At 72.6% G+C, this 56,373-nt stretch carries 52 protein-coding genes (1 of these 52 cut by a window edge); 20 read left to right on the forward strand and 32 right to left on the reverse strand.

Translation table 11 applies throughout. The features are described 5' to 3' along the window. Positions 1-240: 240 nt before the first annotated feature. The 5 genes from ppdK to ACFVSN_RS24120 form a co-directional block, all read right to left on the reverse strand. Positions 241-2,949, reverse strand: a complete 2,709-nt coding sequence (gene ppdK / locus ACFVSN_RS24100) for a pyruvate, phosphate dikinase (RefSeq protein ID WP_387589078.1) — start codon at positions 2,947-2,949, stop codon at positions 241-243. A gap of 563 nt (positions 2,950-3,512) precedes the next feature. Further along, complete coding sequence (gene dusB, locus ACFVSN_RS24105) at positions 3,513-4,682, reverse strand: tRNA dihydrouridine synthase DusB (RefSeq protein ID WP_380445325.1); 1,170 nt, start codon at positions 4,680-4,682, stop codon at positions 3,513-3,515. A 54-nt stretch (positions 4,683-4,736) separates the two neighbouring features. Further along, the gene (locus ACFVSN_RS24110; RefSeq protein ID WP_380445324.1) at positions 4,737-5,570 is read right to left on the reverse strand and encodes a DUF4097 family beta strand repeat-containing protein; all 834 of its coding nucleotides are present in this window, start codon (positions 5,568-5,570) and stop codon (positions 4,737-4,739) included. 2 nt (positions 5,571-5,572) lie between these two features. Continuing rightward, positions 5,573-6,217, reverse strand: coding sequence for a response regulator (locus tag ACFVSN_RS24115; protein WP_380445323.1), 645 nt, complete (start codon positions 6,215-6,217; stop codon positions 5,573-5,575). Then, on the reverse strand, positions 6,205-7,431 hold the full coding sequence (locus tag ACFVSN_RS24120) for a histidine kinase (RefSeq protein WP_380445322.1): 1,227 nt from the start codon (positions 7,429-7,431) through the stop codon (positions 6,205-6,207). The genes ACFVSN_RS24115 and ACFVSN_RS24120 overlap by 13 nt, the downstream gene beginning before the upstream one ends. Before the next feature lie 135 nt (positions 7,432-7,566). Here ACFVSN_RS24120 and ACFVSN_RS24125 point away from each other — a divergent pair, with 135 nt between their 5' ends. Both ACFVSN_RS24125 and ACFVSN_RS24130 read left to right on the forward strand, forming a co-directional pair. Continuing rightward, positions 7,567-8,115, forward strand: a complete 549-nt coding sequence (locus ACFVSN_RS24125) for a hypothetical protein (protein ID WP_387589070.1) — start codon at positions 7,567-7,569, stop codon at positions 8,113-8,115. Further along, positions 8,112-8,543, forward strand: a complete 432-nt coding sequence (locus tag ACFVSN_RS24130) for a hypothetical protein (RefSeq protein ID WP_387589067.1) — start codon at positions 8,112-8,114, stop codon at positions 8,541-8,543. Before ACFVSN_RS24125 ends, ACFVSN_RS24130 begins: the two co-directional genes overlap by 4 nt. Here the strand turns inward: ACFVSN_RS24130 and ACFVSN_RS24135 are convergent. Further along, on the reverse strand, positions 8,540-9,460 hold the full coding sequence (locus tag ACFVSN_RS24135) for a helix-turn-helix transcriptional regulator (RefSeq protein WP_380445319.1): 921 nt from the start codon (positions 9,458-9,460) through the stop codon (positions 8,540-8,542). The genes ACFVSN_RS24130 and ACFVSN_RS24135 overlap by 4 nt on opposite strands. Before the next feature lie 102 nt (positions 9,461-9,562). Here ACFVSN_RS24135 and ACFVSN_RS24140 point away from each other — a divergent pair, with 102 nt between their 5' ends. Further along, the gene (locus ACFVSN_RS24140; RefSeq protein ID WP_387589064.1) at positions 9,563-11,023 is read left to right on the forward strand and encodes an MFS transporter; all 1,461 of its coding nucleotides are present in this window, start codon (positions 9,563-9,565) and stop codon (positions 11,021-11,023) included. A 137-nt stretch (positions 11,024-11,160) separates the two neighbouring features. Here the strand turns inward: ACFVSN_RS24140 and ACFVSN_RS24145 are convergent, their stop codons facing one another. Then, entirely contained in the window at positions 11,161-11,670 is a 510-nt protein-coding gene (locus ACFVSN_RS24145; RefSeq protein WP_380444824.1) for a hypothetical protein, read from the reverse strand. A 142-nt stretch (positions 11,671-11,812) separates the two neighbouring features. Here ACFVSN_RS24145 and ACFVSN_RS24150 point away from each other — a divergent pair, with 142 nt between their 5' ends. Then, positions 11,813-12,391 (forward strand): NADAR family protein, encoded by a 579-nt coding sequence (locus ACFVSN_RS24150; protein ID WP_380498157.1) that lies wholly within the window; start codon positions 11,813-11,815, stop codon positions 12,389-12,391. 220 nt (positions 12,392-12,611) lie between these two features. Continuing rightward, positions 12,612-13,667: a hypothetical protein gene (locus tag ACFVSN_RS24155; protein ID WP_380500195.1), complete on the forward strand. Its 1,056-nt coding sequence runs from the start codon at positions 12,612-12,614 to the stop codon at positions 13,665-13,667. Positions 13,668-13,743: 76 nt separating this feature from the next. Here ACFVSN_RS24155 and ACFVSN_RS24160 read toward each other — a convergent pair whose 3' ends face one another. Beyond that, positions 13,744-15,126: a glycine--tRNA ligase gene (locus tag ACFVSN_RS24160; protein ID WP_359969788.1), complete on the reverse strand. Its 1,383-nt coding sequence runs from the start codon at positions 15,124-15,126 to the stop codon at positions 13,744-13,746. Between the two features lie 212 nt (positions 15,127-15,338). Between ACFVSN_RS24160 and ACFVSN_RS24165 the strand changes: the two genes are divergently transcribed. Genes ACFVSN_RS24165 through ACFVSN_RS24180 form a run of 4 tightly spaced genes read left to right on the forward strand, consistent with a single transcriptional unit; the run spans position 15,339 to position 18,515 of the window. Then, positions 15,339-16,367: a metal ABC transporter substrate-binding protein gene (locus ACFVSN_RS24165; RefSeq protein WP_387956561.1), complete on the forward strand. Its 1,029-nt coding sequence runs from the start codon at positions 15,339-15,341 to the stop codon at positions 16,365-16,367. A gap of 11 nt (positions 16,368-16,378) precedes the next feature. Next, positions 16,379-17,143: a metal ABC transporter ATP-binding protein gene (locus ACFVSN_RS24170; protein ID WP_380444819.1), complete on the forward strand. Its 765-nt coding sequence runs from the start codon at positions 16,379-16,381 to the stop codon at positions 17,141-17,143. After that, the gene (locus tag ACFVSN_RS24175; protein WP_380444818.1) at positions 17,140-18,069 is read left to right on the forward strand and encodes a metal ABC transporter permease; all 930 of its coding nucleotides are present in this window, start codon (positions 17,140-17,142) and stop codon (positions 18,067-18,069) included. The genes ACFVSN_RS24170 and ACFVSN_RS24175 overlap by 4 nt, the downstream gene beginning before the upstream one ends. A 35-nt stretch (positions 18,070-18,104) precedes the next feature. Continuing rightward, the gene (locus ACFVSN_RS24180; protein ID WP_329931091.1) at positions 18,105-18,515 is read left to right on the forward strand and encodes a Fur family transcriptional regulator; all 411 of its coding nucleotides are present in this window, start codon (positions 18,105-18,107) and stop codon (positions 18,513-18,515) included. A 73-nt stretch (positions 18,516-18,588) separates the two neighbouring features. Here ACFVSN_RS24180 and ACFVSN_RS24185 read toward each other — a convergent pair whose 3' ends face one another. The 4 genes from ACFVSN_RS24185 to leuA all read right to left on the reverse strand — a co-directional run bounded on the left by ACFVSN_RS24185 (position 18,589) and on the right by leuA (position 23,137). Beyond that, positions 18,589-19,425 (reverse strand): isoprenyl transferase, encoded by an 837-nt coding sequence (locus ACFVSN_RS24185; RefSeq protein ID WP_380444817.1) that lies wholly within the window; start codon positions 19,423-19,425, stop codon positions 18,589-18,591. A 4-nt stretch (positions 19,426-19,429) separates the two neighbouring features. After that, positions 19,430-20,176: a DNA repair protein RecO gene (gene recO, locus ACFVSN_RS24190; RefSeq protein WP_359969802.1), complete on the reverse strand. Its 747-nt coding sequence runs from the start codon at positions 20,174-20,176 to the stop codon at positions 19,430-19,432. 231 nt (positions 20,177-20,407) lie between these two features. Continuing rightward, positions 20,408-21,100: a TerB family tellurite resistance protein gene (locus ACFVSN_RS24195; RefSeq protein ID WP_380444816.1), complete on the reverse strand. Its 693-nt coding sequence runs from the start codon at positions 21,098-21,100 to the stop codon at positions 20,408-20,410. A 240-nt stretch (positions 21,101-21,340) separates the two neighbouring features. Then, the gene (leuA, locus tag ACFVSN_RS24200) at positions 21,341-23,137 is read right to left on the reverse strand and encodes a 2-isopropylmalate synthase (protein ID WP_387956562.1); all 1,797 of its coding nucleotides are present in this window, start codon (positions 23,135-23,137) and stop codon (positions 21,341-21,343) included. A 349-nt stretch (positions 23,138-23,486) separates the two neighbouring features. Here leuA and ACFVSN_RS24205 point away from each other — a divergent pair, with 349 nt between their 5' ends. Next, positions 23,487-24,527: a M4 family metallopeptidase gene (locus ACFVSN_RS24205; RefSeq protein WP_387956563.1), complete on the forward strand. Its 1,041-nt coding sequence runs from the start codon at positions 23,487-23,489 to the stop codon at positions 24,525-24,527. A gap of 143 nt (positions 24,528-24,670) precedes the next feature. Continuing rightward, positions 24,671-24,937 (forward strand): protealysin inhibitor emfourin, encoded by a 267-nt coding sequence (locus ACFVSN_RS24210; RefSeq protein WP_329931097.1) that lies wholly within the window; start codon positions 24,671-24,673, stop codon positions 24,935-24,937. A 49-nt stretch (positions 24,938-24,986) separates the two neighbouring features. On the opposite strand, the gene era is transcribed toward ACFVSN_RS24210, so the two are convergent. The 15 genes from era to hrcA form a co-directional block, all read right to left on the reverse strand. After that, positions 24,987-25,916: a GTPase Era gene (era, locus tag ACFVSN_RS24215; protein ID WP_359969813.1), complete on the reverse strand. Its 930-nt coding sequence runs from the start codon at positions 25,914-25,916 to the stop codon at positions 24,987-24,989. A 49-nt stretch (positions 25,917-25,965) separates the two neighbouring features. Next, positions 25,966-26,127, reverse strand: coding sequence for a hypothetical protein (locus ACFVSN_RS24220; protein WP_380444812.1), 162 nt, complete (start codon positions 26,125-26,127; stop codon positions 25,966-25,968). 102 nt (positions 26,128-26,229) lie between these two features. Next, positions 26,230-26,583 (reverse strand): cytidine deaminase, encoded by a 354-nt coding sequence (locus ACFVSN_RS24225; RefSeq protein ID WP_380444811.1) that lies wholly within the window; start codon positions 26,581-26,583, stop codon positions 26,230-26,232. A 46-nt stretch (positions 26,584-26,629) separates the two neighbouring features. Next, entirely contained in the window at positions 26,630-27,175 is a 546-nt protein-coding gene (locus ACFVSN_RS24230; RefSeq protein ID WP_380498162.1) for a DUF4383 domain-containing protein, read from the reverse strand. 38 nt (positions 27,176-27,213) lie between these two features. Then, entirely contained in the window at positions 27,214-27,450 is a 237-nt protein-coding gene (locus ACFVSN_RS24235) for a hypothetical protein (RefSeq protein WP_380444808.1), read from the reverse strand. Between the two features lie 43 nt (positions 27,451-27,493). Then, positions 27,494-28,819: a hemolysin family protein gene (locus ACFVSN_RS24240; RefSeq protein ID WP_380444806.1), complete on the reverse strand. Its 1,326-nt coding sequence runs from the start codon at positions 28,817-28,819 to the stop codon at positions 27,494-27,496. A gap of 19 nt (positions 28,820-28,838) precedes the next feature. Next, complete coding sequence (ybeY, locus tag ACFVSN_RS24245; protein WP_063347517.1) at positions 28,839-29,333, reverse strand: rRNA maturation RNase YbeY; 495 nt, start codon at positions 29,331-29,333, stop codon at positions 28,839-28,841. A gap of 14 nt (positions 29,334-29,347) precedes the next feature. Continuing rightward, complete coding sequence (locus ACFVSN_RS24250) at positions 29,348-30,484, reverse strand: PhoH family protein (RefSeq protein ID WP_380444804.1); 1,137 nt, start codon at positions 30,482-30,484, stop codon at positions 29,348-29,350. 206 nt (positions 30,485-30,690) lie between these two features. After that, positions 30,691-31,614 (reverse strand): ribonuclease Z, encoded by a 924-nt coding sequence (locus ACFVSN_RS24255; protein WP_380444803.1) that lies wholly within the window; start codon positions 31,612-31,614, stop codon positions 30,691-30,693. A gap of 5 nt (positions 31,615-31,619) precedes the next feature. After that, entirely contained in the window at positions 31,620-31,973 is a 354-nt protein-coding gene (locus tag ACFVSN_RS24260) for a histidine triad nucleotide-binding protein (RefSeq protein ID WP_387589040.1), read from the reverse strand. A 65-nt stretch (positions 31,974-32,038) separates the two neighbouring features. Further along, on the reverse strand, positions 32,039-32,794 hold the full coding sequence (locus tag ACFVSN_RS24265) for an RDD family protein (protein ID WP_387589038.1): 756 nt from the start codon (positions 32,792-32,794) through the stop codon (positions 32,039-32,041). 100 nt (positions 32,795-32,894) lie between these two features. Then, complete coding sequence (locus ACFVSN_RS24270) at positions 32,895-36,143, reverse strand: S41 family peptidase (protein ID WP_387589035.1); 3,249 nt, start codon at positions 36,141-36,143, stop codon at positions 32,895-32,897. 147 nt (positions 36,144-36,290) lie between these two features. After that, complete coding sequence (locus ACFVSN_RS24275) at positions 36,291-37,040, reverse strand: 16S rRNA (uracil(1498)-N(3))-methyltransferase (RefSeq protein ID WP_380498166.1); 750 nt, start codon at positions 37,038-37,040, stop codon at positions 36,291-36,293. 126 nt (positions 37,041-37,166) lie between these two features. After that, positions 37,167-38,309: a molecular chaperone DnaJ gene (gene dnaJ, locus ACFVSN_RS24280; protein WP_380498167.1), complete on the reverse strand. Its 1,143-nt coding sequence runs from the start codon at positions 38,307-38,309 to the stop codon at positions 37,167-37,169. A 77-nt stretch (positions 38,310-38,386) separates the two neighbouring features. Beyond that, on the reverse strand, positions 38,387-39,421 hold the full coding sequence (hrcA, locus tag ACFVSN_RS24285; protein WP_380444794.1) for a heat-inducible transcriptional repressor HrcA: 1,035 nt from the start codon (positions 39,419-39,421) through the stop codon (positions 38,387-38,389). A gap of 249 nt (positions 39,422-39,670) precedes the next feature. Between hrcA and htpX the strand changes: the two genes are divergently transcribed. From htpX to ACFVSN_RS24300, 3 genes are read left to right on the forward strand one after another with little or no spacing between them, the layout of a single operon-like run. Beyond that, positions 39,671-40,591 carry a zinc metalloprotease HtpX gene (gene htpX / locus ACFVSN_RS24290; RefSeq protein ID WP_380444793.1) on the forward strand — a complete coding sequence of 307 codons (921 nt, stop codon included), beginning with the start codon at positions 39,671-39,673 and terminating at the stop codon, positions 40,589-40,591. Positions 40,592-40,644: 53 nt separating this feature from the next. Continuing rightward, entirely contained in the window at positions 40,645-41,229 is a 585-nt protein-coding gene (locus ACFVSN_RS24295) for a hypothetical protein (protein WP_380444792.1), read from the forward strand. Positions 41,230-41,253: 24 nt separating this feature from the next. Then, positions 41,254-42,087: a DUF3097 domain-containing protein gene (locus ACFVSN_RS24300; protein WP_380498169.1), complete on the forward strand. Its 834-nt coding sequence runs from the start codon at positions 41,254-41,256 to the stop codon at positions 42,085-42,087. On the opposite strand, the gene ACFVSN_RS24305 is transcribed toward ACFVSN_RS24300, so the two are convergent. Genes ACFVSN_RS24305 through ACFVSN_RS24315 form a run of 3 tightly spaced genes read right to left on the reverse strand, consistent with a single transcriptional unit; the run spans position 42,078 to position 45,843 of the window. After that, a complete protein-coding gene (locus tag ACFVSN_RS24305) occupies positions 42,078-42,611 on the reverse strand; it encodes a Uma2 family endonuclease (RefSeq protein WP_387589029.1) in 534 nt (177 codons plus the stop codon). The two genes, ACFVSN_RS24300 and ACFVSN_RS24305, sit on opposite strands and share 10 nt — an antisense overlap. Before the next feature lie 21 nt (positions 42,612-42,632). After that, the gene (hemW, locus tag ACFVSN_RS24310) at positions 42,633-43,862 is read right to left on the reverse strand and encodes a radical SAM family heme chaperone HemW (protein WP_387589026.1); all 1,230 of its coding nucleotides are present in this window, start codon (positions 43,860-43,862) and stop codon (positions 42,633-42,635) included. 58 nt (positions 43,863-43,920) lie between these two features. Continuing rightward, the gene (locus ACFVSN_RS24315) at positions 43,921-45,843 is read right to left on the reverse strand and encodes an AMP-dependent synthetase/ligase (protein WP_380500189.1); all 1,923 of its coding nucleotides are present in this window, start codon (positions 45,841-45,843) and stop codon (positions 43,921-43,923) included. 346 nt (positions 45,844-46,189) lie between these two features. Here ACFVSN_RS24315 and ACFVSN_RS24320 point away from each other — a divergent pair, with 346 nt between their 5' ends. From ACFVSN_RS24320 to ACFVSN_RS24335, 4 genes are all read left to right on the forward strand, one after another. After that, positions 46,190-47,923, forward strand: coding sequence for an ABC transporter ATP-binding protein (locus ACFVSN_RS24320; protein WP_380444785.1), 1,734 nt, complete (start codon positions 46,190-46,192; stop codon positions 47,921-47,923). A 134-nt stretch (positions 47,924-48,057) separates the two neighbouring features. Continuing rightward, a complete protein-coding gene (locus ACFVSN_RS24325) occupies positions 48,058-49,956 on the forward strand; it encodes an ABC transporter ATP-binding protein (protein ID WP_380444826.1) in 1,899 nt (632 codons plus the stop codon). 180 nt (positions 49,957-50,136) lie between these two features. Then, entirely contained in the window at positions 50,137-51,048 is a 912-nt protein-coding gene (gene sigJ, locus ACFVSN_RS24330) for an RNA polymerase sigma factor SigJ (protein WP_380500188.1), read from the forward strand. Between the two features lie 89 nt (positions 51,049-51,137). Further along, a complete protein-coding gene (locus ACFVSN_RS24335; protein WP_380500187.1) occupies positions 51,138-52,217 on the forward strand; it encodes an NAD(P)/FAD-dependent oxidoreductase in 1,080 nt (359 codons plus the stop codon). Positions 52,218-52,337: 120 nt separating this feature from the next. Here the strand turns inward: ACFVSN_RS24335 and lepA are convergent, their stop codons facing one another. Continuing rightward, positions 52,338-54,206 carry a translation elongation factor 4 gene (gene lepA / locus ACFVSN_RS24340; protein ID WP_380444782.1) on the reverse strand — a complete coding sequence of 623 codons (1,869 nt, stop codon included), beginning with the start codon at positions 54,204-54,206 and terminating at the stop codon, positions 52,338-52,340. Positions 54,207-54,420: 214 nt separating this feature from the next. Here lepA and ACFVSN_RS24345 point away from each other — a divergent pair, with 214 nt between their 5' ends. Both ACFVSN_RS24345 and rpsT read left to right on the forward strand, forming a co-directional pair. Continuing rightward, positions 54,421-54,726 carry an antibiotic biosynthesis monooxygenase family protein gene (locus ACFVSN_RS24345; protein ID WP_380444781.1) on the forward strand — a complete coding sequence of 102 codons (306 nt, stop codon included), beginning with the start codon at positions 54,421-54,423 and terminating at the stop codon, positions 54,724-54,726. Positions 54,727-54,925: 199 nt separating this feature from the next. Next, positions 54,926-55,195 (forward strand): 30S ribosomal protein S20, encoded by a 270-nt coding sequence (rpsT, locus tag ACFVSN_RS24350; RefSeq protein WP_218205877.1) that lies wholly within the window; start codon positions 54,926-54,928, stop codon positions 55,193-55,195. A gap of 346 nt (positions 55,196-55,541) precedes the next feature. On the opposite strand, the gene holA is transcribed toward rpsT, so the two are convergent. Continuing rightward, positions 55,542-56,373 carry the 3' portion of a DNA polymerase III subunit delta gene (holA, locus tag ACFVSN_RS24355; RefSeq protein ID WP_380444780.1) on the reverse strand. 167 nt of this gene lie beyond the right edge of the window, so the window shows 832 of its 999 coding nt (coding positions 168-999); its start codon lies off the right edge, out of view — the gene reads right to left on this strand; the stop codon is at positions 55,542-55,544.

Raw genomic sequence — 56,373 nt, forward strand, 5'->3', positions numbered from 1 at the left:
CCTGGCGGGTTTTTGGGGGTGGCGCCCGCCCCCCCCCCGCCCCCCCCGGGGGGGGGGCGGGGGGGGGGGGCCCCCCCCCCCCCCCCCCCCGGGGGGGGGGGGGCCCCCCCCCTGGGCCCCCCCCCCCCCGGCCGTGTTACGTACGCCGGTTCTCCTGCGCCGAGCTCCGGTGCACGCCCTCCCGGCGGGAGGGAGAGCGGTCAGTCGACCACGCGCTTGAGGAGGGGATGCCTCCCTGCCTCAGCGCGAGTCGCTGCCCGCCGTCTCGATGGCGGCGCGGCCTGCCTCCAGGCGCGCCACCGGGATCCGGAAGGGGGAGCAGGACACGTAGTCCAGCCCCACCTCGTGGAAGAAGTGGACCGACTCCGGGTCGCCGCCGTGCTCGCCGCAGACGCCGAGCTTGAGGTCGGGGCGGGTGGCCCGGCCGGCCTCGACGGCGTGCTTGACGAGCGAGCCGACGCCGTCGCGGTCGATGGTCTCGAACGGGGAGACCCCGAAGATGCCCTTCTCCAGGTAGGCGGTGAAGAACGAGGCCTCGACGTCGTCGCGGGAGAAGCCCCACACCGTCTGGGTCAGGTCGTTGGTGCCGAAGGAGAAGAACTCGGCGGCCTCGGCGATCTGACCGGCGGTCACCGCGGCGCGCGGCAGCTCGATCATGGTGCCGAGCTTGATGTCCAGGCTCACGCCGGTGGACTGGGCGACCTCGGCGAGCACGCGCTCGCACTCGTCGCGGACCAGCTCCAGCTCCTGGACGGTGCCGACCAGCGGGATCATCACCTCGGGACGCGGGTCCCCGCCGGCCAGCTTGCGCTCGGCGGCCGCCTCGGCGATGGCGCGCACCTGCATGCCGAACAGGCCGGGGATGACCAGGCCGAGGCGCACGCCGCGCAGGCCGAGCATCGGGTTCTGCTCGTGCAGCTTGTGCACCGCCTGCAGCAGGCGCAGGTCGTTCTCGTTCGGGTCCTTGCGGGCCTCGGCGAGGGCGACGCGCACCGACAGCTCGGTGATGTTCGGCAGGAACTCGTGCAGCGGCGGGTCGAGCAGGCGGACGGTGACGGGCAGTCCGTCCATCGCCTGGAACAGCTCCAGGAAGTCGCTCTTCTGCAGCGGCAGCAGGGTGGAGAGGGCCTGCTCGCGGTCCTTGTCGTTGTCCGCGAGGATCAGGTGCTCGACCTCCTTGCGGCGCTCCTCGCCGAGGAACATGTGCTCGGTGCGGCACAGGCCGATGCCCTGGGCGCCGTAGCGGCGGGCGCGCCCGCCGTCCTCGGCGTTGTCGGCGTTGGCGCGCACGGCCAGGCGGCGGCGGCCGTCGGCGTGCGACATCAGCCGGTGGACGGCCTGGACCAGCCCGCCCTGGACGTCGGCGCCGGCGTGCAGGGTGCCCTCGAAGTACTCGACCACGGGGGACGGCAGGACCGGTACCTCGCCGAGGTAGACCTTGCCGCTGGCGCCGTCGATGGAGACGACGTCGCCCTCGTGGACCACCAGGCCGTCGGCGGTGGTGAACTTGCGGGCCTTGGTGTCGACCTCCAGCTCCTCGGCGCCGCAGACACAGGTCTTGCCCATGCCGCGGGCGACGACGGCGGCGTGCGAGGTCTTGCCGCCGCGCGAGGTGAGGATGCCCTCGGCGGCGATCATGCCGTCCAGGTCGTCCGGGTTGGTCTCCCGGCGGACCAGGATGACCTTCTCGCCCGAGCGGGACCACTTGACGGCGGTGTAGGAGTCGAAGACGACCTTGCCGATCGCGGCGCCCGGCGAGGCGGCGAGGCCCCAGCCGATCTGCTTGGACTCGGGGGTCGGGGCGAAGCGCGGGAACATCAGCTGGGCCAGCTGGCCGCCGGTGACGCGCATCAGCGCCTCGTCCAGGTCGATCAGGCCCTGGTCGACGAGCTGGACGGCGATCCGGAAGGCCGCGGCGGCGGTGCGCTTGCCGACGCGGGTCTGCAGCATCCAGAGCTTGCCGCGCTCGATGGTGAACTCGATGTCGCAGAGGTCGCGGTAGTGGTTCTCGAGCTTCTGCATGATCGCCATGAGCTCGTCGTACGACTTCTTGTCGAGCTTCTCCAGCTCGGACAGCTGCAGGGTGTTGCGGATGCCGGCGACGACGTCCTCGCCCTGGGCGTTGGAGAGGTAGTCGCCGTAGACGCCCTGCGCACCCGTGGAGGGGTCGCGGGTGAAGGCGACGCCGGTGCCGGAGTCCTCGCCGAGGTTGCCGAAGACCATGGTGCAGACGTTGACCGCCGTGCCGAGGTCGTTCGGGATGCGCTCCTGGCGGCGGTACAGCCGGGCGCGGTCGCCGTTCCAGGAGTGGAAGACGGCGTGGACGGCGAGGTCCATCTGCTCGCGCGGGTCCTGCGGGAAGGCCCGGCCGGTCTCGCGCTCGACGATGCCCTTGAACACCTCGACGAGTTCCCGGAGGTCGGAAGCGTCCAGGTCCAGGTCGTTGACGGTGCCCTTGGCGTGCTTGGCCTCGTCCAGGGCCTCCTCGAACAGCTCGCCGTCGACGCCCAGCACGGTCTTGCCGAACATCTGGACCAGGCGGCGGTAGGAGTCCCAGGCGAAGCGCTCGTTGCCGGACTGGGCGACGAGGCCGACCACCGAGGTGTCGGACAGGCCGATGTTCAGGACGGTGTCCATCATGCCGGGCATGGAGAACTTGGCACCCGAACGGACGGAGACCAGCAGCGGGTTGTCGGCCTGGCCGAGCTTCTTGCCCATCTCCTCCTCGAGGGCGGCCAGGTGGGCGCTGATCTCCTCATGCAGGGAGGAGGGCTCACTGCCGGTCTCCAGGAAGACCTTGCAGGCCTCGGTGGTGATGGTGAACCCCGGAGGGACGGGGAGACCCAGGTTGGTCATCTCGGCCAGGTTCGCGCCCTTGCCGCCAAGAAGATCCTTGAGGTCCTTGTTTCCTTCGGTGAAGGAGTAAACAAACTTCTGCTGGGACGGCACGGGTCGGTCTCCTCGTACGCGGTTGCCCTGACGCCGGAGAACATACCCATTTCGAAGGTCTTTCTCTGCCCCCAATAGGCCGTACGAGGCCGGTACCCAGGGGTAACCCGCTAGATCGAATGCGCGTAACGGCGTTCACCTCTGGAGCCGAAATCGTCCGGCTGACGCGAGCCAGCATTCAAGTCTTGAAGGCATGGAAACGTGAAGATCACACGATCCGGACACACGGTAGCGGGTGGTGGTCGACCGCGTTGCCCCGGCTTGATTTCCTGCACCCGGATCGGCCGTCCGTGGCCGGGCGGCTTCGGGAAGCGATCCACGGCCGATCTGGCCATTTCGTCCACTGACCCCGTGTCAGTCCCGGCCGCGTGTGGCAAGTGTCACCAGCGCGTCGCGCCGGCCGAACGTAGTCCGGCTCCGACGATCGTCGCACTCCGTCCAGAATCGTGCTCGCTGAGTCATGATCCACTGCCAAAAGGGAGCCCTCCTGTCCAGATTGGACAAGAGGGCTGGGCCAGGGCGTCCGACCCCTCATGAGGGGCCATTTCGACGCTCCGTACAGATCATCCGCCAGAGGTGTCCGATTCGGCGTCCGCGCCCGGCCGGGCGCAGTCGTACGGATCGTCCAACCAGCCCTCGGGCAGGACCACGCGGTTGTTGCCGGCGGTCCGTCCGCGCGGGCCGTCGGCACCGGCCGGCCACGGCTGGGACTGCTCCACCAGGGCCAGGGTTTCGGCCAGTTCGGCCAGCGACGACGAGTTGGCCAGCCGCACCCGCAGCTCGGAACCGACCGAGAAGCCCTTGGTGTACCAGGCGACGTGCTTACGGAAGTCGATCACTCCGCGCGCCTCGTCGCCCAGCCACTCGCCGAGCAGCTGCGCGTGCCGGACCATCGCCGCGGCGACGTAGCCGAAGTCCGGGCGGGCGTAGTCGACGTCGCCCTCGAAGATCGAGACGAGGTCGCGGAACAGCCACGGACGGCCGAGGCAGCCGCGGCCCACCACGACGCCGTCGCAGCCGGTCTCGCGCATCATCCGCAGCGCGTCGTCCGCCGACCAGATGTCGCCGTTGCCCAGCACCGGGACGTGCGCCGGCACGGACTCGCGCAGCCGGGCGATCGCCGACCAGTCGGCCGTCCCGCCGTAGTGCTGGGCGGCGGTGCGCCCGTGCAGGGCGATCGCCGCCACGCCCTCCTCGGCGCCGATCCGGCCGGCGTCCAGGTACGTGAGGTGGTCGTCGTCGATGCCCTTGCGCATCTTCATGGTCACCGGCAGGGCGCCCGCGTTGGCGACGGCCTCGCGCAGGATCTCGCGCAGCAGGTTGCGCTTGTACGGCAGCGCCGAGCCGCCGCCCTTGCGGGTCACCTTGGGGACGGGGCAGCCGAAGTTGAGGTCGATGTGGTCGGCCAGGCCCTCGTCCGAGATCATCCGGGCGGCCTTGCCGACCGTCACCGGGTCCACGCCGTACAGCTGGATCGAGCGCGGCTTCTCGCTCGGGTCGAACTTGATCAGCTGCATGGTCTTGGCGTTGCGCTCGACCAGCGCCCGGGTGGTGATCATCTCCGAGACGTACAGGCCCTTGCCGCCGCTCTGCTCCCGGCACAGGGTGCGGAACGGCGCGTTGGTGATGCCGGCCATCGGCGCCAGCACGACGGGCGGCCACACCTGGATCGGGCCGATGTCCAGCGGCGCGAAGTCGGTGCTGGTCGCGGTGGGTGCGGGCGTGGCTGTCATGCGCGGCTGACCTCGGGAGCAGGGGACGGGACTCTCCATTGTCCCCCACCCGGCTCACCCGCTTCGGCCGTCCTCCCGGTAGCCGATCCGCAGCGAGCCCGACGCGACCGAGGCCCGGAGGCTGTCCGGGCTGGAGGCGTCGGACAGGTTCGGGTCGACGCTGCGGCTGCCCGAGCCGACCTGCCCGCTGAAGGCGTACCGGCTGCCCTTCGGGAGCGTCATCGTCGCCGAGCCGGAGGTGGTGCTCACGTCCACCGCGTGCGGGGCCCTGACGAAGTCCAGTTCCACGGAGCCCGAGGTGCTGCTCGCCTCCACCCGGCCCGAGCCGAGCTCCGTGCCCTGCACCATGCCCGAGGTGGTCCGGGTGTGGACCTCGCCGGAGAGGCGGCGCAGGTACAGCGCCCCGGAGGTCGCGTCCAGCCTGACCTCGCCGCTCAGGTCGGCCACGTCGACGCTGCCCGAGTCCACCGAGCCGGTCACCCCGGTGCCCTGCGGCACTTCCAGCTCGATCTCGGCGCCGCAGCTGAGGAACGGCAGCGGCTGCCGGCAGGACACGCCGACGACCAGGACGTCGCCCTCGATCACGGTCGAGACCTGCGGCGCGCGGAACGTGTAGTTCAGGTTCCTGCGGACCACGACCCGGTCGTCCTTGCCCGCCCTGACCTGCACGGACGCACTGCCCGTGGCCAGCTGGAGCTTGCGGACGACGACGTGGTCGTACGTCTTCTGCTCGGTCTTCTGCTGGCGCGCCACCAGGCCGAGGGTCTGCGACACGGCCGTGACCAGCAGGAACGCGAGGCTGAGCGAGCCGATGATCCGCCACGTCGCCGCCCGCCCCGGCACCCCGCGCGGCCCGGCGGGCCGGGCCTCCCCCGTAGCGTCCGCCATGGCTACCCGACCTCCAGGAAGCGCAGCACGGCCATCACCCGGCGGTGGCTGTCGTCGGCCGGCGGGAGGTCGAGCTTGGTGAAGATCGAGTTGATGTGCTTGGCCACCGCGCTGTCGCTGACCACCAGGGACGCGGCGATCGCGGCGTTGGAGCGGCCCTCCGCCATCAGGGCGAGGACGTCCCGCTCGCGCGGGGTCAGCTTCTCCAGCGGGTCCCGGTGGCGGCGCACCAGCAGCTGGGCGACGACCTCCGGGTCCAGCGCGGTGCCGCCCGCGGCGACCCGCTGGAGCGCGTCGAGGAAGTCGTCCACGTTGGCCACCCGCTGCTTGAGCAGGTAGCCGACGCCGCTGGTGTTGGTGGACAGCAGGTCGGCGGCGTAGCGCTCCTCGACGAACTGGGAGAGCAGCAGGACGGCCACCTCCGGCCACTGCCGGCGGATGACCATCGCGGCCTTCACGCCCTCGTCGTGGAAGCCCGGCGGCATCCGGACGTCCGCGACCACCACGTCGGGACGGTGCTCCTCGACGGCGATCAGCAGGGCTTCGGCGTCGCCGACCTCGGCCACGACCTCGAAGCTCACCGCCTCCAGCAGCTTGACCAGCCCGACCCTCAGCAGGACCGAGTCCTCGGCGATCACAGCGCGCACGGCAACTCCACGGTGAGTGTGGTGGGGCCCCCGAGGGGGCTCAGAACGGACAGCGTGCCGTCGACGGAGGCAGCGCGCTGGCGCAGACCGGTGAGCCCGCTGCCGCGCGTCGGATCGGCGCCGCCGACGCCGTCGTCGCTGACGACCAGGCGCAGCCTGCCCCCGGCCGTCCGCACCGACACGTCGACGCTCGTGGCGCGGGCGTGCTTGGCCACGTTGGTGAGCGCCTCGGAGACGGTGAAGTAGGCGACCGCCTCGACCGTCGGGGCGATCCGCTCGGCCAGTTCGACGTCCAGGCGCACCGGCAGCGGGGCCCGGGCGGCGATCCCGGACAGCGCCGCGTCCAGGCCGCGGTCCTCCAGGACTGCCGGGTGCAGGCCGCGGACCAGGTCGCGCAGCTCGTCGATGGCCGCCTGCGCCTCCTCGTGCGCGGCGACGATGACCGCCATGGCGTCCGGCGGGACGTCCTTGAGGGTGCGGCGGGCCAGGCCGAGGTTCATCGCGAGGGAGGTGAGGCGCTGCTGGGCGCCGTCGTGCAGGTCGCGCTCGATCCGGCGGCGCTCGGCGTCGACCGCGTCGACCAGGCCGGCCCGGCTCTCGGCGATCTCCTCGACCCGGCGCTCCAGCGCCTCGGCCCGGTTCGGGCCGAGCAGCTTCTGCGCGGCGCCGGTCTCCAGCCAGGCGGCCAGCGCGGCCAGCCAGGGTGACGCGGCCAGCAGCAGCACGCCGGCGGCGGTGAGCGCCACGTCCGTGCCGGCCAGTTCCCAGCGCAGCGGGGTGTCGACCGGCATCATCCACACCCAGCCGTACAGGGTGGCCAGCACCAGGCCGGCGCCCCAGCACCAGACGACGCACAGCGAGGCGAGCGCCAGGAGCGGGCCGACGAGCAGGTGGTAGCCGATCTGACGCCAGTTCACCCCGGTGCTCAGGTAGGTCAGCGGGCGGCCCCGGCGGGTCGCGCCGGGCGGGGGCGGCACGTCCACCCCGGCGAGGGCGCGCAGCCGGCCGCGCTGGGCGGCGGTGAGCGGGCGGGCGAGGACCACGACCAGGGCCGTGACCGGGAACAGCAGCGTCGGCTCGGTGACGGCCAGCCAGACCGGTGCGGCCAGCGGGATCCCGGCGGCTATGAGGCGGGTGTCCCGCCAGGCCGCCGCCGACCACGGAGGCCGCCGCAGGCTCCTGACGAGCGCTCGGCGCAGCGTGGTGGAGGGCATGGCCGACAGCGTAGAGGCCCATGATCGCCGGGCGCCATGAAGGGGTGTGCAGAACCGGGGTGTAGCTAGGTACACCCCCGGTTCGGGGTGGGGCACTACCGACAGCGGGGTGGCCTCGGCGGAAGGCTTGGGGACATGACGAGCACCGCATCGGACGAAGCCACTCCGCCGCACGGGCGGCCCGTCCCCGGGAATCACGGGGGTGTTCCCGGGGACGCGCTCCGCCGCGCGCCGGAGCCGGACGGGACGCTGCCGGCCGGGCCCGGGCCGTGGTCGGTGCGCAGCGTGCGCGCCGGCCGCGGCCGGGCCGCGCTGGAGGTGTACGAGCACGGCGAGCTGGCCGACGTCCTGGTCGCCGCCCGGCTCACGCCGCAGCTGCTGCGCGGGGCGCGGCGGACGGCGGACGGCGGCCGGGTGTCCCGCGTGCTCGCGTGGGGGCGGCTGGCGGCTGGCGGCGCAGCTCCGGCGGTGGTGTTCACCGGCGGCGGGTGGCTGCGCGGGCCGCGGGCCGCCGTGGCGGGTGAAGTCGTCGCGGTGGGCGGACAGTTCTGGCTCGCCTGGGCCGAGGGGCCGTTCACCGGGGTCGCGGTCACGGCTCCGGCCGCGGGCGCGTCGGCGGGCCGGGTCGAGCGGCTGGGGCTGGAGCGGGTGCGGGTCCGGGCGGCCGCCGGGGGTGCGAAGTGAGCACCGCGGTGCTGACCGGGCGTCCGGCCGCCGGTCCGTTCGTCCCGTCCATCCGTCCCGGCGCGCTGGACCGGCTCGACCGCCTGGTGCGGCCGGGCCGCTTCGAGCGGCTGCCCGCGCTGGCCGCCGTCGCGCTGCTGCCGTGGCTCGCGGTGCTCGCGGTCTGCCACGAGACGCCGTGGGTCGTCCTGGACCTGCTGGAGTTCGCCGCCCTGCTCACGCTCGATGCGGCCGTGCGGCGGCGCAGCGCCGGCGCCCGCTGGGCGGGCGGGGCGGTCGCGCTGCTGCTCGCCGGGGACGCGCTGGTGGACGTCGCCTTCGCCGGGCCCGGCCACGCGGTGCTCGCGGCGCTGGTCATGGCGGGCTGCGTCGAACTGCCGCTCGCCGCCGTGTGCCTGCTGCTCGGGCGGCGCGCCGCGGCCCGCTAGAGCTTGTTCGGCAGGAGGTTCATCAGCTCGCGGGTCCGCTCGTCGCGCGGGGTGTAGGTGATCATGCGCGATCCCATCCGGGGGCCCAGCCAGAAGTTGGTGTACTCGCAGTAGAGCATCCCGACGCCGGGCACCAGGAACCGCTTGACGCCGTTGCCCGGCCTGGCCACGTCGTGCCGCCGCCAGGCGGCCTCGAAGTCGGGCGAGGCCTTCTGCAGCCGGGTGACCAGCGACTTCCAGCTCGGATCCGAACCGTGGTCGGCCATCGCCGCGCGGAAGCGGGCCACGATCACGTCGCGTTCGGTCTCGTAGTCGACGAGCACCTCGCGGAAGCGCGAGGGCGTGAACGCCAGCCACATGAGGTTGCGGTCCTCGGGCGGCAGCGCGTCGAGGTCGCCGACGATGGCGGTGTACTGGGCGTTGTACGCGAGGATGTCGTAGCGGGTGTTGAACACCGCCGCCGGGTGGGGCGACATCTGCTCCAGCACCAGGCGCACGCCCGGGGTGACCGTCGGGCACTCCAGCACCGGCGCCGGGTCCTCCGCGCCGGCCAGCGTGAACAGGTGCGCGCGCTCGCTCGGGTCCAGGAGCAGCGCGCGGGAGACGGCGTCCAGCACCTGGGTGGAGACCTGGATGTCCCGGCCCTGCTCCAGCCACGTGTACCAGGTGACGCCGACGGCGGCGAGCTGCGCGACCTCCTCGCGGCGCAGCCCCGGCGTGCGGCGGCGGCCGGTGGGCGGAAGGCCGACCTGCTCGGGCGAGAGGCGTTCGCGGCGGCTGCGGAGGAAGGCGGCGAGGTCGTGGCGGCGGGCGTCTGCGGGCGTCGCGGCGGGAGCTGCAGCGGGCGCCACCGTCCGGGTGTGCGCGGAGGAGCCCCCCGCGGTGGGCGCGTGCGCGGCGGCGGTCGTCAGGCTCATGTGTTCTAGGATGCGACACCGCGGATCCTGTTGCCAGGTACTTCTTATACCTGGATAAGCACACTCTGGTACCAGGCTACGGCCGGGCGGATCGTATGACCCGTGACCCAACAACTCGCCGTCGCTCCCGCCCCCGTCCGCACCGCCACCACCCCCGGCACCGCGGCGACCGCTCCCCGCACCCCGTCCCTCGGCACCGCCGGCCTGATCACCGTCCTGCTCGGCGCCTTCCTGCCGATGCTGGACTTCTTCATCGTCAACGTGGCCCTGCCCACCATCGACCACGACCTCGCCGCCGGGCCCGCCGTCCTGGAGCTCGTCGCCGCCGGCTACGGCATCGCCTTCGCCGTCCTGCTGGTGCTCGGCGGACGGCTCGGCGACATCTTCGGCCGCCGCCGGCTGTTCGTCGTGGGCGCCGCCGCCTTCGCCCTCACCTCGCTCGCCTGCGGCCTCGCCCCGGGCGCGTGGTCCCTGGTCGCCGCCCGCGCCGCCCAGGGCGCCTCGGCCGCGCTGCTGATCCCGCAGGTCCTCGGCACCATCACCGCCGCGACCGACGGCGCCCGGCGCGGGCGGGCGCTCAGCGTCTACGGCGCCGTCGGCGGCATCTCGGTCGTCATCGGGCAGGTGCTCGGCGGCATGCTGATCGCGGCGGACGTCTTCGGCACCGGCTGGCGCTCCGTCTTCCTGCTGAACGTGCCGTTCGCGCTGCTCGCGCTGGTCCTCGCCGTCCGCTACGTCCCGGAGAGCCGCGCCACCCGGGCCGCCCGGGTCGACGTGCCCGGCACTGTCCTGCTCACCGCGACCCTGCTGTCCCTGCTCGTCCCGCTGATGGAGGGCCGGGCGGCCGGCTGGCCGGTGTGGTCCTGGGTCCTGCTGGGCCTGTTCCCGGTCTTCGCCGTCGCGTTCGCCCTGGTCGAGATCCGCGCCGAGCGCCGCGGGGACACCCCGCTCGTGCCGCCGACCCTGCTGCGCATCCCCGAGATGCGCCGCGGCCTCGGCATCGCGCTGCCCTACTTCGCGGGCTTCGGCGGCTTCATGTTCGTCATCGCCGTCGCCCTGCAGCAGGGGCTGGCGCTCGGCCCGGTCGCGTCCGGCTGGGCGCTCGTCCCGATGGCCGTCGGCTACTTCACCGCCTCGCTCTCCGGTCCGCGCCTGATCGGCCGGTTCGGCAGCCGGGTGCTCACCGCCGGGGCCGTCATCCAGGCCGTCGGCCTCACCACCCTGGCCGTCACCGTCCTCGCCGACTGGGCCGGCTTCTCGCCGCTGCGGATGGCCCCCGGGGTCGCGCTCGCCGGAATCGGCCAGGGCCTGATCGGCACCCCGCTCTTCCGGGTCGTCCTCTCCAAGGTGCCCGCCGCCCGGGCCGGCGTCGGCAGCGGCGTCCTCGCCACCGGCCAGCAGTCCAGCCTCGCCCTCGGCGTCGCGACCCTCGGCACGCTCTACCTGTCCCTCGCGCCCTCCCTGGGCATGGACCGGGCGCTCGCCCTGTGCCTCGGGATCCAGCTCCTGGGCTCGTTCACCATCCTGTACCTGACCACCCGGCTCCCCCGCTCCATCGGCTGAGCCCCCGGGTCACGCCCGTCGGCGCGGGCCCCGCAACCGGTACGCACCGGTGGCGGGGCCCGCGCCGTTTCCTCGCCGGAGAACGGCCGAGGGCCCGGATCGCGGGGATCCGGGCCCTCGGGGAGTCGAGTGCGGGCTCAGGCGGTGGCGGCCGGCTCGGCGTCCAGTTCGGCGAAGAACTCGTCGGCGATCGCGCGCGTGCGCGGCAGGTCGCCCAGCGGCTCGCCCACCACGCGGCCCGCCAGGTCGACGGCGACGGCGATGACGTCCTCCTTGAGCGCGGCCTCCGCGAGCACGCGGTCGGCCTCCAGCTGCACCTTGGCCGCCGCGACGATGCCGTCGCGCTGCGCCTGGCCCTCGGCGCGCACCGCCGCGATCAGGGCCGCGCCCTCCTCGGCGGCGTTCTGGCGGATCTCCGCGGCCTCGTGCCGGGCCGCGCTGAGCTCGGCCTGGAGCTGGTCGTGGACGGCCCGCGCCTCCGCCTGCGCGGCCTCCGCCCGCTCGGCCCCGCCCTCGATGGCGTCCGCACGGGCGGCGAGGTTCTTCTCGATGCGCGGCAGCAGCACCGCACCGAGAACGCCGAATATCAGGAAGAAGCAGAAGAGGCCGACGACGAGTTCAGCTGGATCTGGCTGCAGTGGTCCCATGCGGCGCATGCTAGTGGGAGCTCTCAACAGGCCGGGCGGCGCCCCCTTGGTGACGTCCGGTCAGCCTTGTCCCGCCAGGCTGCTCCGGGTCCGATCGAAATACGGTTGCGCCGCCTCCGGGACTTCGTGTCAGAATGACGATATGAGCAACGAGCACATGGGGGACCCGGTCGACACCCGCGACCGGACGGAGCTGGCGGCGCTCGTGGACGCCGGCGCCCGGCCGAAGTGGCTGATGTTCTGGGGGCACCGGGCCCGGCAGGACGGCGCGATCGGGCAGGGCGCGCTGAGCCAGTGGTGGCCGTGCCGGTTCACCGTGGACGGCGTGGAGTACGCGAGCGCCGAGCACTGGATGATGGCCGGCAAGGCCCGCATGTTCGGGGACGCCGCGATCGAGCGGCGCGTCCTGGCGGCCCGCACGCCCGCCGAGGCCAAGAAGCTCGGCCGACTGGTCGCGGACTTCGACGAGGCCACCTGGACGGCCGGGCGCTTCGAGCTCGTCGTGGCGGGCAACGTCGCGAAGTTCGGCCAGGACGAGGCCCTGCGCAGCTACCTGCTCGGCACCGCGAACCGCGTCCTCGTCGAGGCCAGCCCGGTCGACCGCGTCTGGGGCATCGGCCTCGCCGCCGACGACGAACGCGCGGAACGCCCGGCCGAGTGGCGCGGGGAGAACCTCCTCGGCTTCGCCCTCATGGAGGCCCGCGCCCGCCTCACCGCCTGAGGCCCGCGCCCGCCTCACCGCCTGAGGCCGGTCGCCCCTCGCCGCCTGAGGCCGGTCGCCTCCCCCGGAGCGCGACCGGCGCACTTCTCGCAACGACCGCCGTCCGCGCGCTCCTTGACACCAGCCGGAGACGGCTGGACGTGCCCCCGTAACCGCCCCGCCACATTCCGACACCAGGATGTCTCGCAGTCAGGGACCAGATGGACAGGGTGGGGCGATCATGCGCATGCGGTCGAGCGCGCAAGAAAGCGAACTGCAGGCTCACGAACTGCGCGCGGAGCTGGACGAGTTACTCCGCGCCAGCCGGTACGCCGGGCAGCGCGAGCGACGGCTCACCGAGGCGATACAGGCCTCCCCGGACCGGCAGTGGCCGGACGGGGAGCTCATGCGGCAGCTCGCCCAGGCGCGCACGCTGCGCGAGGGCCTGGGCGCCCGGTGCATCCAACTGAGCGACCAGCTGCAGCAGTTGGAGTTCGACCTGCGCCAGCACCCGGCGCAGGCGCCGCAATTCGCCACCCCGGAGCCGCCACCGCCGCGCCCGGACATCGGGGCGCTGGCGGGGCGGGTGACCACGCTCCACCGAAGCGGTGCCCTCACCGAGGTGGCCGACCTGCTGACCCAGGCCGCCGTCCGGCTCACCCCGGACGAGACCGCCCAGCTCGCCGGCCTCCTGGCCCGAAGAGGCCCGGGCGAGGCCTCCCGGCAACTCGCCCGCAGCGCCGCGCACACGGCCCCCGAGCACGCCGTCGCGGTGCTCGCCGAACTGCGCGAGGCGGGGCTCGCCGACGAGGCGGCCGAATTGTTCCACGCCTTCTGGGGCTACCCGGCCACCGCCCTGCCCGCCCTCCTCGCGGCCCTGGAGCACGCCGGCCAACTCGCCGACGGGGCCACGCTCCTGTGGGAGTGGGGCTCCGCCCCGACGCCCGAGCTGACCGTCCTCGCCGCCGGCCTCCGGCAGGCGGGCCGCCACAACGACGTCCGGACGCTGCTGCGCCAGGCCGCAGGCCGCCCGACGGCCGACCTCGCGGCCCTCGCGACGGACCTCCCGGCGCCCCTGCCCGCCGTGCTGCTGCACGAGCTCGCCGCGCTCCGCCCGCCCGTCGAACTCGTCCGGCTGGCGGCCTCGCTGGACCACCACCGCGGCCTCTACGACCTGCTCCTGTCCGCCCTGCACGCCGACCCGGCCAGGCACCGCGCGACCCTGGCCGCCCTCCGCGCGGCCGGCCTGCCGACCGAACCCGCCGTGCCCGCCCGCTCCCGCTGGGGCCGGCGGTAGGGCGCCGAGCCCGAACGCGAGGAAGCCCCCGCCCGTCCCGCAGGACGAATGGGGGCTCCCCGGAGAGCGAGCGGCCTCAGCAGCCGATCAGGCGCGCGGCCAGGTACGACTTGACCTGGTCGAGCGAGACGCGCTCCTGCGCCATGGTGTCGCGCTCGCGCACGGTCACCGCGTTGTCCTCAAGGGTGTCGAAGTCGACGGTGACGCAGAACGGCGTGCCGATCTCGTCCTGGCGGCGGTAGCGCTTGCCGATGGCGCCGGCGTCGTCGAACTCGACGTTCCACGCGGTGCGCAGGTCGGCGGCGAGGCCGCGGGCCTTCGGGGACAGCTCGGCGTTGCGCGACAGCGGCAGGACGGCGACCTTGACCGGGGCCAGGCGCGGGTCGAGCCGCATGCCGACGCGCTTCTCCAGGACGCCCTTGGCGTTGGGCGCCTCGTCCTCGAAGTAGGCGTCGATCAGGAAGGCCAGCATGGCGCGGTTGAGGCCGGCCGCCGGCTCGATGACGTACGGGAAGTACCGCTCGCCGCTCTCCTGGTCGAAGTACTTGAGGTCCTGGCCGGAAGCCTCGCTGTGCACCCGCAGGTCGTAGTCGGTGCGGTTGGCGACGCCCTCGAGCTCGGAGAACTCGCTACCGCCGAAGTTGAAGCGGTACTCGATGTCCACCGTGCGCTTGGCGTAGTGGGAGAGCTTCTCCTTCGGGTGCTCGAAGAAGCGCATGTTCTCGGTGCGCAGGCCGAGGCCGACGTACCAGTCCCAGCGCTGCTGGAGCCAGTACTCGTGCCACTGCTCGTCCTCGCCCGGCTTGACGAAGAACTCCATCTCCATCTGCTCGAACTCGCGGGTGCGGAAGATGAAGTTGCCGGGGGTGATCTCGTTGCGGAAGCTCTTGCCGGTCTGGGCGATGCCGAACGGCGGCTTCTTGCGCGAAGTGGTCTGGACGGCCTTGAAGTTGGTGAAGATGCCCTGGGCGGTCTCGGGGCGCAGGAAGGCCAGGCCGCTGGCCTCCTCGGTGACGCCGAGGTGGGTCTTCAGCATGCCCGAGAAGTCCTTGGGCTCGGTGAACTGGCCCTTGGTGCCGCAGTCGGGGCAGTTGACGTCCTTGAGGCCGTTCGGCGGCGGGAAGCCGTGCTTGGCCTCGTACTTCTCCTCAAGGTGGTCGGCGCGGTGGCGCTTGTGGCAGGAAAGGCACTCGGTCAGCGGGTCGTTGAAGGTGGCGACGTGGCCGGAGGCCTCCCACACCTCGCGGGCGAGGATCACCGACGAGTCCAGTCCGACGACGTCCTCACGGGCCTGCACCATCGTGCGCCACCACTGGCGCTTGATGTTCTCCTTGAGCTCGACGCCCAGCGGCCCGTAGTCCCAGGCGGCACGCGTACCGCCGTAGATCTCGCTGCAGGGGTAGACGAAGCCACGGCGCTTGCTCAGGCTGACGATCGTGTCGATCTTGTCGGCGGCCACAGTGCTCTCTTCAGTACGTAAGGCACGGTCAGGGCACGGCTGGTTGCTCGTACCCGAATACCTCAGATTACCGGCCCCATGGGTACGGGGTTCAAATCGGTATCGTCGGACCGGCCCCACTGATTCCCATCGCACCACCCGAGCCGGTCACCCGCCGTTCACCCACCCGAGTGATTTGACAATCGTTTCCAATCAAGATGAGAATGATTGTCATGATGATCCGACGACACGCTCGCACCTCCATAGCCTTGGCCGCCACCACGATCGCCGCCGCGCTCACGCTCACCGCGTGCGGCGGCAGCAGCAGCGCCAAGGACGCGGACGGCAAGCTGAACGTCGTCGCCTCCTTCTACCCGATGGAGTTCCTCGCCCAGCAGATCGGCAAGGACCACGTCGCGGTCACCGACCTCACCGCCCCTGGCGTCGAGCCGCACGACCTGGAGCTCACCGCCAAGCAGGTCGCGAGCGTCCAGAAGGCCGACGCGATCCTCTACCTCAAGGGCCTGCAGCCGACCGTCGACCAGGCCGTCGGCCAGTCCTCCGCGAAGGCGAAGATCGACGCCACCGCCGCCAGCCCGCTGGTCGACCACCACCTCGACGAGGACACCGCCGCGGGCGACGGCCACAAGCACGACGGCCCGGCCGGCGACCCGCACATCTGGCTCGACCCGGCCCGCTACGCGGCGATCGCCAAGAGCGTCGGCGACTCCTTCGCCAAGGCCGACCCGGCCCACGCGGACGACTACCGGAAGAACACCGACGACCTCGTCAACCGGCTCGGCGCCCTGGACAAGGAGTTCCAGACCGGGCTGAAGGACGCCAGGACCAGGACCTTCGTCACCAGCCACGCCGCCTTCGGCTACCTCGCCGACCACTACGGCCTCACCCAGGTCGCCATCAACGGCGTCGACCCGGAGTCCGAGCCCACCCCGGCCCGCCTCGCCGCGGTGCAGAAGGCCGCCAAGGACAACGGCGTCACCACGATCTTCTTCGAGGCCCTCGTCGACCCCAAGCTCGCCAACACCGTCGCCAAGGACCTCGGTCTCAAGACCGCGGTCCTGGACCCGCTGGAGGGCGTCAAGGACCCGGCCAAGGACGACTACCTGAGCGTGATGCGGCAGAACCTGGCCAACCTCCAGGCCGCCCTGGGCGCAGCTCCTGCCGCCGCCCCGACCGGCACCGCCCCGACGACGGACGCCCCGGCCACCTCCGCCCCGACCCCCGCGCCCACCGCCAGCTGACGGGACCCCCGATGAACCACCCGATACCCCCGGCCGTCCGCCTCCACAGCGCCGTCGCCTCGCGCGGCGGCCGGCCGGTGCTGCGCGGGATCGACCTCACGGTCGAGCCCGGCGAGGTCGTCGCCCTGCTCGGCGCGAACGGCTCCGGCAAGTCGACCACCGTCAAGACCGTGATCGGCTCCGTCCCGCTGGAGCAGGGCGCGCTGGAGCTGTTCGGCATCCCCTTCGCCAAGTTCCGCGCCTGGCACCGGATCGGGTACGTCCCGCAGCGCACCACCGCCGCCTCCGGCGTCCCGGCGACGGTGCGCGAGGTCGTCTCCACCGGACGGCTCCCGCAGCACCGCCTGCTGCCGTTCCGCCGCAGGGACCGGGACGCCGTGGACCGCGCGCTCGCCGCCGTCGGCATGCTCGACCGGGCCGGGGACGGCGTCGGCGACCTCTCCGGCGGCCAGCAGCAGCGCGTGCTCATCGCCCGCGCCCTGGTCGGCTCCCCCGACCTGCTGATCATGGACGAGCCGATGGCCGGCGTCGACGCCGCCAGCCAGCAGGTGCTCGCCGACACCCTGCGCGCCGAGGTCGCCCGCGGCGCCTCCGTGCTCCTCGTCCTGCACGAACTCGGGCCGCTGGAGCCGCTGATCGACCGCGCCGTGGTGCTCCGGGATGGCTGCGTCGCGCACGACGGCCCGCCCGTGCCAAACACCGGCCTGCACGCCCTGCCCGGCCACGACCACGTCCACCCGCACGCCGACCACACCCCGCCGAGGCTGCTCGCATGACCGAGATGCTCTCCTACGACTTCATGCAGCGCGCCCTGCTCGCCGCCGTACTGGTCGGGATCACCGCCCCCGCCGTCGGCATCTACCTGGTGCAGCGCCGCCAGGCCCTGATGGGCGACGGCATGGGCCACGTCGCGATGACCGGCGTCGGACTCGGCTTCATCTTCCAGACCAGCCCGGTCTGGATGGCCGTCCTGGTCTGCGTGCTCGGCGCCGTCACCATGGAGCTCGTCCGCTCGCGCGGCAACCAGCGCGGCGACATCGCCCTCGCGATGCTCTTCTACGGCGGCATGGCCTGCGGCAAGCTCCTCGTCTCGCTCTCCGCCCAGGCCGGGGCCGGCTCGCTGGAGAGCTACCTGTGGGGCTCCATCCTCACCGTCGCCCCCGCGGACCTCGCCGCGATCGCCGCACTCGGCGCGGTGGTCATCGCCGTCACCGTCGGCCTGCGCCGCCAGCTCTTCGCGATCTGCCAGGACGAGGACTTCGCCCGGGTCACCGGCCTGCCGGTGCGCACGCTCAACCTGCTGCTCGCGGTCATGGCCGCGGTCACCGTCACCGTCGCCATGCGGGTCGTCGGCCTGCTGCTGGTCAGCGCCCTGATGGTGGTCCCGGTGGTGGCCGCCCAGCAGCTCACCCGCTCCTTCGCCGCCACCCAGGCGGCCTCGATCGCGCTCGGCGTGGTCGTCTCGCTGGCCGGCGTCACCGGCTCCTACCAGCTCGACGTGCCCTCCGGCCCGGCCATCGTGCTGCTCGCCATCGCGGTCTTCGCGGTGTTCAGCGCGATCGCCGCGCCGCTGGCCCGACGCCGCCACCGGGCGGGCGCCGACCCGGGGCCGCGCGAGTGCGACGTCCAACTGCCCGGACGGGCTTCTTCGAACACCTCTGACGCGGGCACGCCGGAGGGGCGGGCGGGGCTGGCACAATGAGGTGCGAGACGCCCACCACCCCAGGAGGACCCACGGTGACCACCGCCGGCCCGTCGCCGCGTGCCCGATCGACCCGGCAGCGTGCCGCCGTCTCGGCGGCCCTGGACGAGATCGAGGACTTCCGCAGCGCGCAGGAGCTCCACGACATGCTCAAGCACCGCGGAGACTCCGTCGGGCTGACCACGGTCTACCGCACGCTCCAGTCCCTCGCCGACGCCGGCGAGGTCGACGTGCTGCGCACCGCCGACGGCGAGGCGGTGTACCGGCGCTGCAGCAGCGGTCACCACCACCACCTGGTCTGCCGGCACTGCGGCGCGACCGTCGAGGTCGAGGGCCCGGCGGTGGAGCGGTGGGCCAACTCCGTCGCCTCGGAGCACGGGTTCAGCGACATCGCGCACACGCTGGAGATCTTCGGCACCTGCGCGGAGTGCGCCAAGAAGGCCTGACGGGCCGCACACGCCTGACGGAACGACGGAAAGGCCCGTGGGAACGGATCCCACGGGCCCTTCCGTCGTGTCCTCAGCGCTGCGCGGGGACTCCCTGCGCGGGCACCTCGTTCGGGATGGCCCCGCCGAAGCGCCGGTCGCGCATCGCGTACTGCTCGCAGGCACGCCACAGGTCGCGGCGGTCGAAGTCCGGCCAGAGCACGTCCTGGAACACGAACTCGGCGTAAGCGGACTGCCAGAGCAGGAAGTTGGAGGTGCGCTGCTCGCCGCTGGGGCGCAGGAACAGGTCCACGTCCGGCATGTCCGGGTGGTACAGGTACTTGGCGATGGTCTTCTCGCCGACCTTCTTCGGGTCGAGCTTGCCGGACGCGACGTCGGCCGCGATGGCCTGCGCCGCGTCCGCCAGTTCGGCCCGGCCGCCGTAGTTGACGCACATGTAGAGCGTGACGGCGTCGTTGTCCTTGGTCTGCTCCTCGGCGACCTTGAGCTCCTGGACGACGCTCTTCCACAGCTTGGGCATCCGGCCGGCCCAGCGCACCCGCACGCCCATCGCGTCCATCTCGTCGCGGCGGCGGTGGATGACGTCCCGGTTGAAGTTCATCAGGAACTTCACCTCGTCGGGCGAGCGCTTCCAGTTCTCGGTGGAGAACGCGTACAGCGAGATGTTCTTCACGCCGAGCTCGATCGCGCCCTTGAGCACGTCCAGCACGACCGCCTCGCCGACCTTGTGGCCCTCGGTGCGCGGCAGCCCGCGCTCCTTGGCCCAGCGGCCGTTGCCGTCCATCACGATGGCGACGTGGTTCGGCACCAGCTCGCCGGGGATCTTCGGGGGCCGGGCGCCGCTGGGGTGCGGGGTCGGGGGGAGGTACTCCCGCTGCTTGCCGCCGCCGAAGAGCCGTCGCGCTGCCATGTGCTCACTTCTCCACGTATCTCATCGAGCGGATTCCCCGCTCCAGGTGCCACTGCAGATAGGCCGCGACGAGGCCGCTGCCCTCCCGCCAGTACCGCGGCTCGCAGGAATCCGCCGTCTGCCAGTCGCCCGACAGCAGCGCCCCGAGCAGTACCAGTGTCTCAGGGGAGGGTACGGCACATCCGGGCACTCGGCAGTCCGCGCACAGCACCCCGCCCGCCGGGAGCGAGAAGAAACGGTTCGGCCCGTCCAGCCCGCACTTGGCGCAGTCGGTGAAGCTCGCGCCGTACCCGTTCACCGCGAGCGAGCGCAGCAGGAAGGCGTCCAGCACCAGGTGCGACTCGTGCAGCCCGGCCGCGAGCGTGCGCAGACCCCCCACGAGCAGCAGGTACTGCTGGACGGCCGGCTCGCCCTCGTTCTCGGCGAAGCGCTCGGCCGTCTCCAGCATCGCCGTCCCGGCGGTGTACCGGCCGTAGTCGGTGACGATCGAACCGCCGTACGGCGCGATCGTCTCGACCTGGGTGCACAGCGGCAACCCGCGGCCGATCAGCTCACTCCCCCGGCTGAAGAACTGCACGTCCACGTGCGAGAACGGCTCCAGCCGGGCGCCGAACTTGGACTTGGTCTTGCGCACCCCGCGCGCCACCGCGCGCACCTTGCCGTGCTGGCGGGTCAGCAGGGTGATGATCCGGTCGGCCTCGCCGAGCTTCTGCGCCCGCAGCACCACTCCGTCGTCCCGGAACAAGCTCATGCGCCCGCCTCGCTACGCTCGGCAGGGGCATTCGCCCACTCGCACCTGTTCAATGACTCGCTCGCTCCGCCATGCCCACCATTGTCGCCCACCCGGGCGCAGCCGTGTGCCCGCACCCAGGCCGTGGGGGAGGACCTGTGCGGTGCGGGTCACGGCGGGCCCGGAGGGGGGAGACGGGCCCGTTTGTGGGGGTTGGTGATGGCTCTGCGGCAGTGTGTGGAGAGAGCAGGTCTAGTACGGCGCCCGGGTGGCCGCCTCCAGCAGCGCCGAGACCCGGGTCTGGGGCAGGTCCAGGCAGCGCCCGACCGCGGCCAGCGCCTCCCGCTCCTGCGGCAGGTAGCGCCCGTCGGCGAGCGCGATCGCCGCGCCCTGGAGCAGCAGCCGCTCGCGGCCCTGGTGCGCCAGGTGCGGGGCGAGCGGTTCGAGCACCGCGTGCAGTTCCACGGCGAGGCCGCCGGCCTCCCCCAGCCTCCGGCCGGGAGGTGCCCCCAGGTCCTGGGCGTCGTAGAGTTCGCCGCCGAGCCCGGACAGGGCGGCGAGCGCGGCCAGCACCTGGGCCTCGCCGCAGTCCTCGAACCCGGCCTCGCGCACCGCCGCGCAGGCGGCCTCGCGGGCCGCGCGGTGGGCGGTGCCGCCGGCCGCGAGCAGGGCCAGCGCGATCGTGTACTGGGCGTCCCGCAGCATGCCGCCGAGCCGGACGCAGGTGGGCTGTTCGAGGCTCTCGACCCCGTACCGGCCGTCGCAGCCGGTGCACTGCACGCTGCCGATCACCGGTCCGAGCGGGAGCACCGGGGTGCCCAGCAGCCGCAGCCACCGCCGGCCGTGCTGCCGGCGGTAGTTGCGGTCCCCGCCGCAGCCCGGGCAGAAGAAGTCACCGAGAACGTCGGTCCGCCACCTCGGGCGAACACCCCACAAGCTGGTCACGGCGCCACTCCCCAGACATGGCAGGCGGCCTGCACAACTATGGGCAGGTCACGCGACCGGACACCGAGGCCGTCCCACCGACCCGGCTTTCCGGTGGATCGATGTTGCCACGCCCGGAGGCGGGTGTCAGTACCCCGAACGCCTTCCGGAGCGAAAAAATGTGGCCCAGGACACAGTCGGGGCGGGCAACGCCGAGGGCCGCCCCGCAGGACGGCCCTCCGTGCGTGCCACTCGTACGAACTACCCGCGCTGCGCCCGGTTGACGGCGCTGATCATCGCCTTCAGGGACGCCAGCACGGTGTTGGCGTCGATGCCCACGCCCCACAGCACCTTGCCGTCCACCGCGCACTCGACGTACGCGGCGGCCTGGGCGTCGCCGCCCTCGCTCAGCGCGTGCTCGGAGTAGTCCAGGACGCGCACGTCCACGTCGATCCGGCCCAGCGCGTCGGCGAACGCGGAGACCGGGCCGTTGCCGACACCGGTCAGGGTGACCGGCACGCCGTCCACCACGGCCCCGGCGATCAGCGCGTCCCGGCCGTCCTCGGTGGTCAGGGTGCGCGAACCGCTCAGCGTGATCCGGCCCCACGGGTTGTCCGTGGTCGGCAGGTACTCGTCCTCGAAGACCCGCCAGATCTCGGCCGGGGTGACCTCGCCGCCCTCGGCGTCGGTCTTGGCCTGGATGATCCGGGAGAACTCGATCTGCATGCGGCGCGGCAGGTCCAGCTTGTGGTCGTTCTTCAGGACGTACGCGACACCGCCCTTGCCGGACTGGCTGTTGACCCGGATGACCGCCTCGTAGGTGCGGCCGACGTCCTTCGGGTCGATCGGCAGGTACGGCACGCCCCAGGTGTGCTCCGCCACCGGCACGCCCGCCGCCTTCGCGTCCGCCTCCAGGGCGTCGAAGCCCTTCTTGATGGCGTCCTGGTGCGAGCCCGAGAAGGAGGTGTAGACCAGGTCGCCGGCGTACGGGTGGCGCGGGTGCACCTCCATCTGGTTGCAGTACTCGGCGGTGCGGCGCACCTCGTCGATGTCGGAGAAGTCGATCTGCGGGTCGACGCCCTGCGAGAACAGGTTCATGCCCAGGGTCACCAGGTCGACGTTGCCGGTCCGCTCGCCCTGGCCGAACAGGCAGCCCTCGATGCGGTCCGCACCGGCCATGTAGGCCAGTTCGGCGGAGGCGACGGCGGTGCCGCGGTCGTTGTGCGGGTGCACCGACAGACAGACGAACTCGCGGCGCGACAGGTTGCGCGACAGCCACTCGAACTGGTCGGCCTGGACGTTCGGGGTGGCCCGCTCGATGGTGGCCGGCAGGTTCAGGATGATCTCGCGGCCCTCGCCCGGCTGCCAGACGTCCATGACCGCCTCGCAGACCTCCAGCGCGAAGTCCAGCTCGGTGTCGACGAAGATCTCCGGCGAGTACTGGTAGCCGAAGACGGTGTCCTCGCCCAGCAGCTTCTCCGCGTACTCCATCACCAGCCGGGTGCCGTCGGTGGCGATCGCCTTGGTGGCCGCCATGTCGTTGCGGAACACCACCCGGCGGAAGAGCGGCGCGGTCGCGTTGTACAGGTGGACGGTCGCGCGCGGGGCGCCGACCAGCGACTCGACGGTCTTCTCGATCAGCTCCTCGCGGGCCTGCGTCAGCACCGAGATGGTGACGTCCTCGGGGATCGCCCCCTCCTCGATCAGCGACCGTACGAAGGCGTGGTCGGTGGCCCCGGAGGACGGGAAGCCGACCTCGATCTCCTTGTAGCCCATCGAGACCAGCAGGTCGAACATCTTGCGCTTGCGGGCCGGCGACATCGGGTCGATCAGCGCCTGGTTGCCGTCCCGCAGGTCGGTGGACAGCCAGCGCGGCGCCTTGGTGATCACCTTGTCCGGCCAGGTGCGGTCGGGCAGGTCGACCGTGCCGAACGGCAGGTAGCGCCCGTGGCGCATGCCGGACGGCTGCTGGCGCACGCTCGCGGCGGTGATCGGGGTGGGACGGTCGACGAAGGCCCGGCCGGCGGGGATGGGCGCGGCGGAGGTCTGCTCGGTCATGGAACGGCTCTCGGCTTCCTGTGGGTGCGGGGCTGGTCGGGTCCTGTGAAAGGGGGGAAAACACCGACTGGCCGGCCTGCTGCCGCTCACGATCCGCCGTTGGACCGCCGGATGACGCGCACAGCTCGATCCCCGCGGCGAGGGAGCCGGCCCCAGTGGACTACAGGCCCTCGACGCGGCAGCTAAGAAGAAGCAGCCCGTTGCGCATGATGATCCCCAGCGTAACCGAGGCACGTGCGCCCCCGAAGTGATCCGGGCAACCTTCCCACTCCTTGAGACGGCGGCACCGGCGCCTCCGCTTGCGCGCGCGCCGGTGACAACCGGTCATCGAGGCCTCACTCTGGGCCACATGACTGCCGCGCCGCCGCTGTGCACCATCGTTCCGCCGTACGTCCTCGACCACCTCGCCGAGGCCGGTCACGAGCCCGCCGCCCGCTCCCTGCTCCTCGACGCCGCCCACCGCTCGACCCGCCACGCCGCTCCCCCGGCCGCCCCCGCCGGCCCCGCCGGCCCGGGTGCCACCGGGCTCAGCCGGGTGATCGCCGACACCGGCCACAGCGAGCGGCTGCCCGGACGGACCGTCCGCACCGAGGGCCAGGCCCCGGTCGCCGACCGGTCCGTCGACCACGCCTACGACGGCCTCGGCGCGACCTTCGCGCTGTACGCCGACGCCTTCGGCCGCCGCTCCGTCGACGGCCGCGGGCTGCGGCTGGACGCGACGGTGCACTACGGCCAGGACTACGACAACGCGTTCTGGAACGGCAGGCGGATGGTCTTCGGCGACGGCGACGGCGAGGTGTTCGGCGACTTCACCGCCTGCATCGACGTCATCGGCCACGAACTCACCCACGGCGTCACCCAGTTCACCGCCGGCCTGGAGTACCGGGACCAGCCGGGGGCGCTCAACGAGTCGGTCTCCGACGTCTTCGGCTCGCTGGTCAAGCAGTACGCGCTGCGCCAGGGCGCGGCCGACGCCGACTGGCTGATCGGCGCCGGCCTGCTCGTCCCCGGCGTGCAGGGCGTCGCGCTGCGCTCGATGAAGGCGCCCGGCACCGCCTACGACGACCCGCGCCTCGGCAAGGACCCGCAGCCGGCGCACATGCGGGACTACGTGCAGACCGCCGGGGACAACGGCGGCGTGCACATCAACTCCGGCATCCCCAACCACGCGTTCTACCTGCTGGCCACCGCGCTCGGCGGCTCGGCCTGGGAGTGCGCCGGACGGATCTGGTACGACGCGCTGACCGGCCGCCGGCTGCCCGCCGACGCCGACTTCACCGCCTTCGCCCGGGCCACCGTGGCCGCCGCCAAGGCCCGTTACCCCGACCGGAGTTCGATCGCGGACACCGTGACGGCCGCGTGGGCGCAGGTCGGCGTCAGCCCCGGCTGACGGCACCCCGGCCCCCGAACTCCCGTTCCCCGGGCCGGGGAGCGGGAGTTCGGGACCGGCCGAGACCAGGTTGAGCCGGGCTTAAGGTCACGGTCCGGGAAAAGCCCGGCAAAAACCCATCCCTACGTAGCACCATGGCCACCATGCGTATCCAGGTGACCCGGACCGGCGGCCTCGCGGGAATCGTCCGCCGCGCGGAGCTCGACACCACCGACCGTACGGACGCCCCGCACGTCCACGCGCTCGCCCGCGAGGCCGTCGCGGGCGGGCTGCGGGCCCCGTCGTACGGGGTGCCGGACGGCTTCCACTACGAGATCACCGTCGACGGCCGCACGGTCCACTGCGCCGACCCGAAGCTCACCGACTCGCAGCGCGAGCTGGTGTCGCTGGTGCTGCGCGAGGGCGCGTAGGACGTTCCCCGGGCACCCGCCCCCGCGCGGCACCCGGCCCCGCGGCCGGTCAGAACCCGAGCTTGCGCAGCTGCTTCGGGTCGCGCTGCCAGTCCTTGGCCACCTTGACGTGCAGGTCGAGGAAGACCGGCGTGCCGAGCAGCGCCTCGATGTGCTTGCGGGCCGTCGTGCCGACGTGCTTGAGCCGCGCGCCCTTGGCGCCGATGACGATCGCCTTCTGGCTCTGCCGCTCGATGTAGACGTTCGCGTGGATGTCCAGCAGCGGACGGTCCGCCGGGCGGCCCTCGCGCGGCAGCATCTCCTCGACCACGACGGCCAGCGAGTGCGGCAGCTCGTCCCGCACGCCCTCCAGGGCGGCCTCGCGGATCAGCTCGGCGACCATGATCTGCTCGGGCTCGTCGGTGAGGTCGCCGTCCGGGTACAGCGGCATGCCCTCCGGCAGCAGCTTGGTGATCAGGTCGGCGACCAGCTCCACCTGCTTGTCGCCCACCGCCGAGACCGGGATGATCTCGGCCCACTCGATGCCCAGCTCGACGCCGAGCTGGTGGACGGCGATCAGCTGCTCGGCCAGCCGCTTGGAGTCGACCAGGTCGGTCTTGGTGACGATGGCGACCTTGGGGGTCTTCTTGATCTCGGCGAGCTCCTTGGCGATGAACTTGTCGCCGGGGCCGAGCTTCTGGTCGGCGGGCAGGCAGAAGCCGATCACGTCGACCTCGGCCCAGGTGGAGCGGACCAGGTCGTTGAGGCGCTCGCCGAGCAGGGTGCGGGGCTTGTGCAGACCGGGGGTGTCCACCAGGACGAGCTGGGCGTCCGGGCGGTGGACGATGCCGCGCACGGTGTGCCGGGTGGTCTGCGGACGGTCGGAGGTGATCGCGACCTTCGTCCCCACCAGGGCGTTGGTCAGGGTCGACTTGCCCGCGTTGGGCCGGCCGACGAAGCACGCGAATCCGGATCGGTACGGGGAGGAAGGGGCACTCATGCGCTCCATTCTCCCTGATCACCGGGAGCCGGCCGACCCGGCCGCGCGGTCAGCCCTTGGAACCGCCGCCGCGCGAGGTCAGCGCGGCGACGATCAGCAGCAGGAGGAAGGCCAGCGAGCCCCCGAGCCACCAGGGCGAGCCGGTCTCCTGCCACTTGCCCATCCCCATCACGAACAGCAGCAGCCCGGCGAAGAACGCCACCGTGCCCATGTCCCCAGCCCCCTCACCGATTCCCCTCCGGTGAGATTATCTGCTGAACGCAGGAACGTTCCGCCGGGCCACCGACGCGTCGGGAACGCGCGAGAACGCCCCTCAGGAGGCCTTGACCGCCACCCGGAGCGTCCCGTCCGGACCGGCCAGCAGCAGTGGCGTCCCGGCCCCGCCGAGGTCCCGCACGGCCGCCAGGTCGGCCTCGGCCGGCCGCTCCGCCTCGCTCACCACGGCCGCCGCCTCCAGCGACTTCGCCCCGCTGGCCACCGCCATCGCGACGGCCGTCTGCAGCGCGCTCAGCCGCAGCGACTCCAGCGCGACCGTCCCGGCCACGTACGTCCGCCCGGTCTCGTCACGCACCGCGGCCCCCTCGGGGACGCCGTTGCGGGCGCGGGCCGAGCGGGCCAGGGTGATGATCTTCTTGTCTTCGGGGTCGAGCTCGACGTTGTCACTCATGCGCCGAGCATAGGCGCCGACCGGCCCGCGGGGCCCGGGGCGGCCCTCAGTGGCCGACCGGCTGGGTCGGTCCCGGGTTCGGGTTGAGGACCTTGACGAAGGTCTTCGGACCGGACGGCAGCGGCGTCTCCCGCTCGATGCGCCCGCGCCAGAACGGGTTGTCGTGCGGCAGGTGGCTGCTCACCCGTCCGTACATCCCGAACGTCGTCACGACGGTCCCGAACACGAAGGCGAACAGCACGTTCGACATCCGGAAGTTGAGGATGTTGGCGTCCGGCCGGCCGAGCACCGTCAGCCCGTAGAACCCGGACAGGACGAACAGCACGCCGACCACCATGTTCAGGTTCGACGCGAAGTTCCCGCCGATCACCGCCCCCACCACCAGGATCGCGCCCACCACGATGGACAGGATGCTCAGCGCCCCGTTGGTCGACAGCCCGGCGACGCGGTCACCGTGCGTCGCGAGGAACCCCGGGTGGTCGGCCAGGCCGAGGCACCCGAACACGATCAGGAAGATCCCCCCGAGCCCCGCCCCGGCCCGCCACACGGTGGCGAGCTTCGAGTCGACGGGCAGTTCGTCTTGCAGCTTCATGGCGACCTCCACCATGGGCCGGCCGGGCGGCACCCGGCCTAGCTGTAGGGATGGCTCCCCTGCATGTGCGGGACCTCGTGCATGTAGAGCGAGCCGCACTGCTGACAGCAGCGCAACCCGGTGCCCCATTCCTGCTCGGGCCGGGTCTCGGCCTCGTCCGCCATGGTCCGGCCGCACAGCGCCATCGCGAGGTCGCCGTCCCGGACCACGTGCCAGACCTTGACCCCGCCCGCCGCCCCTTGCGGGCCGTACTCCGCGCGAAGTTGATGCGTCATGCCCTCCATGGTCGCTCCGCCGCCCCGCCGCCGCTACTCGCGGCTACTCGCCCTGGTCGTCCGAGGGGTCGTCGGCCCGGCGGACGGGGGTGGCGACCATCGAGCCGATGCGGTTGCGGCGGCCGGCGGAGGACTCGGCGGTCAGCAGGATGCCGGTCAGGCCGGTGTCGGCGGGTTCGGGCAGCGGGATCTCGCAGGCGGAGCCGGGGATCGGGACGCGGCCGAGGTGTTTGGCGAGCAGGCCGCCGACGGTCTCGACGTCCTCGTCCTCCAGCTCGATGCCGAAGAGTTCGCCGAGGTCCTCGACCAGGAGGCGGGCGGTGATCCGGTAGGAGCCGTCGCCGAGGTCCTCCACGGGCGCGATCTCCCGGTCGTACTCGTCGGTGATCTCGCCGACGATCTCCTCCAGGACGTCCTCGATGGTGACCAGGCCGGCCGTGCCGCCGTACTCGTCGATCACGATCGCCACGTGCGAGCGGCGCTGCTGCATCTCGCGCAGCAGGTCGCCGGCCGGCTTGGAGTCCGGGACGAAGACGGCCGGGCGCATCACCGCGCCGACCTCCTCCGACTCGGCCTCCCGGTTGATGTGGGTGCGCCGGACGAGGTCCTTCAGATAGACGATGCCGACGACGTCGTCCTCGTTGTCGCCGACCACCGGGATGCGCGAGAAGCCCGAGCGCAGCGCCAGCGTCAGCGCCTGCCGGACGGTCTTGTGCCGCTCGATCATCACCAGGTCGGTGCGCGGCACCATGACCTCGCGGACGATGGTGTCGCCCAGCTCGAAGACCGAGTGCACCATGCGGCGCTCCTCGTCCTCGATCAGGTCGTCCTTCTCGGCGAGGTCGACGAGGGCGCGCAGCTCCGCCTCGGAGGCGAACGGCCCCTCGCGGTAGCCCTTGCCCGGGGTCAGCGCGTTGCCGAGCAGGATCAGCAGCCGCGGGATCGGGCCGAGCACGGCGGCCAGCGGCAGCAGCACGAAGGAGGCCGCAGTCGCCGTGGTCAGCGGGTGCTGGCGCCCGATCGTGCGCGGCGAGACGCCCACCGCGACGAACGACACCAGCACCATCACGCCGAAGGCGAGCAGCACGGCCTGCCAGGTCGGGGCCACGTTGCGCACGCACACCACGGTGACCAGGACGGCCGCCGCCATCTCGCTGGCCACCCGGATCAGGGTGGCCAGGTTGAGGTAGCGGATCGGGTCGGAGGCGACGGTCAGCAGCCGGGCCGAGCCGCGCCGCCCGGAGCGGACGGCCTCCTCGGCCCGGAACCGGGACACCCGGGAGATGCCCGCCTCGGCGCACGCGGCCAGCCAGCCGAGCACGACGAGCAGCACGGCACCGAGGATGAAGCTCGTACTCTCACCACTCACAGGAGTTCGGGCTCCGCGCTCAGTGGGTGGTGGGGGCCGGCGAGAGGCCGCCGAGCCCGCGACCGGCCCGCCAGTCGTCGAGGATCCGCTTCTGGAGGGCGAACATCTCTTCCTCCTCCTCGGGCTCCTCGTGGTCGTAGCCGAGCACGTGCAGCACGCCGTGGACGGTGAGCAGCTGGAGCTCCTCGTCCATCGAGTGCTTGGACGGGGCCGCCTTGCCCTGCTGCTCGGCGACCTCGGGGCAGAGCACGATGTCGCCGAGCAGGCCCTGCGGCAGCTCCTCGCCCTCCTTGCCGGGGCGCAGCTCGTCCATGGGGAAGGACATCACGTCGGTGGGTCCGGGGAGGTCCATCCACTGGATGTGCAGCTCCTCCATCGCCGCGCCGTCCACCAGGATCACGGACAGTTCGGACTGCGGGTGGATCCGCATCTTGTCCAGGGCGAAGCGGGCGACGTCGAGGATGGCTTCCTCGTCGGCGTCCCAACCGGACTCGTTGGCGATGTCGATCGACATGACGGGCTGTTCGCTCAGCTTTCGGTGCGATGGGACTGTCGGGGTGCGCGGGGCGCCGTGGCCTTGCTCGCCGCGCGCCGCTGGGCGGGCTTGCGGGCGGCCGGGGCGTTGTCCTCGGCCTCCTGCCGGGCGTCCCAGCGTTCGTACGCGTCCACGATCCGGCCGACCAGCTTGTGGCGGACCACGTCGGTGCTGGTGAGGACGGAGAAGTGGATGTCGGGCACGTCGGCCAGGATCTCCTGGACGACCTTGAGACCGCTGCGGGTGCCGCCCGGGAGGTCGATCTGGCTGGTGTCGCCGGTGACCACCACCCGGGAGTTGAAACCGAGGCGGGTGAGGAACATCTTCATCTGCTCGGGCGAGGTGTTCTGGGCCTCGTCCAGGATGATGAAGGCGTCGTTGAGGGTCCGGCCGCGCATGTAGGCGAGCGGGGCGACCTCGATGGTGCCGGCCGCCATCAGGCGCGGGATGGAGTCCGGGTCCATCATGTCGTGCAGCGCGTCGTACAGCGGGCGCAGGTACGGGTCGATCTTCTCGTAGAGGGTGCCGGGCAGGAAGCCCAGCCGCTCCCCCGCCTCGACGGCCGGGCGGGTCAGGATGATCCGGTTGACCTCCTTGGCCTGCAGGGCCTGGACGGCCTTGGCCATCGCGAGGTAGGTCTTGCCGGTGCCGGCCGGGCCGAGGCCGAAGACGATCGTGTGCCGGTCGATCGCGTCGACGTAGCGCTGCTGGTTGAGGGTCTTGGGGCGGATCGTGCGGCCGCGGTTGGACAGGATGTTCGCGGTGAACACCTGGGACGGCGCCGGGCTGTCCGGGTCCTCCTCCTGGCTGCGGAGCATGGCGATGGAACGCTCCACGGAGTCCTCCGTGAGGGGCTGGCCGGTGCGCAGCACCAGCATCATCTCGTTGAAGAGCTTCTGCACGAGGCCGACCTCGGCGGGCGCCCCGGTGGCGGTCACCTCGTTGCCGCGGACGTGGATGTCGGCGGCGGGGAAGCCCTGCTCGATCACGCGCAGCAGCGAGTCCGCCGTGCCGAGCAGGGTGACCATCGGGTGCTTCTCGGGGATGACGATCCGGGCGCTGACGCGGCCGTCGTCGGCCGGTTCGGGGCGCGACTGACCATTGGTACGGGTCTGCGATGTGTCACTCATAGGTCGGCGCTGGGGCCTGCCTCATCCCATCCGTGGTGTCGTGTGCCGCTCGGTGTCTCCGGGGCACCAGGGTACGCCGCGAGCGTGATCGCCGCGGCGGGCGGCGGGGCCGCACCCGACGATGCTGCGGCAGATCGGGGGACGGCGCGAGCCCTTTTCGGCGCTCCCGGCCTCACCACGGGTTCCGCGAGCGCGAAGGCGGACGCTCAGGGCAGCCGCCGCGGCGGGACGGGCACCCGGGCGAGGTCGCCGGCGAGCACCAGTTCGCCGTCGAAGTGCTTGCGGGCGTCGGCCAGGTGCTGGCCGAGGTCGGGGTAGCGCTGGGAGAAGTGGGTCAGCACGAGGGTGCGCACACCGGCCTCGGCGGCGGCCTTGGCGGCCTGCCCGGCGGTGAGGTGGCCGTGGTCCTCGGCGAGGTGGGCGTCGGCGTCGGTGAAGGTGGACTCGACGACCAGCAGGTCGGCACCCTCGGCCAGTTCGTGGACGCCCTCGCAGAGCCGGGTGTCCATCACGAACGCGAACTTCTGGCCGAGCCTGGGCTCGCTGACCTCGTCCAGGGTGACCGTCCGGCCGTCCGCCTCGATCGCGCCATCGTGCTGCAGCCGGCCGACCGCCGGGCCCCGGATGCCGAGGGCGGCGAGCCGTTCGGGCACCAGGCGGCGGCCGTCCGGCTCGGACAGCCGGTAGCCGAAGGACTCCACCGGGTGCGAGAGGCGCACCGCGTCCAGCGCGAAGCGCGCGCCGGGCGCGGGCAGCGGTCCCGGCTCGTCGATCGGGCGCGGGCGCAGCACCGCCGTCTCGTGGTAGGCGGTGGCGTGCCGCAGCCGCTCGAAGTAGACCTCGCCGGAGGCGGGGAAGTAGACGTCGACCGGGTGCGGGACGCGGTCCAGGTTGATCCGCTGGATCACCCCGGCGAGGCCCAGGCAGTGGTCGCCGTGGAAGTGGGTCACGGCGATCCGGGTGATCTGGGTGGCCGAGACCCCGGCGTGCAGCATCTGCCGCTGGGTGCCCTCGCCGGGGTCGAACAGCAGTCCCTCGCCGTCCCAGCGCAGGAGGTAGCCGTTGTGGTTGCGGTGCCGGGTGGGCACCTGGCTGGCGGTGCCGAGGACGACGAGTTCGCGCTGCGACACGTAGGTCAGACCATGCTCTCGGTCATCGGCTTGCCGCCGAGCACGTGCACGTGCGCGTGGAAGACGGTCTGCCCCGCGCCGGCGCCGGTGTTGAAGATCAGCCGGTAGTCCTCGACGCCCTCGTCCCTGGCCACCAGGCCCGCCTCGGCGAGGAGTTCGCCGGCGATCTCCGGCTCGGCGGCGGCCAGCGCGGCGGCGTTCGGGTAGTGGACGTGCGGGATGACGAGGACGTGCACCGGCGCCTTCGGGGCGATGTCGCGGAAGGCGAGGACGCGCTCGGTCTTGCGCACCACCGTGGCCGGGATTTCGCCCGCCACGATCTTGCAGAACAGGCAGTCGGGCTGCGGCTCGCCGGCCATCGGATTCTCCTCGGGATCGCGTTCGGGGTCGTGCTTCGTCTGCGCTGGGGCCGTACGGCCGCAGCCTAGCCGAGCCGCCCGGTGGCCTGCTCGTACTCCCGCAGGTGCTTCCAGCGCACGATCCGCACGCCGACGATGTCGCCCTCGCCCTCGAACTCCTCGCTGAGCCAGCTGACCAGCAGGACGACGAAGCCGATCAGCCAACGCCGGGTGAGCCGCCAGGTGTTGGGGTGCATGACGCGCTTGCGGCGGATCACCCGCAGCGCCATGACGCCCTTGCCGACGCTGAAGCCGGTGAGGCGGGCGAGCAGCACCTGGTTGACGAACGACAGGACGAGGCCGGTGGCCAGCAGGCCGACGATCCACGGCACGCCGGCGACCGCGCCGTGCTTGCCCGCGTGGCCGGCCTTGTTCGCGACGGCGAAGGCCGGGCCGACGGCGACCAGGAAGTCGATCAGGATGGCCGGAAAGCGCCGGTAGTTGCTGGTCTCCGGCGGCGTGGGCGCCGCGGTGGCGGCGTCGAACCCCTGCCCGTGGGCCGCGTACGGCTGCGCGGGCTGCGGCTGTTGGGCCGGCTGCGGCTGGTACGGCTGGCCGTGCGCCGGGTACGGGTTCTGCCCGTGCGGCGGGTACGGATTCTGACCGTACTGCGGCTGGGGCTGCTGGTACTGCTGCGGCTGCTGGTACTGCTGCGGCGGCGGCTGCTGCTGCCCGTACGGATTCGGCGGGTACCCCTGCGCCGGGTACGCCTGCTGCGGCGGCTGCGGCTGTGCGTAAGGGTTCTGGCCGTACTGCTGCGGTGATGGATAGCCCTGTGCCATGTGCTCCCCCGTAGAGCTGTCGAGCAAGATCAGCCCCGCATCCTACTCACCGCCCGGAGCGGGAAGTCGGCCCACCCGACTTCCCGCTCCGGACCCGCCCCTACTGCCAGGGCAGCGGCGGCGCCGTCCGGGCCGGCGCCTCGGCGAGCGCGGCCAGCGCGATGCGCACGCCGGCGGCCAGCTGCGGGTCCTCGCCCGCGGCCCACTCGTGCGGCGCGATCGGCACCTCGACGTCCGGGTCGACGCCGTGGTTCTCCACGCCCCAGCCGTAGTTCTCCAGCCAGAACGAGTACTTGGGCTGGGTGACCAGGGTGCCGTCGACCAGGTGGTAGCGGCTGTCGATGCCGATCACCCCGCCCCACGTCCGGGTGCCGACCACCGGGCCGAGCCCCAGCGCCTGGATCGCGGCGTTGACGATGTCGCCGTCCGAACCGGAGTACTCGTCGGCGAGCGCGACGACCGGTCCGCGCGGGGCGTCCCCGGGGTAGGGCTGCGAGCTGGTGATGTCCCGGGCGACGTTCCAGCCGACGATCCGGCGGGCCAGCTTCTCGATCACCAGCTGGGAGGTGTGGCCACCCCGGTTCTCCCGGATGTCGACGATCACGCCCTCCTTGGCCATCTCGGAGCGCAGGTCGCGGTGGAGCTGGGCCCAGCCGGCGCTCTGCATGTCCGGGATGTGCAGGTAGCCGAGCCGCCCGCCGGACAGCTCGCGGGTCTCGGCCCGGCGCCCGGCCACCCAGTCGTGGTAGCGCAGCGCCTCCTCGTCGGCGAGCGGGACGACCACCGGGTGGCGCTGGTCGGTGCCGTCCTTGCCGGCCACGGTGAGCTCGACGGGCTGCCCGGCGGTCCCGGCCAGCAGCGGCGCCGGGCCGGTGACCGGGTCCACCGGGCGGCCGTTGACGGCGAGGACGGCGTCCCCGGGGCGGATCGCGGCGCCGGGCGCGGCGAGCGGCGAGCGGGCCCGGGGGTCGGAGGACTCGCCGGGCAGGATCCGGGCGATCCGCCAGAGGTCCCCGTCCTTGACCAGGTCGGCGCCGAGCAGGCCCTGGCGCCGCGCGGGCTCGGTGTGCAGGCCGTAGGGCATGACGTAGGCGTGCGAGGTGGCGAGTTCGCCGTGCACCTCCCAGAGCAGGTCGACCAGGTCGTCGTGCGAGCCGACCCGTTCGACCAGCGGGCGGTAGCGCTCCAGGACGCCGTCCCAGTCGACGCCGGAGAGGTCCGGGCGCCAGAAGTTGTCGCGCATCAGCCGGCCGTTCTCGGCGTACATCTGGCGCCACTCGGCGGCCGGGTCGACCGTCACCCGCAGCCGGGCGAGGTCGACGGCCGTCTCGTCCTCGTCGCCCGCCTTGTGGTCGGCCGGGAGGATCCGCAGCTCGCCCTCGTCCACGACCGCCAGCCGGCTGCCGTCCCCGCTGACCGCGAACCAGTCCAGGCCGTGCACGAGCGGCTCGGCCCGGCGCTTCTTGAGGTCGAAGCGCTCCAGCGTGGCCCGGGGCCGTTCGTCCTCCAGCGAGGCCGCCTCGTCGCCGAGTTCGCCGAGCAGCGGCAGGCGCGTCCACAGCACGCCGTCCTTGCCCGCCTTGAGCGCGCCGAAGCGGCCGCCCTCCACCGGGAAGGGGACGATCCGGTCGGCGATGCCGTCCAGGTCGACCCTGGTCACCGGCGCGGCGTCGGCGCCGCCCTCCTCGCCGTCGCCCTTCTTGCCGCGCGGCTCCTCGTCCTCCCCGCCGAGCGGGCGCCCGGCCCGCTGCGGGCCGAACGGGGACGGCGTGTCGGCGGCCAGCGTGATCAGGTACGGGCGGCAGCCGTTGGGGAAGGACAGGTCGAAGACGTGCGAGTCGTAGACCGGGTCGAAGTTGCGCACCGACAGGAAGGCCAGGTAGCGGCCGTCCGCGGTGAAGGCCGGCGCGGTGTCGACGAAGCGCTGCTGGGTGACCTCGCCGACCGTCCGGGTGGCCAGGTTCGCCAGCACGATCTGGCGCAGCGACCACGCCCCGCTGCCCGGCACCGGGCGCGACCAGGCCAGCCACGCGGAGTCCGGGCTGAACACCAGGCCGCTGACCTCGCCGTCGGTGCTGCGGGCCAGCTCGTGCACGGCGCCGTCGGCGAGCGTCACCAGCAGCACCCGGCCGTCGTGCACGCCGAGCGCCGCCTGCTTGCCGTCCGGGGAGACCATCAGCGAGTTGACCCGGCCGAGCTGTCCGGCGGCCAGCCGGCGGCGCTCGGCGCCGTGGACGGCGGGGGCGAACTCCAGCCCGTCCTCGCCCCCGGCGTCCGACACCCACAGCACGCCCTGCGCGCCGTCCTCGCCCGGCACCACGCGGGCCAGCCGGCCGCGCACGCCCGGCGTCTCGTCCAGCACCCGGGCCGGGCCCTCGCGGTGGGTCAGCCAGTGCACGCTCCCGCGCACCACGACGGCGCTGGCCCGGCCGGTGCGGTCCGGGGCGACGGTCTCCAGCCAGTGCGCGGCGTGCACCGGGCGCGGGCGGCGGCCGGTGCGCGGCCCGGCCAGCCGGACGTCCAGGCGGCGCGGCTCGGCGCCCTCGGCCAGGTCCTCCAGGAGCCACAGGTCGCCGGCCCGGTGCCAGACCACCCGGGTGCCGTCGGTCGCGGCGTTGCGGGCGTAGAAGCCGTCCGGGGAGGTGGTGTGGCGGCGCAGGCCGGTGCCGTCCGGAAGGCTGGAGTAGAGCTCGCCGACGCCCTCGTGGTCGGACAGGAACGCGATCCGCGAGCCGTCCGCGCCGGCCACCCACAGCGGCGAGGAGAGCTGCCCGTCGAGGTCCTCGTGGATCCGGACGAACTCGTCCCGGCCGATCCACAGCTTGCCCGCCCGGCCGCCCCGGTAGCGCTTCCACCAGGCCGGTTCGCGGTTGTTGACGGTGCCCAGCAGCACCCGGTCGCCGTCCGGCTCGAAGGCCAGCCCGCCGACCGGCCCGTACGGCAGCCGCACCGGCTCGCCGCCGTCCAGCGGCACCGCGTGCGCCCAGGTGCGGCGCAGGGTGGCCTGCCCGGCGGTGGTGGTGGCGATCGGACGGCCGTCGGCGGTCCACCCCTGTAGCTGGGTCTGGCCGCTGCCCCAGTGGGTCAGACGCCGCGACGGGCCGCCGTCCACCGGCACGACGTGCACCTCGGGCGCGCCGTCCCGGGCGGAGGTGTAGGCGATGTGCCGCCCGTCCGGGGAGAACCGCGGGTGGTGGACGGGCAGGTGATCGGCCGTCAGCCGCCAGGCCCGGCCACCGTCCAGAGGGGCGAGCCAGACGTCGTTCTCGGCGACGAAGGTGACCAGGTCACCGTGCAGATGCGGGTGGCGCAGGTATGCGCCGACAGGGTTGCTGAGGGGTTCCGTCACGCCGCCAGCGTAGGCACGTACGCGGACGGGGCGGGCCGCTTTTACCCGACTCCACCCGGGTGAGACCGGGCGGGATCCGGACGGAATCCGAGTGGGAACCGGGCGAAAACCGGGCGGGATCCGGGCGGCCCCCGAACGCAGGGGCCGTCAGGCCCAGCGCCCCGTGCGCCCGAGCAGCAGCGCCCCGGCGGCCACGCCGGCCGTCGAGGTGCGCAGCACCGACGGGCCGAGCCGGTGCGGCTTCGCGCCCGCCTCGGCGAAGGCGGCCAGCTCCTCCGGGGAGACGCCGCCCTCGGGGCCGACCACCAGGACGACGTCCCCGGCGGCCGGCAGCGCGGCGGCGGCCAGCGGCTCGGAGCCCTCCTCGTGCAGCACCGCGGCGAACGCGGCGCCGGCCAGGACGGGGGTCAGCTGGCGGGTCGTCATCAGGTCCCGCACCTCGGGGAAGCGCAGCCGGCGGGACTGCTTGCCCGCCTCCCGGGCGGTGGCGCGCCACTTGGCGAGCGCCTTGGCGCCGCGCTCGCCCTTCCACTGGGTGATGCAGCGCGAGGCGGCCCACGGGATCACGACGTCCACGCCGACCTCGGTCATGGTCTCCACGGCCAGCTCGCCGCGGTCGCCCTTGGGCAGCGCCTGGACGACGACGATCCGCGGCGCCGGCTCCGGCTCGCGGCGCACGGCGGCCACCGTGACGTCGATCGCGTCCTTGCCGAGCACCTCGGCGACCGTCCCGTCCACGCCGAGCCCCAGCCCGTCGGCCAGGGTGACCGCCTCGCCCGCCGTCAGCCGCTTCACCGCGGCCGCGTGGCGCCCCTCCGGCCCGTCCAGCCGCACCACGGCCCCGGGCGCGGCGGCGGCGATCCGCTCGGTCTCTACGACGAACACGGGGGCGGTCATGAGGGGGAACCTTTCCGGGGTGGGACCTGCGGCCCGGGCCGGCAACCACGGCCAGGGCCCGCGACCAGGGGGGACGGAACGCGAAAGGGGTGCCGGGGCGAGGCCCCGGCACCCCTCCGCGGACGGCTAGCGGCCGTTGAACGCGTCCTTCAGACGCGAGAACAGGCCCTGCTGGCCCGGCGCGAACTGGCCGGACGGGCGCTCCTCGCCGCGCAGCACCGCGAGACGGCGCAGCAGCTCCTCCTGCTCGGCGTCGAGCTTGGTGGGCGTCTGCACCTCGACGTGCACTATCAGGTCGCCCCGGCCGCCCCCGCGCAGGTGGGTGATGCCGCGGCCGTGCAGCGGGATCGACTGGCCGGACTGGGTGCCGGGCCGGATGTCGACCTCCTCCAGCCCGTCCAGGGTCTGCAGCGGCACCTGGGTGCCGAGCGAGGCGGCCGTCATCGGGATGGTGACGGTGCAGTGCAGGTCGTCCCCGCGCCGCTGGAAGACGGTGTGCGTGGTCTCGGCGATCTCGACGTACAGGTCGCCGGCCGGGCCGCCGCCGGGGCCGACCTCGCCCTCGCCGGCCAGCTGGATCCGGGTGCCGTTGTCGACACCGGCCGGGATCTTGACGGTCAGGGTGCGGCGGGCGCGGACCCGGCCGTCGCCGGCGCACTCCGGGCACGGGGTCGGCACGACGGTGCCGAAGCCCTGGCACTGCGGGCAGGGGCGGGAGGTCATGACCTGGCCCAGGAAGGACCGGGTGACCTGGGAGACCTCGCCCTTGCCGCGACACATGTCACAGGTCTGCGCGGAGGTGCCGGGCGCGGCGCCCTCCCCGCTGCACGTGGTGCAGGTGACGGCCGTGTCGACCTGGAGCTCCTTGGTGGTGCCGAACGCGGCCTCCTCCAGGGTGATCTCCAGCCGGATCATGGCGTCCTGCCCGCGGCGGGTGCGCGAGCGCGGGCCCCGCTGGCCGGCCGCGGCGCCGAAGAAGGCGTCCATGATGTCGGAGAAGCCGAAACCGGCCGCGCCGGCGCCGAAGCCGCCCGCGCCACCGCCGCCGCCCGGCGAGAGCGGGTCGCCGCCGAGGTCGTAGACCTGCCGCTTCTGCGGGTCGGAGAGCACCTCGTAGGCGGCGTTGATCTCCTTGAACCGCTCCTGCGTCTTCGGGTCCGGGTTGACGTCCGGGTGCAGTTCGCGTGCCAGGCGCCGGAACGCCTTCTTGATCTCGTCCTGCCCCGCATCCCGTCGGACGCCGAGTACCGCGTAGTAGTCCGTGGCCACCTAATGCTCCGCTTGTTCCGCCTGTAGTAGTGCTGCGACAGGGCACCACCGCTGGTCTGTCCAGCGGTGGCTGATTGCTACGACTCGGCCAGGATCTGACCCACGTACCGCGCCACCGCTCGCACCGCCCCCATTGTGCCCGGATAGTCCATCCGGGTCGGACCGATCACACCCAGTTTGGCCACGCTCTCGTCGCCCGAACCGTAGCCGACGGACACCACCGAGGTGGAATTCAGCCCCTCGTAGGCGTTCTCCCGGCCGATCCGGACCGTCATCGCCGCGTCCGTGGTCTCACCCAGGAGGCGGAGCAGGACGACCTGCTCCTCCAGGGCCTCCAGGACCGGCTGGATGGTGAGCGGGAAGTCGTGGCCGAAGCGGGTCAGGTTGGCCGTGCCGGCCAGCATGATCCGCTCCTCGTTCTGCTCGGCGAGCGCCTCGAACAGCGTCGCCAGGACCGTGGTGACGGTCGGCCGGTCGACCTGTTCGAACATCGCGGGCAGCTCCTCCAGCGCCGCCGGGACGTCCGGCAGGCGCTGGCCGACGGCCCGCGCGTTGATCCGGGCCCGCAGGTCCGACAAGGCCGTCTCGCCGACGGTGCCCGGGCAGTCCACCATCCGCTGCTCGACCCGGCCGGTGTTGGTGATCAGGACCAGCATCACCTTGGCCGGGGCGAGCGCGACGAGTTCGATGTGCCGCACGGTGGAGCGGCTCAGCGAGGGGTACTGCACGACGGCGACCTGCCGGGTGAGCTGGGCGAGCAGCCGCACGGTGCGTGCGACGGTGTCGTCCAGGTCGACCGCGCCCTCCAGGAAGTGCCGGATCGCGCGCCGCTCGGGCGCGCTCATCGGCTTGACCTCGGCGAGCCGGTCGACGAACAGCCGGTACCCCTTGTCGGTGGGGATGCGCCCGGCGCTGGTGTGCGGCTGGTGGATGTACCCCTCCTCCTCCAGCGCCGCCATGTCGTTGCGGACGGTGGCCGGGGAGACCCCGAGGTTGTGCCGCTCCACCAGGGCCTTCGAGCCGACCGGCTCCTCGGTGCCCACGTAGTCCTGGACGATCGCGCGCAGCACGGCGAGCTTGCGGTCGTCGAGCTGGCGGACCTCACCGGCCATGGGGCACGCACCTCCGTCTTCGCACGTTGTCCGTTGTGACGTATCGAGCTGATGCGGGCCTGGAAGGCCCGGGTTTGGCACTCTGAGCGCACGAGTGCCAGAACCCTACCTGCCAGTGTACGGCCCGGGTCCGACGGCAGGAACGGCGCAGCGGGGGTGATCCTGCCCGCAGTTCCCGGCGCGGGGGTGGTGCCCCGCGGCCGTCCGGGTGGCAGCATCGATAGCGGACGGCGAACGGAGGAGCAAGCGATGTCGAGCTCGGCCCAGCACACCCGATTCGCGCCCGACCGCGGCCTGACCGGCCGGATGGTCGGGACCATGTTCGTGATCGGGCTGTTGTACGTCGGATTCACCGGCCTGCTGATCGTGCTGCTGCGCGGCGCCTGGCCCCTGATCGTGCTGATCTCCGGCGGGCTGTTCGTGGCCCAGTTCTGGTTCAGCGACAAGATCACCGAACGGGCCATGGGCGCCCGCCCGGTGTCCCCCGAGCAGTACCCGCAGTTGCACGGCACCGTCGACCGGCTCTGCGCGCTCGCCGACATGCCCAAGCCCAGGGTGGCGGTCGCCGACAGCGACATGCCGAACGCCTTCGCCACCGGCCGCAACCCGCAGAACGCCGTCGTGTGCGTCACCACCGGCCTGCTGCGCCGGCTGGAGCCCGAGGAGCTGGAGGGCGTCCTCGCGCACGAGCTCTCGCACGTCGCCCACCGGGACGTCGCCGTGATGACGATCGCCGGGTTCCTCGGCGTCCTCGCCGGGGCGATGACCAGGATCGCCATGTACGGCGGGTTCATCGGCGGCGGGCGCAACAACAACGACCAGAACGCGGCGATCGCGGCGCTGATCATCCCGCTGGTGTCCATCGTCGTCTACGCGATCAGCTTCCTGCTCACGCGGCTGCTGTCGCGCTACCGCGAGCTCGCCGCCGACCGCGCCGCCGCCCAGCTCACCGGCCGGCCCAGCGCGCTCGCGTCGGCGCTCACCAAGGTCACCGGGCAGATCGCCGCGATCCCGTCCAAGGACCTGCGCCAGGCCCAGCCCTACAACGCCTTCTACTTCGCCCCGGCGCTGAGCGCCAAGGAGACGGCCTCCCAGCTGCTCTCCACCCACCCGACGCTGGAGAAGCGGCTGGAGCAGCTGGCGAAGATCTCCGCCCAGCTGGGCCGCTGAGCCCCGCCGACCCGCCGACCCGCCGACCCGCCGACCCGCCTGAAGGGACCGCCGTGGGAATCCTGGACGCCCTGTTCGGCCGCACCAAGCCCGTCAAGCCCGACCTCGACCAGCTGTTCGGCGTCCCCTCGGCCGCGCTCACCCTGGAGGCCGGCGCCGGGTTCCTGCCCACCGGGCTCGGCTCGGTGTGCTTCGCGGCCGTCGAGGGCGCCGCGTTCGTCCAGGTCGAGCAGCAGGTGCGGGCGCTGCTCGACGCCGACACCGAGCGCGGCGGCGTCCCGGTGGAGGCCTCCAAGGACGGCTACGGCTACTCGTGGCTGCTCGCCCGGCACACCGCGGAGGAACTGCCGGAGCTGGTGAACGACCTGCACGCGGTCAACAGCGAGCTGGAGGCGAACGGCTTCGGGCCGCAGCTGCTCTGCTCGCTGGTGGGCTTCCGGAACGGGGAGGGGCAGTCGCTGGCGCTGGTCTACCTGTACAAGCGCGGCACGTTCTACCCGTTCGCGCCGATGCCCGGCGGCGGGGAGCGGCGCAACAGCCCGCTGGAGCTGCAGATCAACGCGATGCTGGCGAACGACCTGCGGCTGGAGAAGGACCTCGGCCGCTGGTTCCCGGTGTGGGGCGCGCCCGGGCTCTGACGGGCCGTCCGTAGACTCGCCGGCATGCGCAGCCGCCAGTACGGACCCGACCTGACCCCGCCGTGGAAGAAGCAGGCACCCGCCCCGGAGGTGCCCGCCGAGCGGGACCTCGTGGTCGAGGAGGCGGCGACCGGCTTCTGCGGGGCGGTGGTGCGCTGCGAGAAGACGGCGGAGGGGTTCACCGTCACCCTGGAGGACCGTTTCGGCAAGCACCGGGTGTTCCCGATGGTGCCGCGCGGCTTCCTGCTGGAGGGCAGGGTCGTCACCCTGGTCCGGCCGTCCGGCCCGGCCCCCGTCCGCGCCCCGGCCCGCACCGCCTCCGGTTCGGTCGCCGTCCCCGGCGCCCGCGCCCGGGTGGCGCGCGAGTCCCGCATCTACGTCGAGGGCCGGCACGACGCCGAACTGGTCGAGCGGGTCTGGGGCGACGACCTGCGGATCGAGGGCGTCGTGGTCGAGTACCTGGAGGGCGTGGACGACCTGCCCGCGATCGTCGCCGACTTCGCCCCGGGCCCCGGCCGCCGCCTCGGCGTCCTGGTCGACCACCTGCTGCCGGGCACCAAGGAGCACCGCATCGCCGCCCGGGTCACCGGCGAGGACGTGCTGGTCGTCGGCCACCCCTACATCGACATCTGGCAGGCGGTGAAGCCGTCTTCGGTCGGCATCCCGGCCTGGCCGACGGTCCCCCGCGGCGAGGTGTGGAAGGAAGGCGTCTGCCGCCGCCTGGGCTGGCCCGTCGACACCCCGGCGGCGTGGAAGCACATCCTGTCGAAGGTGAACTCCTACAAGGACCTGGAGCCCGAACTCCTGGGCAGGGTGGAAGAGTTGATCGACTTCGCGACCCTCCCGGGTCAGGCGTAGGTCTGGAACTCCGAGGTGTCGAGCGTGACGCCCAGCAGATGCACCGGAATGGGCTCGCCGAACTTGGTGGTCCGCTCGGAGACGTAATCCGGCAGACCCGAGGCGCTCGCCCGGGTGGGTTCGGTGAGCAGCACACAGACGGCCTTGATCGGGTCGACGATCAGGTAGACGGGGATCGTGCCCTCGGCGTAGAGCTCGCGCTTGGTCCGGTAATCGCGGAGCGCACTGGTCTTCGAGACCACCTCCACCGTCGCCACCGGCACAGTCGCTTCGGCAGCCCCTCTCTCGAACACCACGAGATCCGGCTGCAATCGACTGCCACCACCACAGGAGACATCCTGCCTGGTCCAGCGATGCCACCTCTCGGCGGGGATCTGATGGATCAGGGACTCGACGATGAGATTGGTCGTCAGGTCGGAGCTCAAGGACAGCAAGATCTCCCCGAAGATGAGCTCGGCGCGAACACCTTCCGGGATCTCAAGGCTCTCCAGAACCCCCCACACTCGCGCACTTGGAGTAGTCACGCGAACACCCTAGAGGTCGGCTCAGTCCACCAGGTCACGCACGACCGCGTCCGCCAGGAGACGGCCCTGGAGGGTGAGGGTGGCGCGGCCCCCGGCGTAGGTGTCGGGGGCGAGGAGGCCGCTCGCGAGCGCCTCGGCGGCCGCCTCGCGGGCCGTGTCGGTGAGGAGCGTGAGCGGGATGCCCTCGGCGAGGCGCAGTTCGAGGAGGATGCGCTCGACGCGGCGGTCCTCGTCCGTCAGCACCTCGCGGGCCAGGGCGGGGGTGCGGCCTTCGGCCAGCGCCCGGGCGTAGGCGGCGGGGTGCTTGGCGTTCCACCAGCGGACGCCGCCGACGTGGCTGTGGGCGCCGGGGCCGGCGCCCCACCAGTCGGCGCCGGTCCAGTACAGCTCGTTGTGGCGGCAGCGGCCCTCGGGGGTGGTGGCCCAGTTGGAGACCTCGTACCAGTGGTAGCCGGCGGCGGCGAGCGCCCGCTCGGCGATCAGGTAGCGGTCGGCGTGGACGTCGTCGTCGATCATCGGGAGCTCGCCGCGCTTGACGCGGGCGGCGAGGCGGGTGCCCTCCTCGACGATCAGCGAGTAGGCGGACACGTGGTCGGGCCCGGCGCCGATGGCGGCGTCCAGGGAGGCCCGCCAGTCGTCGTCGGACTCGCCGGGGGTGCCGTAGATGAGGTCGAGGTTGACGTGCTCGAAGCCGGCCGCGCGGGCCTCGGCCACGCAGGCCTCGGGGCGGCCCGGGGTGTGGTGGCGGTCGAGCAGCTGCAGCACGTGCGGGCGGGCGCTCTGCATGCCGAAGGAGATCCGGTTGTAGCCGCCCTCGCGCAGCTCGGCGAGGTAGGCCGGGCCGACGGACTCCGGGTTGGCCTCGGTGGTCACCTCGGCGCCGTCGGCGAGCCCGAACTCGTCGCGGATCGCGGCGAGCATCCGCACCAGGTCGCGGGCGGGCAGCAGCGTCGGGGTGCCGCCGCCGAGGAAGACCGTCTCCACCGGGAGGTCCGTGTCGCCCAGGACGCGACGGGCGAGCCGGATCTCCGCGATCACGTTGTCGGCGTACGTCTCCTGCGAGGCGACCGCGCCCGAGGAGCGGAGCTCGGTGGCGGTGTACGTGTTGAAGTCGCAGTAGCCGCAGCGGCTGGCGCAGTACGGCACGTGCAGGTAGAAGCCGAACGGCCGGGTGCCGAGCCCGTCGAGGGCGTGCGCGGGCAGGGAACCGTCGGACGGCACCGGATCGCCGTCGGGGAGTGCGGAGGGCATGACCCCATTGTCCCGTACGGCCGGGGCGAACCCGCGGGCCGTACGGGACGGGGGCGGCTCAGGCCTCGTTGGCCCCCGCGTACATCGCGGTCACGGCGTCCGCGTAGGTCCGCTCGACCACCGGGCGCTTGATCTTCAGGCTCGGGGTGAGCTCGCCGTGCTCGATGTCGAGGTCGCGCGGCAGCAGGTGGAACTTCTTGATCGTCTGCCAGCGCTGGAGGTCGCCGTTGAGCTTCTTCACGAAGCCCTCGATCAGCTCGTGGACCTGCGGGTCGGCGGTCACCTCGGCGTAGGACTTGCCGGCCAGGCCGTGCTCGGCGGCCCACGGCATGATCACGGCCTCGTCCAGGCCGATCAGCGCGGTGCAGAAGTTGCGGCCGTTGCCGATCACCAGGATGTTGCTGACGAACGGGCACACCGCCTTGAACTTGCCCTCGACCTCGCTCGGCGCGACGTACTTGCCGCCGGAGGTCTTGAACAGGTCCTTCTTGCGGTCGGTGATCCGTAGGAAGCCGTCGGCGGTGAGCTCGCCGATGTCCTCGGTGTGGAACCAGCCGTCCGGCTCCAGCACCTCGGCGGTCTTCTCCGGCAGGTTGTGGTAGCCGCGCATGACGCCCGGGCCGCGCAGCAGGATCTCGCCGTCCTCGGCGATCCGCACCTCGGTGCCCGGCAGGGCGCGGCCGACCGTGCCGATCCGCACGTCCTCCTTGCGGTTGACGCAGGAGCCGGCGCTGGTCTCGCTCAGGCCGTAGCCCTCCAGGATCGGCACGCCGGCGCCGAGGAAGAAGTAGCCGATCTCGGGGGCCAGCGCCGCGCTGCCGGAGACCGCGCCGCGCAGGCGCCCGCCGAACGCGGCGCGGATCTTCGCGTACACCAGCTTGTCGGCGACCGCGTGCTGCGCCCGCAGGGCGAACGGCGCGCCGTCCACCCCGGTGGCGATCCGGTTCTCCTGGACGACCCGGGCGTACTCGCGGGCCACCCCGGCGGCCCAGCGGAAGATCTTGTACTTCGCGCCGCCCTCGGCCCGGGCCCGCCCGGCGATGCCGTTGTAGACCTTCTCGAAGATGCGCGGCGCGGACGCCATGACGGTCGGCCGGATGGCCGGCAGGTTGTGGATGATCCGGTCGACCCGGCCGTCCACCGCCATCACATGGCCGGTGGCGATCTGGCCCGAGATCAGCGTCTTGCCGAACACATGCGACAGCGGCAGCCACATGAACTGGACGTCGTCCGGGCCGAGCAGCCCGCTCGCCTCCTGGGCGCGCGCCTCGTACGCCCAGCAGTCGTGCACCAGGCGCACGCCCTTGGGGCGACCGGTGGTGCCCGAGGTGTAGATCAGGGTGGCCAGCTGCTCCTTGTCGAGCGCGGCGACGGCCTTCTCGACGGCGTCCGGGTGCTCCTCGAGGTACGCGGCGCCGCGCTCCTCCAGCTCGGCCAGGGTGATGAGGTCGAGCCCGGCCGTCTCGGGCGCCCCGGCGGGGGCGTCGAACAGGATGACGGTGCGCAGTTCGGGCAGTTCCCCGATCTGCTCGACGGCCTTGGCGAGCTGCGCGGCGTTCTCCGCGAACATCGCCCGGCAGCCGGAGTCGGAGAGGATGAAGGCCGTCTCGTCGGCGTTGGTGCTCGGGTAGACGGTCGTGGTGGCCGCGCCCGCGCACATGTTGCCGAGGTCGGCGACGATCCACTCCAGGCGGGTGGAGGAGGCCAGGGCGACCCGGTCCTCGGGCTGGATGCCGAGCGCCATCAGGCCGGCGGCCACCGCCTTGACCCGGGCCGCGGTCTGCGCCCAGGTGAGCGAACGCCACTGCTCGGCGCCGGGGGCGCTGTCCGCGGCCTGCTCGTCGACCGGGGCGGGGTAGCGGTAGGCCTCGGCGTTGGGGGTCGCGGCGACCCGCTCCAGGAACAGGTGGGCGACGGAGGCGGGACGCCCGGCGACGATGTCGGCGCTGCCGGAGTCGATCAGGGACTGCGCGGAACTCAACGAGGACCTCCGGGGGCGGGTGGCCGTCTGAGGGATTTGTCGCGGCTCCCGTGGGGGCGGTCGCCGGTCCCCCGTTACGCGTGCGGTACCGGCGAGTAACAAGGGGGCAATCAGCAGCCTAGGGGGAAACCGGTCATTCCGTAAGGGGGTCTACCCGCCAGGCACCCCGCCACCACCCCGGTGCCCCGCGGACGGCACCCGCGTGAACCCCGCAACCCGGCCCGCCCGGCGGTTCGGCAAAGGACTGGACAAACCTCATGTCCCGGCCGGGGGAATCGTCTGTACGAGTGCACGAAGGAACGAGAATTGGGATGCGAATCCACCCGTCGACGACAAGAGTGTGCAAGTGCTGATCAGACTGCTCAGGGCGTACCTGCGCCCGTACTCCCGACCGATCGCCCTGCTGGTCGTCCTCCAGCTCGTATCGACCCTCGCCGCGCTCTACCTGCCCACTCTCAACGCCGACATCATCGACAGCGGCGTCGTCAAGGGCGACACCGGCTACATCCTCAGGGTCGGCGCCGTCATGATCGGCGTCACCCTCGTCCAGGCCCTGTGCTCGATCGGCGCCGTCTACTACGGCGCGCACACCGCCATGGCCTTCGGACGCGACGTCCGCGCGGCCGTCTTCGACCGCGTCCAGAGCTTCTCCGCCCGCGAGGTCGGCCAGTTCGGCGCCCCCTCCCTGATCACCCGCACCACCAACGACGTCCAGCAGGTCCAGATGCTGGCCCTGATGAGCTTCACCCTCATGGTCGCCGCACCGATCATGTGCGTCGGCGGCATCATCATGGCCCTCAACCAGGACGTCCCGCTGTCCGGCCTGCTGCTCGCCGTCATCCCCCTCCTCGGCACCGTCGTCCTCCTGCTCGTCCGCGCGCTGCGCCCCAAGTTCCGCAGCATGCAGGAGAAGATCGACACGGTGAACCGCGTCCTGCGCGAGCAGATCACCGGCATCCGCGTCATCCGCGCCTTCGTCAAGGACGACCACGAGCAGGCCCGCTTCGGCGAGGCCAACGGCGACCTCACCGACGTCGCGCTCCAGGTCGGCCGGCTGATGTCGTTCATGTTCCCGGCCGTCATGCTCGTCGTGAACGTCTCCAGCGTCGCCGTCCTGTGGTTCGGCGCCCACCGCATCGACAGCGGCGGCATGGAGATCGGCGCCCTGACCGCGTTCCTCTCCTACCTCATGCAGATCCTCATGAGCGTCATGATGGCCACCTTCATGTTCATGATGGTGCCGCGCGCCGAGGTCTGCGCCGAACGCGTCCAGGAGGTCCTCGGCACCTCCTCCAGCGTCGTGCCGCCCGCCGCGCCCGTCACCGAGGTCCTGCGCCGCGGCAACCTCGAACTGCGCGACGTCGACTTCCGCTACCCCGGCGCCGAGGCCCCCGTGCTGCGCGGCATCGCCATCACCGCCCGCCCCGGCGAGACCACCGCCGTCATCGGCTCCACCGGCAGCGGCAAGTCCACCCTCCTCGGCCTCGTCCCCCGGCTCTTCGACGCCACCACCGGACAGGTCCTGCTCGACGGCGTCGACGTCCGCGAACTCGCCCCCGAGGCGATCGCCGAGAGCGTCGGCCTCGTCCCCCAGAAGCCCTACCTGTTCACCGGCACCGTCGCCAGCAACCTCCGCTACGGCCGGCCCGACGCCACCGACGAGGAACTCTGGCACGCCCTCGACGTCGCCCAGGCCAAGGACTTCGTCGAGAAGCTCCCCGAAGGCCTCGACGCCCCCATCGCCCAGGGCGGCAGCAACGTCTCCGGCGGCCAGCGCCAACGCCTCGCCATCGCCCGCGCCCTCGTGCGCAAGCCCGACGTCTACCTCTTCGACGACTCCTTCTCCGCGCTCGACTACGCCACCGACGCCCGGCTGCGCAAGGCCCTCTCCCACGAGACCTCCGACGCCACCGTCCTGATCGTCGCCCAGCGCGTCTCCACCATCCGCGACGCCGACCGCATCATCGTCCTCGACGAAGGCGCCGTCGTCGGCAGCGGCACCCACCACGAGCTCATGGCCGGCAACCCGACCTACCGGGAGATCGTCCTCTCCCAGCTCACCGAGCAGGAGGCGGCGTGACCACCCCCCGCAAGCCCAGCGCCCCCCAGCAGCCCGCCGGGCATCAGCCGTCGGACCGGGCGACGGCCGACGAGCTCCCCAGCGATTCCCAGGCCGCCGCCGCCCGCCGCGGACCGGCCGGCCCCGGCCGCTTCATGGGCGGCCAGGGCACCGAGAAGTCCATGGACTTCAAGGGCTCCGGCAAGCGCCTGCTCGGCCTGCTGCGCCCCGAACGCCCCCTGCTCGCCGCCGTCCTCGGCCTCGGCGTGCTCAGCATCGGCTGCGCCGTCACCGGCCCCAAGGTCCTCGGCAACGCCACCGACCTGATCTTCGCCGGCGTCGTCGGTGCCCGCTTCGAGCCCGGCACCTCCAAGGCGCAGGCCGTCGAGGGGCTGCGCGCCCACGGCCAGGGCGGCATCGCCGACCTGCTCTCCTCCGTCGACTTCACCCCCGGCCAGGGCATGGACTTCGGCGCCATCGGCACCGTCCTGCTCTGGGTGCTCGCGATCTACGTCGCCTCCGCCCTGTTCGGCATCGTCCAGGGCCGCCTCGCCACCAAGGCCATCCAGCGGGCCGGCTACCGGCTGCGCCAGGACGTCGAGGCCAAACTCGCCCGCCTGCCGCTGAGCTACTTCGACAAGCAGCCGCGCGGCGAGGTCCTCAGCCGGGTCACCAACGACATCGACAACATCAGCCAGTCGATGCAGCAGACGCTCGGACAGGTCGTCAACTCGCTGCTCACCGTCGTCGGCGTGCTCGCGATGATGTTCTGGATCTCCCCGCTGCTCGCGACGATCGCCCTGGTGTCCGTACCGCTGTCGGTGGTCGTCGCCGCCAAGGTCGGCAAGCGGGCGCAGCCGCAGTTCGTCCAGCAGTGGGCCTCCACCGGCAGGCTGAACGCCCACATCGAGGAGATGTACACCGGGCACGCCCTGGTCAAGGTCTTCGGCCGGCAGCGCGAGTCCGCCGAGACCTTCCGCGAGCACAACGAGGCACTGTTCGCCTCCAGCTTCCGCGCCCAGTTCATCTCCGGCATCATCCAGCCCGCGATGATGCTCATCGGCAACCTGCAGTACGTGCTCGTCGCCGTCGTCGGCGGACTGCGGGTCGCCAGCGGCGCGCTGTCCATCGGCGACGTGCAGGCGTTCATCCAGTACTCGCGGCAGTTCAGCCAGCCGCTCACCCAGGTCGCCAGCATGGCCAACCTGGTGCAGTCCGGCGTCGCCTCCGCCGAGCGCGTCTTCGAACTCCTCGACGCGCCCGAGCAGACCCCCGAACCGGCCATGCCCGAGAAGCCCGACGTGATCCACGGCCGGGTCGCCTTCCAGGACGTCTCCTTCCGCTACGAGCCCGACAAGCCCCTCATCGAGGACCTCTCGCTCAAGGTCGAACCCGGCCAGACCGTCGCCATCGTCGGCCCCACCGGCGCCGGCAAGACCACCCTCGTCAACCTGCTGATGCGCTTCTACGAGGTCAGCGGCGGGCGGATCACCCTCGACGGGGTCGACGTCTCCGCGATGTCCCGCGAGGACCTGCGCTCCGGCATCGGCATGGTGCTCCAGGACACCTGGCTGTTCGGCGGCAGCATCGCCGACAACATCGCCTACGGCGCCCAGGGCGCCACCCGCGAGCAGGTCGTCGAGGCCGCCAAGGCCGCCCACGTCGACCGCTTCGTGCGCACCCTGCCGGACGGCTACGACACCGTCATCGACGACGACGGCGCCGGCGTCAGCGCGGGCGAGAAGCAGCTCATCACCATCGCCCGGGCCTTCCTCGCGCAGCCCTCCATCCTCGTCCTCGACGAGGCGACCAGCTCCGTCGACACCCGCACCGAGGTGCTCATCCAGCGGGCCATGGCCCGGCTGCGCACCGGGCGCACCAGCTTCGTCATCGCGCACCGGCTCTCCACCATCCGGGACGCCGACGTGATCCTCGTGATGGAGAACGGCTCGATCGTCGAGCAGGGCTCGCACGACGAACTGATCTCCGCCGGCGGCGCGTACGCGCGGCTGTACCAGGCGCAGTTCGCGGAGGCCGTGGCCGAGGTGGACTGACCGGAGGTCGCGTTCGGGCCGGGGCGGGACTCTCCCGCTCCGGCCCTCCGCGTTCCCGGGCCCTTCGCGTTCGCCGGCCCTTCGGACGGCCCGGGCCGTCCGAAGGGCCGGCCCTCCGCGCGGCCCGGACCCGCTCACCCGGCCTTCGCTTTCCCCGTGCGGACCGCTACCTTTGGGCCCGTGATCGACGAGGAGGCCCCGGACGCGTTCGAGGCGAACCGACGCTACCTGGGCTCGGTCGCCTACCGGCTGCTCGGCACGTTCACCGACGCCGAGGACGTCCTCCAGGAGGCCTGGCTGCGCTGGCGGGCCGCCGACCGCGCCGCCGTCGCCGACCCACGGGCGTTCCTCACCACCGTCGTCACCCGGCTCTGCTACGACCAGCTCGGCTCCGCCCGGGCCCGCCGCGAGTCCTACAGCGGCGAGTGGCTGCCCGAGCCGTCCGTCTCCTACGCGAGCGCCCCCGACTCCCCCGCCGAACTCGCCGAACGCGGCGAGTCCGTCTCGCTCGCGCTGCTCGCCGTCCTGGAACAGCTCACCCCCGCCGAGCGGGCCGCGTTCGTGCTGCACGACGTCTTCGCGGTCGGCTTCGACGAGATCGGCGACTCGCTCCACCGCACCCCCGACGCCGCCCGCCAGCTCGCCTCCCGGGCCCGCCGCCGGGTCCGGGACGGCGGCCGCCGCGCGAGCGCCGACCGGGCCGAACACCGGCGCGCCGTCGAGGCGTTCGCCGCCGCGGCACTCGGCGGCGACCTCCAGGGGCTGATGGCCGTCCTCGACCCGGACGTGGTGTGGACCGCCGACGGCGGCGGCATCGTCCGCGCCGCCGCCCGCCCGGTCCGCGGCGCCGACAAGGTCACCCGCCTGATCGCCGGCTCGGTCGCGAAGTGGTTCACGCCGGAGCTGCGGCTCGCCCTCGCCGAGGTCAACGGCGAACCCGGCATGGTCTGGTACGACTCGACCACCGGAGCCGTCGCCGGCGTGCTGGCGTTCACCGTCGCCGACGGCCTGATCACCGGGACGTACGTCGTGGTCAACCCCGGGAAGCTCACCCACCTCGGCCCCTTCGAGGGGCTGAGCAGCGGGGCGTGACGCAGGTCACTGTCACACCCCGTCCGGCTGCGTCGTCCCCTTGCCGAACCGCGCTGAACGACAGCGCACCTCGCAGGGAGGCGGACGAGATGAGCAGCACCACCACCGAGAAGCGGATCGTCGTCCTGGGCGCCGGCTACGCCGGACTCAGCACCGCCAAGGGCGCCGGCCGGCACCACGCCGTCACCCTCGTCGCGCCCGAGGAGCGGCTCCTCCACCGCGTCCGCCAGCACGAGACGGCGGCCGGCGGCGGGCGGGACTGGCCCGCCATCGCACGGCTCGCGCGCGGCCGGCGCATCGAGCACCGCCGCGCCAGGGCCGTCGGACTCGACCTCGACGGCCACAAGGTCCAGCTCGACGACGGCACCGTCCTCGGCTACGACACCCTCGTCTACGCCCTCGGCAGCCGCACCGCCTGGCACGACGTCCCCGGCGCCGCCGAGCACGCCTACGGCGCCGAACGCGCCGCCGAACTCGACCACCGCCTGCGCGACGCCGGCGAACCCGGCACCCTCGCCGTCGTCGGCGGCGGCGCCACCGGCATCGAGCTCGCCGCCGAGCTCGCCGAGGCCCACCCCCGGTGGCGGGTGCGGATCGTCACCGCCGGCCGGGTCGGCGGCATCTACTCCCCCAAGGGCCGCGCCCACGTCCGCCGCGTCCTCGACCGGCTCGGCGTGGCCGTCCACGAGGACGCCACCGTCACCGAGGTCACCCCCACCGGGCTGCGCACCACCACCGGCCCGGTCGACGCCGACGTCACCGTCTGGGCCGCCTCGATGGAGCCGCACCCGCTGGCCGCCGCGGCGGGACTGGCCGTCGACGACCGCGGCCGGGCCCTGGTCGACGAGTACCTCCGGTCGGTGTCCCACCCGGACGTCCACGTCGTCGGCGACGCCGCCGCGGTGACCGTCCCCGGCACCGGGACCCTGCGGATGGGCTGCGCCACCGCCCTGCCGATGGGCCAGTACGTCGGCAAGCTGCTCGACGGGCGCACGGACGGGCCCTTCGCGTACAAGTACGTCGCGCAGTGCCTGAGCCTCGGGCGGCACGACGGGATGCTCCAACTGGTCCGCGGGGACGACTCGATGCGGCCCACCGTGCTCACCGGGACGGCGGGGCGGCTGGCCAAGGCCGCGATCGTCGCCGGGGTGCTCGGCGCACTGAAGTGACCGTCCCCGGACGGGAGCAGAAGTGACCCTCCCCGGACGGGAAATGACCGTCCCCGGACGCGCGGAAGGGCCCGGAGCACGATCGCTCCGGGCCCTTCCGCCGCTGCTACTTCTCTTCCGTTACTTCTTTTCCTTGGGGGCCTCGGCGTCGGTGGACAGCGCGGCGATGAAGGCCTCCTGCGGGACCTCCACGCGGCCGACCATCTTCATCCGCTTCTTGCCCTCCTTCTGCTTCTCCAGCAGCTTGCGCTTGCGCGAGATGTCACCGCCGTAGCACTTGGCGAGGACGTCCTTGCGGATCGCGCGGACCGTCTCGCGGGCGATCACCCGGGAACCGATGGCCGCCTGGATCGGCACCTCGAACTGCTGGCGGGGGATGAGCTTCTGCAGCTTGCCCGCCATCATCACGCCGTAGTTGTAGGCCTTGTCCTTGTGCACGATCGCGGAGAACGCGTCGACCGCGTCGCCGTGCAGCAGGATGTCGACCTTGACCAGGTCGGCGGTCTGCTCGCCGATGGGCTCGTAGTCGAGGGACGCGTAACCGCGGGTCTTGGACTTCAGCTGGTCGAAGAAGTCGAAGACGATCTCCGCGAGCGGCAGGGTGTAGCGCAGCTCGACCCGGTCCTCGGAGAGGTAGTCCATGCCCTGGAGGCTGCCCCGGCGGGACTGGCACAGCTCCATGATCGCGCCGACGAACTCGTTGGGCGCGAGGATCGTGCCGCGCACGACCGGCTCGTACACCTCGGCGATCTTGCCGCTCGGGAACTCGCTCGGGTTGGTGACGGTGTGCTCGGTGCCGTCCTCCATGATCACCCGGTAGACCACGTTCGGGGCGGTGGAGATCAGGTCGAGGTTGAACTCGCGCTCCAGGCGCTCCCGGATGATCTCCAGGTGCAGCAGGCCGAGGAAGCCGCAGCGGTAGCCGAAGCCGAGCGCGACCGAGGTCTCCGGCTCGTACACCAGGGCGGCGTCGTTCAGGCGCAGCTTGTCCAGGGCGTCGCGCAGCAGCGGGTAGTCCGAGCCGTCCAGCGGGTACAGGCCGGAGAACACCATCGGGCGCGGGTCCTTGTAGCCGCCGAGCGGCTCGGTCGCGCCCTTGTGCATCGACGTGATCGTGTCACCGACCTTGGACTGCCGGACGTCCTTCACGCCGGTGATGATGTAGCCCACCTCGCCGACGCCGAGGCCGTCGGCGACCTTCGGCTCGGGCGAGATGACACCGATCTCCAGCAGCTCGTGGGTCGCGCCGGTGGACATCATCGCGATGCGCTCGCGCTTGGTGAGCTGGCCGTCCACGACACGGACGTAGGTGACCACGCCGCGGTAGGAGTCGTACACCGAGTCGAAGATCATCGCGCGGGCCGGGGCGTCCTTGACGCCGACCGGGGCCGGGATGGTGTTGACGATGTGGTCCAGCAGGTCCTCGACGCCCAGACCGGTCTTGGCGCTGACCTGGAGCACGTCGGAGGGGTCGCAGCCGATGATGTGCGCGATCTCGGCGGCGTACTTCTCCGGCTGGGCGGCCGGCAGGTCGATCTTGTTGAGCACCGGGATGATCGTGAGGTCGTTCTCCAGCGCCAGGTACAGGTTGGCGAGGGTCTGCGCCTCGATGCCCTGGGCCGCGTCGACCACCAGGATGGTGCCCTCGCACGCGGCGAGGGAGCGGGACACCTCGTACGTGAAGTCCACGTGGCCGGGGGTGTCGATCATGTTGAGGATGTGCGTCGACCCGGTGTTCGGCCCGGTCTTCGGCGCCCACGGGAGGCGGACCGCCTGCGACTTGATGGTGATGCCGCGCTCACGCTCGATGTCCATGCGGTCGAGGTACTGGGCACGCATCTGCCGCGGGTCGACGACGCCGGTGATCTGCAGCATCCGGTCTGCGAGCGTCGACTTGCCGTGGTCGATGTGGGCGATGATGCAGAAGTTGCGGATCAGCGCCGGGTCGGTACGGCTGGGCTCTGGCACATTGCTGGGGGTCGCGGGCACCTTGGTCCGATTCTCCGTTGGTCCGGGGCCGGGGGCGTCCGGGTCATCGCTGACCGGCTTCCCGGGGGGACCGGACAGTCTCGTCCGATCGAAATAGTTCCTCCCATCCTCCCACGACCCCGGCGCGGGCCGCCGTTCGGTCCGGCCCGGGTCGTTCGTGGGGGTGCGGAGCAGGCCTTCCCGCCCGGACCGAGCGGCGACAGGATGGCGTCCCATGATCCTGGAAAGCGCCCTGCTCGACGTCCTGCCCGGCCGGGAGGACGAGTTCCTCGCCGCCTTCGCCGAGGCCCGGCCGCTGATCGCCGTCCAGCGCGGCTTCCGCTCGCTGCAGCTGCGGCGCTGCCTCGACGAGGGGCGCGGCTCGCGCTTCCTGCTCCAGGTCGAGTGGGAGACCCTCGCCGACCACACCGAGGGCTTCCGCGGCTCCGCCGAGTACGAACGCTGGCGGGACCTCCTGCACCGCTTCTACCGGCCCTTCCCTGAGGTCGAGCACTACGGCGAGCCGGTCCTCGACGCGTAGCTCGGTGCGCGGGCGGTCGGGATGCGGCCAGCCGGACGTGCGGCCGGCCGGGGTGCGGCGCTCCGGCCGGTTTGGGGCGGGCGGCGGGCCCCTGGTAGCGTAGTCAGCTGCACCTGGCCTCGGCATGCCCTCTCAGCTGGTCCGACGGCCCGAAGGTGCAACCCGTTCAATACCTTTTAGACAAGACTGAGGCTCCTTCGTGGCGAACATCAAGTCCCAGATCAAGCGCAACAAGACCAACGAGAAGGCGCGCCTGCGCAACAAGGCCGTCAAGTCCTCGCTGAAGACCGCTCTGCGCAAGGCCCGTGAGGCCGCTGCCGCCGGCGAGACCGAGAAGGCCGTCGTGCTGGCCCGCGCCGCCTCCAAGGCGCTGGACAAGGCCGTGAGCAAGGGCGTCATCCACGCCAACCAGGCCGCCAACAAGAAGTCGGCCATCACCAAGCGCGTCAACACCGCCGTCCAGGCCTGACGCCACCGGGGGCCACCGGCCCCCGACGCCGCAGGGTGACCCGGCCCTCTACCCGGACCCCTGAGGCGCGCGAGACTCGCACCGCACGCGGCCTGCGTTCGCCACGCGGGTGCGGTGCACACAGCACTACGGCAGGCGCCGTGACCCCCCTCTTCTCCAGAGGCCGGTCACGGCGCCTGTCGCGTTGGGCCCATGCGGGCGGTGGGAGTGACGCCCCCGGGGGCGCGCGGGAGCGTGGGAGCGTGCGGGGGCGCGGGGGCTTTCGAGGCGCCCCTGGCCGCGCTCGTCGGTACGGCCCAGTACGGCTCAGTACGGCCTAGGGCGGCCCAGGACGGTCTAGGACGGCTCAGTACGACGGACGGCTGCCCGCCCGGGCCGCTCGGGCCACCGCGACCACCGCGCGCTCCAGGGCGAAGGCCGGATCGTCCGACCCCCCCTTGACCGCGGCGTCCGCCTGCGCGATCGCCGTCAGCGCGACGGCCACGCCGTCGCCCGTCCAGCCGCGCATCTGCTGGCGGACCCGGTCGACCTTCCACGGCGGCATGCCCAGCTCGCGCGCCAGGTCCCCCGGGCGCATGTTCCGCCCGGCGCTCGCCAGCCGCCCGATGCTGCGCACGCCGGACGCCAGCGCGTAGGTGATGCCCGTCGGCGGCTGCCCGACCGCCAGCGCCCAGCGCAGCCGCTCCAGCGCCTCCGCCGCCCGGCCGGTGACGGCCAGGTCCGCCACCTCGAAGCCGGTGGCCTCGGCCCGGCCGCTGTAGTAGCGGGCCACGACGGTCTCGTCGATCGTGCCCTCGACGTCCGAGGTGAGCTGGCTGCACGCGGCAGCCAGCTCGCGCAGGTCGCTGCCGAGCGCGTCCAGCAGGGCCTGGCAGGCCTCCGGCGTCGCGGAGCGCCCCAGCGTGCGGAACTCGCCCTTGACGAAGGCCAGCCGCTCGCTCGCCTTCGCCAGCTTGGCGCAGGCCACCTCCCGGCCGCCCGCCTTGCGCCCCGCGTCCAGCAGGCCCTTGCCCTTGGCACCGCCCGCGTGCACCAGCACCATGATCACTTCTTCGGCCGGGGCCTCGATGTACGCCTTGACCTCCTTGACGGAGTCGGCGGAGAGGTCCTGGGCGGCCCTGACCACGATCACCTTGCGCTCGGCGAACAGCGACGGCGTCGTCAGCTCGGCCAGGCTG

The organism is Kitasatospora sp. NPDC057904, from assembly GCF_042887925.1.
In the GTDB taxonomy this organism is placed as follows: Bacteria; Actinomycetota; Actinomycetes; order Streptomycetales; family Streptomycetaceae; genus Kitasatospora.

Coding starts and splice junctions, on each gene's coding strand:
- dusB (WP_380445325.1), bottom strand. CDS start 4,682: ATGACAGCCACGCCCGCACCCACCGCGACCAGCACCGACTTCGCGCCG.
- ACFVSN_RS24110 (WP_380445324.1), bottom strand. CDS start 5,570: ATGGCGGACGCTACGGGGGAGGCCCGGCCCGCCGGGCCGCGCGGGGTG.
- ACFVSN_RS24120 (WP_380445322.1), bottom strand. CDS start 7,431: ATGCCCTCCACCACGCTGCGCCGAGCGCTCGTCAGGAGCCTGCGGCGG.
- ACFVSN_RS24125 (WP_387589070.1), top strand. CDS start 7,567: ATGACGAGCACCGCATCGGACGAAGCCACTCCGCCGCACGGGCGGCCC.
- ACFVSN_RS24135 (WP_380445319.1), bottom strand. CDS start 9,460: ATGAGCCTGACGACCGCCGCCGCGCACGCGCCCACCGCGGGGGGCTCC.
- ACFVSN_RS24145 (WP_380444824.1), bottom strand. CDS start 11,670: ATGGGACCACTGCAGCCAGATCCAGCTGAACTCGTCGTCGGCCTCTTC.
- ACFVSN_RS24150 (WP_380498157.1), top strand. CDS start 11,813: ATGAGCAACGAGCACATGGGGGACCCGGTCGACACCCGCGACCGGACG.
- ACFVSN_RS24155 (WP_380500195.1), top strand. CDS start 12,612: ATGCGCATGCGGTCGAGCGCGCAAGAAAGCGAACTGCAGGCTCACGAA.
- ACFVSN_RS24165 (WP_387956561.1), top strand. CDS start 15,339: ATGATGATCCGACGACACGCTCGCACCTCCATAGCCTTGGCCGCCACC.
- ACFVSN_RS24170 (WP_380444819.1), top strand. CDS start 16,379: ATGAACCACCCGATACCCCCGGCCGTCCGCCTCCACAGCGCCGTCGCC.
- ACFVSN_RS24175 (WP_380444818.1), top strand. CDS start 17,140: ATGACCGAGATGCTCTCCTACGACTTCATGCAGCGCGCCCTGCTCGCC.
- ACFVSN_RS24185 (WP_380444817.1), bottom strand. CDS start 19,425: ATGGCAGCGCGACGGCTCTTCGGCGGCGGCAAGCAGCGGGAGTACCTC.
- recO (WP_359969802.1), bottom strand. CDS start 20,176: ATGAGCTTGTTCCGGGACGACGGAGTGGTGCTGCGGGCGCAGAAGCTC.
- leuA (WP_387956562.1), bottom strand. CDS start 23,137: ATGACCGAGCAGACCTCCGCCGCGCCCATCCCCGCCGGCCGGGCCTTC.
- ACFVSN_RS24205 (WP_387956563.1), top strand. CDS start 23,487: ATGACTGCCGCGCCGCCGCTGTGCACCATCGTTCCGCCGTACGTCCTC.
- ACFVSN_RS24210 (WP_329931097.1), top strand. CDS start 24,671: ATGCGTATCCAGGTGACCCGGACCGGCGGCCTCGCGGGAATCGTCCGC.
- era (WP_359969813.1), bottom strand. CDS start 25,916: ATGAGTGCCCCTTCCTCCCCGTACCGATCCGGATTCGCGTGCTTCGTC.
- ACFVSN_RS24220 (WP_380444812.1), bottom strand. CDS start 26,127: ATGGGCACGGTGGCGTTCTTCGCCGGGCTGCTGCTGTTCGTGATGGGG.
- ACFVSN_RS24225 (WP_380444811.1), bottom strand. CDS start 26,583: ATGAGTGACAACGTCGAGCTCGACCCCGAAGACAAGAAGATCATCACC.
- ACFVSN_RS24230 (WP_380498162.1), bottom strand. CDS start 27,175: ATGAAGCTGCAAGACGAACTGCCCGTCGACTCGAAGCTCGCCACCGTG.
- ACFVSN_RS24235 (WP_380444808.1), bottom strand. CDS start 27,450: ATGACGCATCAACTTCGCGCGGAGTACGGCCCGCAAGGGGCGGCGGGC.
- ybeY (WP_063347517.1), bottom strand. CDS start 29,333: ATGTCGATCGACATCGCCAACGAGTCCGGTTGGGACGCCGACGAGGAA.
- ACFVSN_RS24250 (WP_380444804.1), bottom strand. CDS start 30,484: ATGAGTGACACATCGCAGACCCGTACCAATGGTCAGTCGCGCCCCGAA.
- ACFVSN_RS24260 (WP_387589040.1), bottom strand. CDS start 31,973: ATGGCCGGCGAGCCGCAGCCCGACTGCCTGTTCTGCAAGATCGTGGCG.
- ACFVSN_RS24265 (WP_387589038.1), bottom strand. CDS start 32,794: ATGGCACAGGGCTATCCATCACCGCAGCAGTACGGCCAGAACCCTTAC.
- ACFVSN_RS24275 (WP_380498166.1), bottom strand. CDS start 37,040: ATGACCGCCCCCGTGTTCGTCGTAGAGACCGAGCGGATCGCCGCCGCC.
- hrcA (WP_380444794.1), bottom strand. CDS start 39,421: ATGGCCGGTGAGGTCCGCCAGCTCGACGACCGCAAGCTCGCCGTGCTG.
- htpX (WP_380444793.1), top strand. CDS start 39,671: ATGTCGAGCTCGGCCCAGCACACCCGATTCGCGCCCGACCGCGGCCTG.
- ACFVSN_RS24300 (WP_380498169.1), top strand. CDS start 41,254: ATGCGCAGCCGCCAGTACGGACCCGACCTGACCCCGCCGTGGAAGAAG.
- hemW (WP_387589026.1), bottom strand. CDS start 43,862: ATGCCCTCCGCACTCCCCGACGGCGATCCGGTGCCGTCCGACGGTTCC.
- ACFVSN_RS24325 (WP_380444826.1), top strand. CDS start 48,058: ATGGGCGGCCAGGGCACCGAGAAGTCCATGGACTTCAAGGGCTCCGGC.
- ACFVSN_RS24335 (WP_380500187.1), top strand. CDS start 51,138: ATGAGCAGCACCACCACCGAGAAGCGGATCGTCGTCCTGGGCGCCGGC.
- ACFVSN_RS24345 (WP_380444781.1), top strand. CDS start 54,421: ATGATCCTGGAAAGCGCCCTGCTCGACGTCCTGCCCGGCCGGGAGGAC.